This is a genomic window from Stenotrophomonas sp. JAI102, from assembly GCF_013409105.1.
Lineage (GTDB): Bacteria > Pseudomonadota > Gammaproteobacteria > Xanthomonadales > Xanthomonadaceae > Stenotrophomonas > Stenotrophomonas maltophilia_AA.
Window position 1 is genome coordinate 736,880 of the sequence record NZ_JACCCI010000001.1, and the last position, 57,671, is coordinate 794,550.

At 68.4% G+C, this 57,671-nt stretch carries 46 protein-coding genes (2 of these 46 running past the window's edge); 25 read left to right on the forward strand and 21 right to left on the reverse strand.

Going from position 1 to position 57,671, the window contains the following annotated elements:
* From HDC96_RS03460 to dld, 5 genes are all read left to right on the forward strand, one after another.
* On the forward strand, window positions 1-95 hold the 3' portion of the coding sequence (locus tag HDC96_RS03460; protein ID WP_179458748.1) for a VOC family protein. 337 nt of this gene lie to the left of the window's left edge; only the last 95 of its 432 coding nucleotides appear in the window; the start codon falls outside the window, past its left edge; it ends in the stop codon at window positions 93-95.
* 187 nt (window positions 96-282) lie between these two features.
* Window positions 283-1,941 carry an L-lactate permease gene (gene lldP, locus HDC96_RS03465; protein ID WP_179458749.1) on the forward strand — a complete coding sequence of 553 codons (1,659 nt, stop codon included), beginning with the start codon at window positions 283-285 and terminating at the stop codon, window positions 1,939-1,941.
* 67 nt (window positions 1,942-2,008) lie between these two features.
* Entirely contained in the window at window positions 2,009-2,773 is a 765-nt protein-coding gene (lldR, locus tag HDC96_RS03470; RefSeq protein WP_179459598.1) for a transcriptional regulator LldR, read from the forward strand.
* Between the two features lie 3 nt (window positions 2,774-2,776).
* Complete coding sequence (gene lldD / locus HDC96_RS03475; RefSeq protein WP_179458750.1) at window positions 2,777-3,937, forward strand: FMN-dependent L-lactate dehydrogenase LldD; 1,161 nt, start codon at window positions 2,777-2,779, stop codon at window positions 3,935-3,937.
* The gene (dld, locus tag HDC96_RS03480) at window positions 3,934-5,655 is read left to right on the forward strand and encodes a D-lactate dehydrogenase (protein WP_179458751.1); all 1,722 of its coding nucleotides are present in this window, start codon (window positions 3,934-3,936) and stop codon (window positions 5,653-5,655) included. The genes lldD and dld overlap by 4 nt, the downstream gene beginning before the upstream one ends.
* A 79-nt stretch (window positions 5,656-5,734) precedes the next feature.
* Here dld and HDC96_RS03485 read toward each other — a convergent pair whose 3' ends face one another.
* Window positions 5,735-6,040 carry a hypothetical protein gene (locus tag HDC96_RS03485; RefSeq protein ID WP_179458752.1) on the reverse strand — a complete coding sequence of 102 codons (306 nt, stop codon included), beginning with the start codon at window positions 6,038-6,040 and terminating at the stop codon, window positions 5,735-5,737.
* A 170-nt stretch (window positions 6,041-6,210) separates the two neighbouring features.
* Between HDC96_RS03485 and HDC96_RS03490 the strand changes: the two genes are divergently transcribed.
* The 7 genes from HDC96_RS03490 (at window position 6,211) to HDC96_RS03520 (ending at window position 13,263) form a co-directional block, all read left to right on the forward strand.
* Window positions 6,211-6,705: a DUF1543 domain-containing protein gene (locus tag HDC96_RS03490; protein WP_179458753.1), complete on the forward strand. Its 495-nt coding sequence runs from the start codon at window positions 6,211-6,213 to the stop codon at window positions 6,703-6,705.
* 100 nt (window positions 6,706-6,805) lie between these two features.
* Window positions 6,806-7,432 carry a decarboxylase gene (locus HDC96_RS03495; RefSeq protein WP_179458754.1) on the forward strand — a complete coding sequence of 209 codons (627 nt, stop codon included), beginning with the start codon at window positions 6,806-6,808 and terminating at the stop codon, window positions 7,430-7,432.
* Between the two features lie 87 nt (window positions 7,433-7,519).
* A complete protein-coding gene (locus tag HDC96_RS03500; protein ID WP_343202993.1) occupies window positions 7,520-8,320 on the forward strand; it encodes a CDP-diacylglycerol diphosphatase in 801 nt (266 codons plus the stop codon).
* Window positions 8,321-8,439: 119 nt separating this feature from the next.
* Window positions 8,440-9,207 (forward strand): SapC family protein, encoded by a 768-nt coding sequence (locus tag HDC96_RS03505; RefSeq protein WP_179458755.1) that lies wholly within the window; start codon window positions 8,440-8,442, stop codon window positions 9,205-9,207.
* Between the two features lie 198 nt (window positions 9,208-9,405).
* Complete coding sequence (locus tag HDC96_RS03510; RefSeq protein ID WP_179458756.1) at window positions 9,406-12,129, forward strand: TonB-dependent receptor; 2,724 nt, start codon at window positions 9,406-9,408, stop codon at window positions 12,127-12,129.
* Window positions 12,130-12,234: 105 nt separating this feature from the next.
* Complete coding sequence (locus HDC96_RS03515) at window positions 12,235-12,702, forward strand: GNAT family N-acetyltransferase (protein WP_179458757.1); 468 nt, start codon at window positions 12,235-12,237, stop codon at window positions 12,700-12,702.
* Window positions 12,703-12,828: 126 nt separating this feature from the next.
* On the forward strand, window positions 12,829-13,263 hold the full coding sequence (locus HDC96_RS03520) for a hypothetical protein (RefSeq protein WP_179458758.1): 435 nt from the start codon (window positions 12,829-12,831) through the stop codon (window positions 13,261-13,263).
* Window positions 13,264-13,338: 75 nt separating this feature from the next.
* Here HDC96_RS03520 and HDC96_RS03525 read toward each other — a convergent pair whose 3' ends face one another.
* The 14 genes from HDC96_RS03525 to HDC96_RS03590 form a co-directional block, all read right to left on the reverse strand.
* Window positions 13,339-14,718 carry a serine hydrolase gene (locus tag HDC96_RS03525; RefSeq protein ID WP_179458759.1) on the reverse strand — a complete coding sequence of 460 codons (1,380 nt, stop codon included), beginning with the start codon at window positions 14,716-14,718 and terminating at the stop codon, window positions 13,339-13,341.
* A 120-nt stretch (window positions 14,719-14,838) separates the two neighbouring features.
* Window positions 14,839-15,558: a DUF2968 domain-containing protein gene (locus HDC96_RS03530; RefSeq protein WP_179458760.1), complete on the reverse strand. Its 720-nt coding sequence runs from the start codon at window positions 15,556-15,558 to the stop codon at window positions 14,839-14,841.
* Between the two features lie 92 nt (window positions 15,559-15,650).
* Complete coding sequence (locus HDC96_RS03535; protein ID WP_179458761.1) at window positions 15,651-17,822, reverse strand: TadG family pilus assembly protein; 2,172 nt, start codon at window positions 17,820-17,822, stop codon at window positions 15,651-15,653.
* Between the two features lie 13 nt (window positions 17,823-17,835).
* Window positions 17,836-18,288 (reverse strand): DUF3613 domain-containing protein, encoded by a 453-nt coding sequence (locus HDC96_RS03540; RefSeq protein WP_179458762.1) that lies wholly within the window; start codon window positions 18,286-18,288, stop codon window positions 17,836-17,838.
* Window positions 18,285-19,178 carry a Flp pilus assembly protein TadD gene (locus HDC96_RS03545; protein ID WP_179458763.1) on the reverse strand — a complete coding sequence of 298 codons (894 nt, stop codon included), beginning with the start codon at window positions 19,176-19,178 and terminating at the stop codon, window positions 18,285-18,287. Before HDC96_RS03545 ends, HDC96_RS03540 begins: the two co-directional genes overlap by 4 nt.
* A 5-nt stretch (window positions 19,179-19,183) precedes the next feature.
* The gene (locus tag HDC96_RS03550) at window positions 19,184-20,134 is read right to left on the reverse strand and encodes a type II secretion system F family protein (RefSeq protein ID WP_179458764.1); all 951 of its coding nucleotides are present in this window, start codon (window positions 20,132-20,134) and stop codon (window positions 19,184-19,186) included.
* Between the two features lie 36 nt (window positions 20,135-20,170).
* Window positions 20,171-21,109 (reverse strand): type II secretion system F family protein, encoded by a 939-nt coding sequence (locus HDC96_RS03555; RefSeq protein ID WP_179458765.1) that lies wholly within the window; start codon window positions 21,107-21,109, stop codon window positions 20,171-20,173.
* A gap of 2 nt (window positions 21,110-21,111) precedes the next feature.
* Complete coding sequence (locus tag HDC96_RS03560) at window positions 21,112-22,464, reverse strand: CpaF family protein (protein ID WP_179458766.1); 1,353 nt, start codon at window positions 22,462-22,464, stop codon at window positions 21,112-21,114.
* Complete coding sequence (locus tag HDC96_RS03565; RefSeq protein ID WP_257018573.1) at window positions 22,449-23,726, reverse strand: fimbrial protein; 1,278 nt, start codon at window positions 23,724-23,726, stop codon at window positions 22,449-22,451. Before HDC96_RS03565 ends, HDC96_RS03560 begins: the two co-directional genes overlap by 16 nt.
* 25 nt (window positions 23,727-23,751) lie before the next feature.
* On the reverse strand, window positions 23,752-25,119 hold the full coding sequence (locus HDC96_RS03570) for a type II and III secretion system protein family protein (protein WP_179458767.1): 1,368 nt from the start codon (window positions 25,117-25,119) through the stop codon (window positions 23,752-23,754).
* A 19-nt stretch (window positions 25,120-25,138) separates the two neighbouring features.
* Window positions 25,139-26,176 carry a Flp pilus assembly protein CpaB gene (cpaB, locus tag HDC96_RS03575; RefSeq protein WP_179458768.1) on the reverse strand — a complete coding sequence of 346 codons (1,038 nt, stop codon included), beginning with the start codon at window positions 26,174-26,176 and terminating at the stop codon, window positions 25,139-25,141.
* A gap of 19 nt (window positions 26,177-26,195) precedes the next feature.
* On the reverse strand, window positions 26,196-26,684 hold the full coding sequence (locus tag HDC96_RS03580) for a pilus assembly protein (protein ID WP_179458769.1): 489 nt from the start codon (window positions 26,682-26,684) through the stop codon (window positions 26,196-26,198).
* Window positions 26,681-27,226 (reverse strand): prepilin peptidase, encoded by a 546-nt coding sequence (locus HDC96_RS03585; RefSeq protein WP_179458770.1) that lies wholly within the window; start codon window positions 27,224-27,226, stop codon window positions 26,681-26,683. The genes HDC96_RS03580 and HDC96_RS03585 overlap by 4 nt, the downstream gene beginning before the upstream one ends.
* Window positions 27,227-27,323: 97 nt before the next feature.
* Complete coding sequence (locus HDC96_RS03590) at window positions 27,324-27,515, reverse strand: Flp family type IVb pilin (RefSeq protein WP_179458771.1); 192 nt, start codon at window positions 27,513-27,515, stop codon at window positions 27,324-27,326.
* 790 nt (window positions 27,516-28,305) lie between these two features.
* On the opposite strand from HDC96_RS03590, the gene HDC96_RS03595 reads away from it, so the two are divergent.
* The 3 genes from HDC96_RS03595 to HDC96_RS03605 all read left to right on the forward strand — a co-directional run bounded on the left by HDC96_RS03595 (window position 28,306) and on the right by HDC96_RS03605 (window position 34,849).
* On the forward strand, window positions 28,306-29,295 hold the full coding sequence (locus tag HDC96_RS03595) for a helix-turn-helix domain-containing protein (protein ID WP_179459601.1): 990 nt from the start codon (window positions 28,306-28,308) through the stop codon (window positions 29,293-29,295).
* A gap of 215 nt (window positions 29,296-29,510) precedes the next feature.
* A complete protein-coding gene (locus HDC96_RS03600) occupies window positions 29,511-33,926 on the forward strand; it encodes a YadA-like family protein (RefSeq protein ID WP_179458772.1) in 4,416 nt (1,471 codons plus the stop codon).
* Window positions 33,927-34,003: 77 nt separating this feature from the next.
* On the forward strand, window positions 34,004-34,849 hold the full coding sequence (locus HDC96_RS03605) for an OmpA family protein (protein WP_179458773.1): 846 nt from the start codon (window positions 34,004-34,006) through the stop codon (window positions 34,847-34,849).
* Window positions 34,850-35,046: 197 nt separating this feature from the next.
* On the opposite strand, the gene HDC96_RS03610 is transcribed toward HDC96_RS03605, so the two are convergent.
* Together HDC96_RS03610 and HDC96_RS03615 are read right to left on the reverse strand one after the other, a co-directional pair.
* Window positions 35,047-35,628, reverse strand: coding sequence for a fasciclin domain-containing protein (locus tag HDC96_RS03610; RefSeq protein ID WP_257018575.1), 582 nt, complete (start codon window positions 35,626-35,628; stop codon window positions 35,047-35,049).
* A 90-nt stretch (window positions 35,629-35,718) separates the two neighbouring features.
* Window positions 35,719-37,245 carry an ATP-binding protein gene (locus tag HDC96_RS03615; protein WP_179458774.1) on the reverse strand — a complete coding sequence of 509 codons (1,527 nt, stop codon included), beginning with the start codon at window positions 37,243-37,245 and terminating at the stop codon, window positions 35,719-35,721.
* A gap of 354 nt (window positions 37,246-37,599) precedes the next feature.
* Here HDC96_RS03615 and HDC96_RS03620 point away from each other — a divergent pair, with 354 nt between their 5' ends.
* The 5 genes from HDC96_RS03620 (at window position 37,600) to HDC96_RS03640 (ending at window position 42,918) form a co-directional block, all read left to right on the forward strand.
* A complete protein-coding gene (locus HDC96_RS03620; RefSeq protein WP_179458775.1) occupies window positions 37,600-38,619 on the forward strand; it encodes an AraC family transcriptional regulator in 1,020 nt (339 codons plus the stop codon).
* A gap of 199 nt (window positions 38,620-38,818) precedes the next feature.
* Window positions 38,819-39,469 (forward strand): response regulator transcription factor, encoded by a 651-nt coding sequence (locus HDC96_RS03625; RefSeq protein WP_179458776.1) that lies wholly within the window; start codon window positions 38,819-38,821, stop codon window positions 39,467-39,469.
* A 111-nt stretch (window positions 39,470-39,580) separates the two neighbouring features.
* Window positions 39,581-39,988 carry a response regulator transcription factor gene (locus tag HDC96_RS03630; protein ID WP_176988753.1) on the forward strand — a complete coding sequence of 136 codons (408 nt, stop codon included), beginning with the start codon at window positions 39,581-39,583 and terminating at the stop codon, window positions 39,986-39,988.
* 78 nt (window positions 39,989-40,066) lie between these two features.
* Window positions 40,067-40,606 carry a DUF4136 domain-containing protein gene (locus tag HDC96_RS03635; RefSeq protein WP_179458777.1) on the forward strand — a complete coding sequence of 180 codons (540 nt, stop codon included), beginning with the start codon at window positions 40,067-40,069 and terminating at the stop codon, window positions 40,604-40,606.
* Window positions 40,607-40,620: 14 nt separating this feature from the next.
* Complete coding sequence (locus tag HDC96_RS03640) at window positions 40,621-42,918, forward strand: patatin-like phospholipase family protein (protein ID WP_179458778.1); 2,298 nt, start codon at window positions 40,621-40,623, stop codon at window positions 42,916-42,918.
* A 75-nt stretch (window positions 42,919-42,993) separates the two neighbouring features.
* On the opposite strand, the gene HDC96_RS03645 is transcribed toward HDC96_RS03640, so the two are convergent.
* Both HDC96_RS03645 and HDC96_RS03650 read right to left on the reverse strand, forming a co-directional pair.
* The gene (locus HDC96_RS03645) at window positions 42,994-43,170 is read right to left on the reverse strand and encodes a hypothetical protein (protein ID WP_179458779.1); all 177 of its coding nucleotides are present in this window, start codon (window positions 43,168-43,170) and stop codon (window positions 42,994-42,996) included.
* Between the two features lie 93 nt (window positions 43,171-43,263).
* Window positions 43,264-45,162 (reverse strand): FAD-binding oxidoreductase, encoded by a 1,899-nt coding sequence (locus HDC96_RS03650; RefSeq protein ID WP_257018577.1) that lies wholly within the window; start codon window positions 45,160-45,162, stop codon window positions 43,264-43,266.
* 247 nt (window positions 45,163-45,409) lie between these two features.
* Here HDC96_RS03650 and HDC96_RS03655 point away from each other — a divergent pair, with 247 nt between their 5' ends.
* A complete protein-coding gene (locus tag HDC96_RS03655; RefSeq protein ID WP_179458780.1) occupies window positions 45,410-50,197 on the forward strand; it encodes an ATP-dependent helicase in 4,788 nt (1,595 codons plus the stop codon).
* Window positions 50,198-50,216: 19 nt separating this feature from the next.
* Here HDC96_RS03655 and HDC96_RS03660 read toward each other — a convergent pair whose 3' ends face one another.
* A complete protein-coding gene (locus HDC96_RS03660; protein WP_179458781.1) occupies window positions 50,217-51,374 on the reverse strand; it encodes an alkene reductase in 1,158 nt (385 codons plus the stop codon).
* 147 nt (window positions 51,375-51,521) lie between these two features.
* Between HDC96_RS03660 and HDC96_RS03665 the strand changes: the two genes are divergently transcribed.
* Window positions 51,522-52,460 carry a LysR family transcriptional regulator gene (locus tag HDC96_RS03665; protein WP_179458782.1) on the forward strand — a complete coding sequence of 313 codons (939 nt, stop codon included), beginning with the start codon at window positions 51,522-51,524 and terminating at the stop codon, window positions 52,458-52,460.
* A gap of 48 nt (window positions 52,461-52,508) precedes the next feature.
* Here HDC96_RS03665 and HDC96_RS03670 read toward each other — a convergent pair whose 3' ends face one another.
* Window positions 52,509-53,636 (reverse strand): alpha/beta hydrolase, encoded by a 1,128-nt coding sequence (locus HDC96_RS03670; protein ID WP_179458783.1) that lies wholly within the window; start codon window positions 53,634-53,636, stop codon window positions 52,509-52,511.
* A gap of 123 nt (window positions 53,637-53,759) precedes the next feature.
* Here HDC96_RS03670 and HDC96_RS03675 point away from each other — a divergent pair, with 123 nt between their 5' ends.
* The 3 genes from HDC96_RS03675 to HDC96_RS03685 form a co-directional block, all read left to right on the forward strand.
* Window positions 53,760-54,176, forward strand: coding sequence for a DUF2231 domain-containing protein (locus HDC96_RS03675; protein ID WP_179458784.1), 417 nt, complete (start codon window positions 53,760-53,762; stop codon window positions 54,174-54,176).
* On the forward strand, window positions 54,173-55,483 hold the full coding sequence (locus HDC96_RS03680; protein WP_179458785.1) for a sorbosone dehydrogenase family protein: 1,311 nt from the start codon (window positions 54,173-54,175) through the stop codon (window positions 55,481-55,483). Before HDC96_RS03675 ends, HDC96_RS03680 begins: the two co-directional genes overlap by 4 nt.
* Window positions 55,484-55,601: 118 nt before the next feature.
* Window positions 55,602-57,671 carry the 5' portion of a heavy metal translocating P-type ATPase gene (locus HDC96_RS03685; protein WP_179458786.1) on the forward strand. The gene runs 471 nt beyond the window's last position, so only the first 2,070 of its 2,541 coding nucleotides appear in the window; its start codon is at window positions 55,602-55,604; its stop codon lies beyond the right edge, outside the window.

Consider the following 57,671-nt stretch of genomic DNA (forward strand, 5'->3'; position numbering starts at 1 on the left):
ACTACGGCGCAGAGGGCGATGGGCTGTCGCTGCGCCTGCGCGACCCCGACGGCAATTCGGTCGAGCTCAAGGGGCGCTCCCGTGACTGCGGCTGATAATGGTACTACCAATCGGCGAGCCTAGACCTATGGTCTAATAGGCTTGCCCTGCGTTTGGCGTTTCAATGCGGGCAGTTTCAACGGGCCTTTTTATTATTGGTCATACCAATAAAGCCTGTTGAGCGTTCCCGGCTCGCGCGGTGCTGACCGCGCGGACCCCTGTCCGTCTTGATGAGATCCGCCGATGCAGGCCTGGCAACAACTGTATGACCCCGCTGGCAACCTCTGGCTGTCCAGCCTGATCGCGCTGCTGCCGATCGCCTTCTTCTTCGTCGCGCTGGCTGTGTTGCGCATGAAAGGCTGGCTTGCCGGCACGATCACCGTGGCCATCGCGCTGGCGGTGGCGCTGCTGTTCTACCAGATGCCGCTGTCGCAGGCGTTCGCGGCGGCGGGCTATGGCTTCGTGTACGGCTTGTGGCCGATTGCCTGGATCATTCTGGGCGCCGTGTTCCTGTACAAGGTCTCGGTCAAGACCGGTCAGTTCGACATCATCCGCGCTTCGATCCTCTCGGTCACCGAAGACCAGCGCCTGCAGATGCTGATGGTCGGGTTTGCGTTCGGCGCGTTCCTGGAAGGGGCGGCCGGCTTCGGTGCCCCGGTGGCGATCACCGCCGCACTGCTGGTCGGGCTGGGCTTCAAGCCGCTGTATGCCGCGGGGCTGTGCCTGATCGTCAACACGGCGCCGGTGGCGTTCGGCGCGATGGGCATTCCGATCATCGTGGCCGGGCAGGTCACCGGACTGGACGCCTTCGAGATCGGTCAGATGGCCGGCCGCCAGCTGCCGTTCCTGACCATTATTGTGCTGTTCTGGATCATGGCGATCATGGATGGCTGGCGCGGTGTCAAGGAAACCTGGCCGGCGGTGCTGGTGGCCGGCGGCTCGTTTGCCATTGCGCAATACCTGACCTCCAACTTCATCGGTCCGGAGCTGCCGGACATCACCGCCTCGCTGACCTCGCTGGTGTGCCTGACCCTGTTCCTGCGCAGGTGGACACCGGTGCGGATCTTCCGCTTCGATACCGAAACCAGCGCCGAGGCGGCTGCCCAGGCACGTGAAGCCCCGCGCTATTCCGCCGGCCAGATCGTCAAGGCGTGGTCGCCGTTCCTGATCCTGACCGCGATGGTCACGATCTGGAGCGTCAAGCCGTTCAAGGCGCTGTTCGCCGCCGGCGGCGCGCTGGAACACTGGGTGCTGAAGATTCCGGTGCCGTCGCTGGATCAACTCGTGCAGAAAATGCCGCCGATCGTGCCGGTGCCAACCGGTTACGAGGCGGTGTACAAGTTCGATGCGGTCTCGGCCACCGGCACCGCGATCATGCTCGGCGCGGTGATCGCGATCGTGCTGCTGAAGATGCGCCCGGCCGCGGCGCTGCGCACGTTGGGCGAAACCGCCAACGAGCTCAAGGTTCCGATCTACTCGATCGGCATGGTGCTGGCCTTTGCCTTCATCGCCAACTACTCCGGGCTGTCGGCGACGCTGGCACTGGCCCTGGCGCATACCGGCAAGGCGTTCACGTTCTTCTCGCCGTTCCTGGGCTGGCTGGGCGTGTTCCTGACCGGTTCGGATACCTCGTCCAATGCGCTGTTCTCGGCGCTGCAGGCGACCACGGCCCAGCAGATCGGCGTGTCCGAGGTGCTGCTGGTCGCGGCCAATACCACCGGTGGCGTGACCGGCAAGATGATCTCGCCGCAGTCGATCGCGATTGCCTGCGCGGCGGTCGGCCTGGCTGGCAAGGAGTCCGACCTGTTCCGCTTCACGGTCAAGCACAGCCTGATCTTCACCGTGATGGTCGGCATCATCACCACAGTGCAGGCCTACTGGCTCACCTGGATGATTCCCTGAGCCCATGCGCGGCATCCCGGCCACCGGCATCGACCCCATCGCCCGCCACGCGGGCGACAATGGCGCCATGAAGAACGAACGCCTGTCCGACAAGGTGGCCGCGCAGCTGCGTGGCCTGATCCGTGAGCAGAACCTGCAGCCCGGCGACCGCCTGCCGGCCGAGCGTCCCCTGGCGGTTCAGCTGGGGGTCTCGCGCACGGCGCTGCGCGAGGCGATCGCGCAGCTGGCCAGCCAGGGCCTGCTGAGCGCGCGCGTCGGCGGCGGCACCTACGTGAGCGAGCCGGCGGCCCGCGCCCGCCAGACCATCGATGAGCCCTTGATGCCGTACCTGCCGCTGTTCCAGGGCGACCCGGAATACCGCTTCGACGTGCTGGAAATCCGCCACGCGCTGGAAGGGGCGACCGCCTGGCATGCGGCGCTGCGGGCCACCGACGAGGACCGCGCCAGGATCCGCGAGGCCTTCGATACCATGATGGCCGCGCACGGCAAGGACGATCCGGCCGGCGAGGCTCAGGCCGATGCGGCCTTCCACCTGGCCATCGCCGAGGCCTCGCACAATCTGGTGCTGCTGCAGGTCATGCGCGGCCTGTTCGAGCTGCTGCAGACCAATATCTCGCAGAGCCGCGAGAAGCTCTATACCTCCGCCCGCACCTTCGAGCCGCTGTCGGCCCAGCACCGCGAAATGATGGACGGCGTGCTCTCCGGCGACCCCGAACGCGCGCGTGCCGCCGCGCACGCGCACCTGGAATTCGTGCACACCTCCCTGCGCACGCTCGACGACAACGAAGCCCGCCGCACGCGCGCGTCACGGCTTCCTTCTTCCCACGGTTGACCCATGATCATTTCCGCCTCCACCGATTACCGCGCAGCGGCGCAACGTCGCCTGCCGCCGTTCCTGTTCCACTACATCGATGGCGGCGCGTATGCCGAGCACACCCTGAAGCGCAATGTCGCGGACCTGTCCGACATCGCGCTGCGCCAGCGCATCCTGCGCAACATGTCCGACCTGAGCCTGGAAACGGACCTGTTCGGCGAACGCCTGGCGATGCCGGTCGCGTTGGCGCCGGTCGGCTTGACCGGGATGTACGCGCGCCGCGGTGAAGTGCAGGCGGCGAGGGCGGCGGCGAGCCGGGGGATTCCGTTCACGCTGTCCACCGTCTCGGTCTGCCCGATCGAGGAAGTGGCGCCGGCGATCGACCGGCCGATGTGGTTCCAGCTGTATGTGCTCAAGGACCGCGGTTTCATGCGCAATGCGCTGGAGCGGGCCAAGGCCGCCGGCGTGACCACCCTGGTGTTCACCGTGGACATGCCCACGCCGGGCGCGCGCTACCGTGATGCGCACTCGGGCATGAGCGGCCCGAACGCGGGGGCACGGCGCATGCTGCAGGCGGTCACGCATCCGCGCTGGGCGTGGGACGTGGGCCTGTTCGGCCGCCCGCACGACCTCGGCAACATCTCCACCTACCGGGGCAGCCCGACCGGTCTGGCCGACTACATCGGCTGGCTGGGCAACAACTTCGATCCCTCCATTTCGTGGAAAGACCTGGAGTGGATCCGCGAGTTCTGGACCGGCCCGATGGTGATCAAGGGCATCCTCGATCCGGAGGATGCGCGCGATGCCGTGCGCTTCGGGGCCGACGGCATCGTGGTCTCCAACCACGGCGGGCGCCAGCTGGACGGCGTGCTTTCCACCGCACGGGCGTTGCCGGCGATCGCCGATGCGGTCAAGGGCGAGCTGAAGATCCTGGCCGATTCGGGCATCCGCACGGGTCTGGACGTGGTCCGCATGATCGCGCTGGGCGCGGACAGCGTGCTGCTCGGGCGTGCGTTCGTGTATGCCCTTGCAGCGCAGGGCGAGGCCGGCGTAGCCAACCTGCTGGACCTGGTGGCCAAGGAAATGCGCGTGGCGATGACGCTCACCGGCGCGAAGACCATCGCCGACATCAGCCGCGATTCGCTGGTGGACGCCACCCGTCGCCTCGCGGTCGCACCGTGAGCGGCGCATCCCAGGGCACGGTGGCACTGCTGGCGCAGCTGCGCGACATCGTCGGCGATGCGCACGTCCTGTCCGGCGACAAACCGACCCGGCGCTTCCGCAAGGGCTATCGCTTCGGCGACGGCCCGGTGCTGGCGGTGGTCCGCCCGGGCACGCTGCTGGAGCAGTGGTACGCCCTGCAGGCGATCGTGGCGGCCAACGCCATCGTGATCATGCAGGCGGCCAACACTGGCCTCACCGGTGGTTCCACGCCCGATGGCGCGGATTACGACCGCCCGGTGGTGATCGTCAGCACGCTGCGACTGACTGGCGTGCAGCTGATCAACGCCGGCCACCAGGTCATCTGCCTGCCGGGCGCGACGTTGGACCGCCTTGAGAAGGTGCTCGCACCGCTGGATCGCGAACCGCACTCGGTGATCGGCTCGTCGTGCATCGGTGCATCGGTGTTGGGCGGGGTCTGCAACAATTCCGGTGGGTCGCTGGTGCGACGTGGCCCTGCCTATACCGAGCTGGCCCTGTTCGCCCAGGTCGATGCCGATGGGCAGCTGCAGCTGGTCAATCATCTTGGCATCGCGTTGGGGGACACCCCCGAGCAGATCCTGGAGCGGCTGCAGCGCGGCGACTACGCGGCTGCCGAGGTGGACAACGACAACGACCGCGCGGCCTCCGATCCGCGTTATGCCGAGCAGGTGCGCCAGGTCGATGCGGCCACCCCGGCCCGCTACAACGCCGATCCCGCGCGGCATTACGAAGCCTCCGGTTCGGCCGGCAAGCTGGCGGTGTTCGCGGTGCGCCTGGACACGTTCGCGCGCGAGCCGGGCGAGGTGTTCTACATCGGCAGCAATGCGATGGAGGATCTCACCGCGATCCGCCGCCACCTGTTGACTGCCTTCGAACGCCTGCCGATCTCCGGCGAGTACCTGCACCGCCAGGCGTATGACATCGGCGAACGCTACGGCAAGGACACCTTCCTGCTGATCGACCGCTTTGGTACCGCTCGGGTGCCGGCGGCGTTCGCGCTGAAGAGCCGCGTGGACGGCTGGTTCGAAAGCCTGGGCCTGCGCGGTGTCACCGACCGGGTGATCCAGCGGGCGATGCAGTGTCTGCCCGGCCATCTGCCGGCGCGCATGGGGCAGTTCCGGGATCGCTACGAGCACCACCTGCTGCTCAAGGTGTCAGCGGTGGATGCCTCAGCGACCGAGACCTTCCTGCGCCATCACTTCGCCGATGGCGAAGGGGACTTCTTCCATTGCACGGCCGAAGAAGGGCGCAAGGCATTCCTGCATCGGTTCGCGGTCGCCGGCGCGGCGGTGCGCTACCGCGAAGTCCATCGGCGCGAGGTCGAGGACATCGTTGCGCTGGACGTGGCCCTGCGGCGCGACGACCGCGCGTGGGTCGAACAGCTGCCGGCGGCCATCGACACCAAGCTGGCCGGCAAGCTGTATTACGGGCATTTCCTGTGCCATGTGTTCCACCAGGATTACATCGTGCGCAAGGGCGAAGATCCGCTGGCCATCGAGCACGCCATGTGGGCGCTGCTGGATGCGCGCGGGGCCGAGTATCCGGCCGAACACAACGTCGGTCATCTGTACCCGGCCAAGCCGGCCCTGGCGGCGTTCTATCAGCAGCTGGATCCGAGCAATACGTTCAATCCCGGCATCGGCCAGACCGCGAAGACGCGCGGATGGAGCAGCTGCGACTGCACCACCCACGGGTAGAGCCACCCCATGGGTGGCTGCTTTGAAACCTGCCATACGCCGGCACAGCCACTCATGGGGTGGCTCTACGCGCGGAGAATCACTCGCAGCGGACGGCGGTGATCACGTTGTCCTTGTCGATGAACACGCGCAGGCGATCCTGGCGCAGGTCGCGCGACGTGATCGTGGCCGGGCCGATCGGGTTGATCAGGCCGGCGCCGCTCTGCAGCAGCAGCTTGCGCATGTTCGCCTGGTCGGCCGGCTGCCCGATGGCCCAGCCCAGTTCGTCGGCCTTGCACAGGCCCGGGCCCTTGATTTCCGGCCCCGGCGAGCTGACGCAGGCGGTCAGCGACAGGGTGCCTGCGAGCATGATCGCGGCGAGGGGATAACGGGAAAGGGATGCCATCGGGTCGCTCCTGCGGGGTCAGGCGCCGACCATACCACCGCCACGTGCATCGTCGCGTGGTGGCCGCCCCGCGACCGTTCGACGCAGCCGGGTCGGCGCACGGGGGCAGGGCGCTTCGCCCTGGGCGTTACACTGGCCCCTCTCAGAATCGGCCAGGCCGGGAGTCGCGGGTGCTGCACGTGTTCATGCTTGGCGGGCGGCATGCCCGCGCCCGGATCGAGGTGCACGACGTGGCCTTCGCCAATGTCGATGCGATCGAGGAGGCTTACCCGCAGCTGCGCCAGGACTGGTTCGGCGAACGCAGGGGGCTGCATGTCGATGGCTGGCTCGCGGTGGATGGGGTGGAGGAGTACCGCGTGCGGTTTGCCGATGTCGCACCGGCGGCGGGCGCGCCGCGGCTGTATTTTCTCAATCTCGGTGGCTACGCCGCGGGCGCGCTGGGCGAGGCGCATGACTACCGGTTGCTGGTCGCCACCGATGTCGACGAGGCAAAGCGCAAGGCCAAGGAGCTGCGTGATGCCAGCTGGTTCAAGCCGCATACCGATGCGCTGCTGGAGGTGGATGACTGCATCGCCATCGACCAGGTCGGCGGCCGCCATGTGCAGCTCGAGCGCGGTGCGCACCGCGGGATCACCCTGGTCAGTGACTACATCGTGATCGGCTGAGCGGACCCGATTGCCCGCGGCCATGCCGCTGGCGCATAGTGTCGCGGTCCTATGAGGTCCGGCGCTGTCGCCGCGACAGATCAACCAACGGAAGTAGAACATGCAGAGCAGGAAGATCACGGCCGCGCTGATCGTGACACTGGGAATGACGATGGCGGGCAGCGCCGCTGCGGCCGAGCCGGACCCGCCGGTCTTCGGTGGCTGGCGCAACCTGCATTCGGCCAGCGGCGCCGAGCCGGTCCTGCGCAACCAGCCGTTTGCGATCCTGCCGCGCGAGGTCGCCAAGGGCGAGCGTTTCGCGATCCTCGACCGCGAGAACAAGCAGGCGGTGTGCTGCCTGGTGGTCGACAGTGAGCGGCTGGATGCGATCGCGCTGGAAACCCGCTACCGGCTGCCCGGGGTCTGGATCGCCGACCTGCTTGGCAACGAGGACTACAACCGCCGGCACGGCGACCCGCATGTGTTCGCGATGACGCGCGAGGGCGAGCTGGTCGACCACGTCTTCTCGCAGGACGGCGGCGGCTACAGCGACCTCGGCGGTCTGCTGCTGCCTGCGGGCGCTGCGCTGGAAGAGGGCGGCAGCATCAAGCTTGGCGCCACCCGCTACCGGCTGCAGGAGCAGTCGCAGCGGTTTGCCGATGACAATGGCGCGCTGGATCGCTACACCCTGCAGCCGCCGGCACCCGCCGCGCCGGTGGTGGTTGAGGTGCCTTACAGAACGTACTGACACGGAAGCGACAGAACCGGCACGGTACAATCGCGCCCGCCCGCCGGCATCGCTGCTGCGGGCCTGTTTCCTTGTCCGAGCCTGTCCGTGATCGCCCGATTGTCCCTGTCCTGTGCGGTGCTGCTGTTGGCCGCCTGCGCCACGCCGGCCCGGCCGCCGGGCGCACCGCCTGCCAAACCGCCTGCCAATCCGGACGCGCTGTGGGGCATCATCCAGCGCGACTGCGCGGGTGATGCAGCGCCGCGCGGCAGCTGCCTGGCGGTAGCCGCCGAGGCGCATCGCCGTGATGTGTTGCTGAAGGACGCGCATGGCCACTATCAATTTCTGCTGCTGCCCCTGGACCGGGTCTCGGGCATCGAAAGCCCGGCGCTGCTGAGGGCCGGTGCACCGAACTATTTCTCCGCGGCCTGGGCGGCCCGCAGCCACACCGAGCAGGCACTGGGCCGGGCGCTGCCGCGCGATGTGGCCAGTCTGGCCTTGAACTCGCCGCATGGTCGCTCCCAGCACCAACTGCACATCCATGTGGATTGCCTGCGCGCGGATGTCCTGGGCCAGCTGCGTCGGCTGCAGCCTGCCATCGGCAGCGACTGGAAGCCGTTGCCGGAGCCGCTGCGCGGACATGCCTATCTGGCCCGCCAGCTACCGGGTGCCGAGCTCACCGCCAATCCGGTGCGCTTGCTGGCCGCTCAGCTGGCCGACCCCGCCGATATCGGCAACTGGTCGCTGGTGGTGGCGGGACGGACCGATGCAGCCGGCGCGCCCGGCTTCGTGTTGCTGGCCACCCGGCTGGACCTGGCCGTCGGCAACAAGGCCAGCGGCGAAGAGCTGCAGGACCATGCGTGCGCGGTGCTGACCGGCGCGGCCGGTCCGCTGGATGGCGTGCTGTGAGGCGTGGCAGATCGCACGATTGAAACAAAAACCGCGGACGTGGCACGTTATAGTGGCCGTTCAATGCGGTTCCCGCTTTCGCGCCCGGGCTGACTGGCGCGTCGTATCCGACTGATTCCATGACTGCTGAAACCACGACTCCGCCCGCCGCTGCGCCGTCCCAGGCCACCGGTCCGCTGTTCTACCAAGCGCCCGTGCCGCTGCGCTCGGATCTGCATGCCGCCTGGCGCCTGGTGCCCGACACCGCGCATTTCGCGGCGGATACCAACGCGATTCCCGCCGTGATCGGCGAGTTCGGCTCGCTGGCCCAGCATTACCCGATCATCTTCACCGGCAAGGATGCGATGCCGGTGGTGGCCGTGGGTCTGGCCCAGCGCAATCTGTTCGTTGCCAATGATCTGTGGGACGAACAGAGCTACGTGCCCGCCTACGTGCGCCGCTACCCGTTCGTGTTCATGCAGGCCGGCGAGCAGGACGAGTACGTGCTCGCGCTGGACTCGGCCGCCCGGCAGGTCAACCAGGGCCAGAGCGAGGACGGCCTGCCGCTGTTCCAGGATGGCAAGGCGACCGAGGTGGTCGACAACGCCATGCGCTTCTGCGGCGATTACACCCGCGAGCATGATGCGACCCGTCGCTTCACTGCTGCCTTGATCGAGAACAGCCTGCTGATCGACCGCAATATCGACGTCACCCTGGCCGATGGCCGGCAGATGTCGATCAACGGTTTCCAGGTCGTGGACGTGGAGAAGTTCGCCGCGCTGCCGGACGCCACCGTGGTGGCCTGGCACCGCAACGGCTGGCTGGCGCTGGTGCATCACCACCTGAGCTCGCTGGCACGCTTCAGCGCGCTGGTGAACCGCCAGAGCGCGCTGCCCGCCGACGCCTGAGCCTGGGCGCACGCGGAGTCACGCAGACGGCGGCCGCAGGGCCGCCGTTTTTCGTTGCTTAGGCGAAATATCGATAAGCATATCCCGGGCGGTCATTTCCCCCTTTCCCGCCTGTTCAGCAGAATCACGGCCCCTTCCTCACTACGCTCCGGCACGGGCCTGCCCGCGACGGGACGTAGCTCTTTACCGGAATTCTGCATGTCTGTGCTGTATCGCCCGCTGCGTCGGCGGGCCCTGGTTCTGTCGTTGTTGCCCCTGCTTGGCGCAGGCGCCCTGGTCCACGCCGCCGATGCGCCTACCCAGCTCGATGCGGTCACGGTCACCGGCTCGCGCATCCCGCGCGCCAGCGTGGAAGGCCCCTCCCCGGTAACCGTGATCACCCAGGAGCAGATCGAGGCGCAGGGCTATCGCAGCGCCTTCGAAGCACTCAGCGCGCTGACCGAGAACACCGGCAACGTGCAGGGCGAGGACTTCGGCAACACCTTCACCCCGGCGGCCAACACGATCAATCTGCGTGGCCTGGGCCCGAACCGCACGCTGGTGCTGGTCAACGGCCGCCGCCAGTCCGATTACCCGCTGGCCTACGAAGGCTCGGTCAACGTGGTCAACCTGGCCAACATCCCGAGTGCGCTGATCGACCGGATCGAAGTGCTGGCCGGCGGTGCGTCGGCGGTGTACGGCTCGGACGCGATCGCCGGCGTGGTCAACATCATCCTCAAGAAAACCTATGACGGCGTCGGCATCAATGTCCGCGCCGGCACTACCGAGCAGGGCGGCGGTGACAACCAGCGCCTGCAGGCCGTCGGCGGTGGTTCGGGCGAGCAGTGGGACGCGATCTTCGGTCTGGAGATCGCCAACCGCAAGGCCATCTACGGCTCGCAGCGCGATTTCATGGACTCGCTGACCGACGACCCGCGTGGCGTGGACCCGCTGGCGACGGCGGTGGCCTATCGCCGCAACGCGTCCACCAACAATTACATCGATCCCGGCACCGACGGGTGCGATGCCTCCAGCACGCTCTACGGCGGCAGTGTGTTCCGCGCGCAGAATCCCCGCCAGGGGTGGTACTGCGGCAGCAACGAAGCCTCGCCGACGTTCTGGACCGTGCAGACCGAGAAGCGCAACATCGATGCCTACAGCGCCGTGACCTGGCGTTTGAACGATCGCCAGGAACTGTTCGCCGATGCGGCCATCGGCACCGCGCGCATCTACAACAACACGCGTGCGCCGAGCTGGACCTCCTCGCGCAATTACTTCTACAACCAGAACAGCGGTCAGCTGGAAAGCTGGTACCGACGTTTCGCTCCGGAAGAGATCGGCGGCGTACAGCGCAACGCCAATCGCTTCCTGGAGCAGTCGTGGTCGTTCAACGTCGGTGCGCGAGGCAGCATCGGCGGCTCGGACTGGGACTACGAAGCGGCCTACAGCCGCTCGCGCTACGAGAACAGGACGCAGCGTCCGGGCCTGCTGGTCGGCATCAATGAATACCTGCTCGGCCCGCAGCTGGGCACCCGCAACGGCGTGGAGGTGTATGCACCCGATCCGTCACGTCTGTACCAGCCGCTGACCCCGGGTGAGTACGACGGTCTGTCGGACCGTTACGAGAGCCGAAACGCGGCGTGGCTGCAGACCGCCAGCGTCAGCGTCAACGGCCAGCTGTTCGATCTGCCCGGCGGCCGTGCCGCGCTGGCAGCGGTGGTCGAGGCCGGCAGCCAGGGCTACAGCAACCGCCCGGACCCGGCGTTGGGCCAGGGCGTGTTCTGGAACCTCAATGCCGGCATTCCCGCCGGTGGCGAACGTGATCGCTATGCGGCCGGCGTGGAGCTGCAGCTGCCGTTGCTGGAGCGCCTGACCGCGACCGTCGCCGGCCGCTACGACCAGTACCGCGCGGCCGGGGATCACCTGGGCAAGGCGACCTGGAGCACCGGCCTGGAGTTCCGCCCGTTCGATACGTTGCTGCTGCGCGCCAGTGCGGCGACCAGCTTCCGTGCGCCGGACATGAACTATGTGTTCGCGACCGAAACGCGCGGCTACAACCCCGGCATGACCGACTACTGGCGCTGCCGCAGTGCCGGCCAGGCCTATGACGACTGCGACTTCAGCGGACTGGCGATCGACTACACCAGCGGCGCCAACCCGCAGCTGCAGCCGGAGACCGCGAAGTCCTATGGCCTGGGCTTCGTCTGGTCGCCGTCGGCGAATCTGGATTTCACCGCCGACTACTACGACATCCGCATCGACGACGAGGTCACCAACCTCGACGCCACGCGCATCCTCAAGGACGAAGCGGATTGCCGTCTCGGCCAGACCGTCGGCGGCGACGCGCGCGATATCGGCTCGGCGCAATGCCAGGACGCGCTGCGCCGGGTGATCCGCAACCCGGCCGATGCCGCGGTGCAGCCGAACCAGGTGGTGCGCGTGCTGATCAACCCGATCAACGCCGCGTCCGAAACCGTGCGCGGCATCGACCTGAAGTCGACCCTGCGCTGGGATGCCGGTCGCTACGGTCGCTTCTCCGCGCGAGTTGCCTACTCGCTGGTGATCGATCACAGCTACCGCCAGTTCGCCGGTGACGAGGTCCAGGACCAGCGCAACTCGCTGGATTCCTACCAGTGGCGCAGCAAGGTCAACGGCAGCGTGACCTGGGCGATCAACGACTGGACCGCCACGCTGTACGGCATGCGCTACGGCTCGTTGCCGAAGACCGATGGCAGCGGCCGCATCGCCCCGTACATGACCTACAACGCCAGTCTGTACCGCAAGCTCAACGACAACGCCACGCTCGGCCTGATCGTCAACAACCTGCGCGACAGCCGCCCGCCGGCGGACAAGAACGGCGGTGGCTGGCCGTTCTATCCGGTCGGCAACTACGACCCGTACGGCCGCCAGTTGTGGCTGGAGTTCGACTACCGCTTCCTGTAGTCGCCTCGCGGGCCCGGCAATGCCGGGTCCGCTGCGTTTGGGCCTGCCGCGATGCAACGGCATACTGTGCGCTGCCGGGCGTTTCGGCGATGGCAGGAAGCACTTATGACCCACCCGATCCGGTACCGCCGCGCGCTACCCGACGATGCCGCGGCCTGCATCGATCTGCGCGGACGCACCCGCGAGAACGCGTTCTCCGCCGCGCAGCTCGCCGAGCTCGGCATCACGGAAGACAGCTGGGCGGCCGGTATCCGTGACGATGCACTGCCGGGGCATATCGCACTCGACGGTGAGCGGATCGTCGGCTACTGCTTTGGCGATCGCGAAGGCGGCGAGATCGTGGTGCTTGCGTTGTTGCCGGCCCATGAAGGGCAGGGCATCGGTCGGCATCTGTTGGATCTTTCCATTGCCGATCTGGTGGATGCCGGGCATACGCGGCTGATCCTGGGGTGTGCAGCGGATCCGGCGGTTCGCTCGCACGGGTTCTATCGTTACCTCGGCTGGCGGCCGACCGGCGAGATCGATGCGCTGGGCGATGAGGTGCTCGAGCTGCACGTGGGCGCCGCACCGTAGGGTCGGGGTAGGGCGTGGCCGTGATTCCGTGTCCGGTTCATGCGCATGGGTGGGTCATTGTGCAGACGGTCACGACAGCGGTGCCGGCCCCGGGACATGCTGGATGCCTCTGCACGGAGCGATGCGATGCCTGCGTGGTTGCTGGCCCTGATCATGAGTGCCACACCGGTCGAGCCGCCCACTCGACAGGTTCATACCTGTCTGGTGGACGGCGCGCGGCACTATCAGTCCACCCCGTGCCAGGGTCTCACCGAACGCATCCGCGAGATGCCGCCGCCTGCCGACACCTGGGCCAATGACATCCATATCGAATCGCTGCGGCAGGAGCTCCAGGCCAGACGTCGTGCCGGCGCTGCACCCACGCGCCAGAAGCGCCCGAAGCGACCCCGCGCGCCACCGGCCTCGGGCGTCCGCGGAGCGCTGATCACCGTCCACACCGATCCTGTGAAGTGCGCCGCGGCGCGTCGCCAGCGGGAGACGGCCTACAAGAAGGCGGGCCAGCGGCCGAGCCTCGCGCTTAGCCGGCAGATGGATGACCGTGTCCATGACGCCTGCCGGTGACCGCCCGGCACCGGTTCGATCGGCGCACCGGAGGCGACGTGTGTCAGCTTGTCCGCTCGCCGCCGACCACCGCGCTCAGGGCTGCGTCATCAGGTACCGCGCGACGGCGTCGAAAGCGGGCAGGGTGGTCGGGTCGTTGGCGCTGTTGCCGGCGACCGGGTGCGAGCCGAACCGCGCGATCACCACCCGTGCGGTGGGATCGATGTAGAGGGCCTGGCCGTGCACGCCGCGCGCCATGTAGGCGCTGTGGTCGTTGTGCGAGATCCACCACATGCCGCGATAGCTCCAGCCCGGCAGCTGTGCATACCCGGCCTTGGCGAAGGCCTGCGTGTTGCCACCCGCGCGGATGCGGGCGATCGCGGCGGCGGGTACGACGGACTGGCCACCCACCTTGCCGTCATCGAGCAGCAGCTGGCCGACCCGGGCGAGATCGCGCAGGCCGGCATTGAAGCCACCGCCTGCGAACGGCGTGCCGGTGGAGTCCACGGTGTAATACGCATCCTGCTCGGCGCCGAGACGTTGCCAGATCCGCGACTGCAGCAGCTGCGCGACCGACTGGCCGGTACGGCGGGCGATGATCCAGCCCAGGGCATCGGTGTTGATCGTCTTGTAGCCGAACGCTTCGCCGTGGCGGCCCTGCTTCTGCACGGTCTGCAGGTAGTCGTAGTAGCTGCGCGGCCCGGTGTAGCCGGCGGGCGGGGGCAGGGTGCTGCCGGCGGCGGAGTATTGCCAGACCTCGGCATTGGGGTCGGCGTAGTCTTCGCTGTAGCGCAGCGCCGTGGTCATCTCCAGCACCTGCTTGACCGTGGCGTCGCCGAAGGCGCTGTCCTTGAGCTCGGGAATGATCGCGCCGACGCGCTCGGCTTCATCGATAACGCCCTCGGCCACCAGCATTTCGCCGAGCAGCCCGGTGATCGATTTGGTGACCGACATCGCGCCGTGCTGGCCATGCTCGTCCAGGCAGCCGCTGTAGCGTTCGTAGACCACCACGCCGTCATGCAGGACCACGATGCCGTCGGTGTAGTTGGCCGGCAGCGACTGGGCCCAGGTCATGCGGGTGCTGCTGCCGAGCGGCGTGAACGACAGCGCGTCGATCGCGTCATCCAGCCGACGCGGCAGCGCACGGGCAGCGCCCGCACCGCGGCTGACGCCGACGGTGGGCATCAACTGGCGGAAATGGCAGGCCGTCCAGCGCAGCTTGGGGAAGCTGAAATAATCGTCGTCGGTGTAGCGGATGCGCTTGTCTTCCGGCGGCGGCGCGCCCTGCATCCAGCCCAGCAGCTTCGGATCGGACGCCTCCGCCGACAGCGGCGGTGCGGTCGGCGGCGCCGGGGCAGCGGTGGCGGCGCCCGGCAGAGCGAGGACGGCCACCAGTACAGCGGCGAGGCGGGCGCGCGATGACGCCAGCGCGCCGCGCACGCCGGACACGATGATGCGGGGACGTGGAACGGGCATGGTGCACTCCTTGCTGATGCGCAGTACGTCTGCGCCACCAAGGGTACTGCACCGCAAACGAAGACGGCGCCATCGGCGCCGTCCGTGACGTGCCCTGCCGGGGCAGGGCGCGCGATGCCGTTACGGGGTGCCGGGGTTGCCCTGCGGCACCGGGTCCGGCGTAGCCGATTCGGCCGAGGGCAGGGACAGCGCCGGATCCAGCTGCTGCGCCTGCAGCGTCTGGATGCGCTGGTTGAGCGCGTCCAGTTCGCTGTGGGAGCTGCGCAGGTCGGTGCTCAGGCTGACGGCCTGCTGCTTGGCCTGTTCCAGCGAGGCGCTGACCTGCAACGACTGCTGGCGCTGCAGCTCGGCTTCCTGCTGCAGACTGCGCAGCCGCTCTGCGTTGTAAGCGACCAGGTTTTCGGTGTAACGCTTGCCGGCCTGCAGGCGGGTGGTGTCGATATACACCTGGGCCAGCTGTTCGGTCTGTTCGACGAACGTGCGGTAGACCTTCTCGGCGTTGTCGACCGAATCGGTCTTGATCACGCGCCAGAAGTCCTTCTCGTGGAACAGCGCCACGTAGTAGTTCAGCGTGCTGGTATTGAACAGCAGGCTGGCGCCGTAGGCACCGTTGTAGGTCGTGCGCAGCTCGGTCAGCTGTTTGGAATCGACCAGCTGGCGCAGTTCGTCCACGGTATTGCGGACCACCGGCGCCGGGCGCGATGAGGCCTCCGCGGCCGGCTCGGCACGCGATGCGCGCGCGGCCAGGGCCTGCGGTACGACGGACAATGTCAGCAGCAACACGATTCCACCGGTCAACGCGCGCGTGACGATGGAACCCACCCCTTTTCTCTCTCGCATATTCTGGCCATCCACGAATGGATTATCGGTGAAGTTAAGTCCCCGCCGGAGTCTAGCACGCGCAATCGCGTGGTCTGCACTTCGCCATGGCGTCAATAAACCAACTGTGCCGGGGTGCACTGGATCGACTGCATATGCACGTCGGTCCGGCCCAGCTCCAGCCCGAGAATCTGCGCCAGGGTCTGCGAGAGCAGGGTGCCGACGCCATTGAGCAGCGGCTTCAGGGTTTCCAGGACGGGGGTCAGAGCCAGGCACAGCAGGCCGCTGCAGCGGACCTGGTCGCTGCCCGGATCGGTGACGCCGGTGCCGCCGCCCAGGTCCTGCAGGCCCCCGGGCCGGGTCTGCAGATAGGAAGCGAGATTGGATTTGACGCAGTTGTTGTAGTTGAGCAGGGTGCTGAGCAGGCTGTTGCAGCGGTTGATCAGTAGTCCGCCGAGAATGGGACCCAGTACGCCACTCAGTCCGCCCATGCCTTCACCGGTGACCGTCGCGTTGTAACCAACCCAGACCGAGCCGGTCTTGAAACAGGTATCGAGATTCAGAAGGCCGCACGGGTAGGGCACGCCATTGGGCACATCCCAGTCACCCAGCGCACCGATGCCGTGCCCCGGATCACCTTGGCGCAGCAGCTCGATGGTTTTCTTGGCATCGTAGAATCCGTTACCCGGATTGGCGGCCTTGAGATACTGATCCGCCAACCGGTTGGCGGTGGCGGCATCGGTGCTGCCCTGCTTGCCGGGAGTAACCACGTTGCTCAGCACCCGCAGCAGTTCACTCACCAGGCCGGAAACCGCCGCGCCGACCTGGGCCTGGTTGAAGCGGGTGGAGGCGGTTTCCCTGGCAGCCAGCGTGACGCGTTCATCGTGTGCGAGGGCATTGAGCGAGATCTTGTCGGTGACCAGCGGCGCACCCAGCAGGGTCAGCAGCTGCTCGTTCTGCAGCCCGGTATCGCAGACATTGCGCTCGGAGAACTGATGGGCCGCATCGACACGGCCGACACAGGCGCGCAGCAGCGAGGACTGCACCCGCACCGTGGCAGTGGGCGGTGTTGCGCCGCAATTGAGCGCCTCCAGCGTCCCCATCGCGTTGGTCACATCGGCATAGATCGGCAGGTTGAGGCGGATGCCCAGCCCGCTCAGCACCGGACCGAGCACGGCCAGCCCGGCGGTATCGATATCGATCTTCAGCCGGACCTGCGCGTTGTAGGCTTGCGTGCCGACGCCGCCGATGGCGATGGACGGCGGCTCGATGATCGCCGCGCGGGTCTGCACCAGGCCCAGGATGTTGAGGTTGTTCACCGCGACGCCATTGCCGCTGCTGGCGATGCTGATGCTGGTGGTGATCAGGTCCAGCGCGCTGATGTCGGCCTGCAGGGCTGGCGATGCAGGGCCTTCGGGTGCCACGATCCGCGCGAACAGGCCGCCCGTGGCATCGGTGCTGCCGAGCTGCACGTTGAGCTGGTTGAGATCGATCCTTGCCGCGAGCGCATTGCGCAATGCGGTCAGGTCCACGTTGGCGACACCGCTGTTGGTCAGCACCGTGGCCGTAGCGTCCAGAAGTTGCCCGAGCGATACGCGGTTCGCGGCGAGAAGCGCGTTGAATTCGGCGATGCCGATGTTGGCATCGACCGGGATGCCCAGCGCCTGCAGCAGGCCGCCCGGGGTGACCTTGGCCTGCGCCAACCCGTCATAGCCGAGCAGGGTGGTCCGGTCCAGATTGACGCCGACCAGAGTGAGCACGTTGCCAAGCGGCGTCGTGCCATTGACCCGCAGCAGCTGCGAGCCCACCGAGAACACGGCGATCGGTGGCGCGCGGGTCGCCACCGCCTGCGCGCGGACCGTGGGCAGGCGCGTGTTCTGGCCGAAAAACGGCACGACCGGGCGGGTCGCCACGACCTTGACGGCGTTGAGCGGGTTTGCCGCATCCAGCGTCATGCTGAAGTGGTCGTCCGTCCCGCGTGTCGGGTTCCAGTTGCCGCACTGGATCGCCAGGGTGCCGGAGAATCCATTGCCCTGTTCCGCATTGCCGCGCGCGGCGCTGTTGTCGCCGCGGTCGGCGCTGCACAGATCCAGCCGCTGCGCGCCGGCCATCGAGGCCAGGTCGACCACCTTCTGCGCATCGCGCTTGGCCCAGTACAGATAGCCCACTTCGACCAGGCCGAGCATGCCGACCAGGCCGAGCAGGACCAGCATCATGGTGACCGACATCCCGCCGCGCAGCCGCCGGCGGGACGGCGCGGGTACGCGGGCGCTGGACTGGTGCATGGCCTTGCCCTCCTCAGTTGGTATCGCTGACGTCCTTCTTCACACTGGTCTTGAGGAACTCGGGAATCTCGTGCTCGAAGCTCTTGAGGTAACGCGCGTAGCTCGCGCTCGCCTGGTCACCGAGGATCGGCAGGCGCGGACCGGCGTGGGTGCCCGCGGCCTGCATGCGCAGCAGGTCGCGGGTGGTCTGGCCGATCTCGGTGCGCGGCGGCGGCGCGGGGGGAACGTAACGCTCGGTCGGCATGCCCGGGGCATGGCCCGGCGCGCGCGTCACGTCAGCGGGATGGGGCTGTACGGGTGCCGCGACGGGCGGCGCAGTGACGGCGACCGGCGGGGCATCCTGCCCGCCCAGCATCTGTCCGGTCAGCGGTGCCTGCTGCGCCAGCACGGGCGAGATCCAGGCCGGCAGCATCAGCAGCAGGCCGACGGGCAGGAGGCAAACAGACAGGCGACGCAGCTGGCTCATGGCGTGTTCTCGCTGGCGGGAGTGGCGGTGCTGAAGCGCTCGAGCATCGATGGCGCCAGACGTGCATCGCTGCTGGTGCGGCGATCGGTATCGACCGCCACCCGACGGGCTGCCAATGGGGTGGCGGCGCGGGCGGTGGGTCCGGGCGCCGGGGCCGCTGCGGCGACGCTGGCCGGGGCGCGCTGCACCGACGGTGCAGGCGTGGCCTGCTGGCGCAGCTGTTCCGCCAGCCGGCGGACTTCGGCCTGGGCGCTGTCGGTCAAGCGTGCGTTGCGCATGATCGTCTCGGCCATCTCGTTCTGGCCACGCAGCAGGGCCCATACCGCCAGATTGGCATTGGCCTTGGCGCTGCCGGGGGACAGCTCGGCAGCCTTGGCCAGCGGTTCCTGCGCCCGGGCCCAGTCGCCGGCGCGCAGCCGGGCGAAGCCAAGATCGCCCAGGTAGCCCGTATTCAACGGTTGCAGCTGCACGGCCTTCGCCAGCGCCTGTTCCGCGCGCGCCGCGTCACCGTCGCGGGCCGCGACCAGACCCAGTCCGTGCCATGCCGCCGCGGCCTGCGGCCCGCTGGTGAGGCTGGCGTACAGCGCCAATGCGGCCTCGCGCTGTCCGGTTTCGCGCAGCGCATCGGCATTCAACAGCCGCAGCTGGGGGCTGTCGCCATAACGCTGCCGGTAGGCATCCACGTGCGCCAGCGACGCGTAGTACGCGCCCTGCTGCTGCATCCTGGCGATCAGCTCGGCGTAGAGCTGCTTGTCGTCCTGCGGCGCCACCTCGGGCGAGGCCAGCGCCATCGGGTCCTGGCGGTAGCCGTTGCGCACGTTCGAACAGGCGGCGCAGAGGGCTGTCGCGGCGAACAGCAGGCAGAGGCGGGAAAGCACGGCGTGGCGCATGGCGTTCAATCCAGTTGGGTCAAGGCGGAGGCGAGGGCGATGATGGCCGGACCGGCCAGCACCAGCATCAACGCCGGCAACAACGTCAACATCATCACGACGGTCATCTTCACCGAGAGCTTGCCGACTTTCTCCTTGAGGGTGGAACGGCGCTGTTCGCGCAGCCGGATGCTGAACTGGCGCAACGGCTCCTGCACGGCGCCGCCATGGGCATGCACCTGCAGGATCAGCTGCACCAGGCTGCGCAGGTCCTCGTCATCGAACGATTCGCCCAGCCGGCGCAGCGACTGCTCGCGGCTGCGCCCATGCATGTAAGCGATGTTGGCCTGGTGGATCTCGCGGCCCAGCACCGGGACGGCGTTGCGCAGCTTGTCGCCCAGCGTCTGCAGGCTCTGGTCCATGCTGAAACCCACCCCCTGCAGCAGCCGCAGCAGATCGATCAGCAGCGGCAGTTCCGCGGAGACCTGCTTGCGCAGGCGCATCGCCCAGGTACGCAGCGCGAACTTGGGCAGCAGGATGCCGAACGCCAGCGCGCCGAAGATCGCCATCGCGCGGCTGAAGCCGGTACTGTCGTTGAACGCCAGCACCAGGACCAGTGTGGCGACCGCGATCAACAGGCGCAGGCCGAGGAAGATCGCGGTGCCGGCCTGGGTGTTCCAGCCGGCCTGATCGAGCAGCAGCCGATCTTCCGGGGCCAGCAGGGCGGCTTCGATGCGCCCGCCGTTGAAGCGCTGACCGAATGCCGCGATCCCCTTTAGCCAGCGTTGGCGCAGGCTCAGCGGGGGCTGCGCGGGCGGGGACGGTGAGCCCGGCACGTCGCGCGGACGCAACGCGGCCTGCAGCGTCTCCTGGTTGCGTTGCTCGCGGCTACTCAATACCCAGCCACGCACTCCCAGCAGGGCCACGCCTGTGGCGAGCACCAACAACGAGGCGATCCACCAGCCGCTACTGGTCATGGTGACCTCCGGTGGCCGGGAAGGGCAGGCGGGCGCTCATAGGGATTTGGCCAGGCGGTACAGCAGGAAGCCGCCGATCAGTTCCAGCCCCAGCGCCCACAGCAGCAGCTTGTGGCCGAGTGGCTCGTGGATGATCGGCTGGAAGAAGTCCGGGCTGGTGATCGCCATCAGGACGGCGCTGATCGGCGGCAGCAGGCCGAGCACCCAGGCCGACATGCGGGTTTCGGAGGTGGTGGCCATCAGCTCCTGCTGGGCCTGGTCAAGGTCGCGCATGAAATCGGCCATGCGCTGCAGGATCTGGTCGGCACGGCCGCCGATGCGCACGCTGACGCCGAGCACGACCGACAGCACGTTCAGGGCTTCGAGCCGATAGGGCTGGGCCGCCTGCGCCAGGGCGCGGTCGAGGTCCAGCCCGCTGCGGGTGTAGGACAGGGTGGCATCGAGCAGGCCACGCAGCGGCATCGGCATCTGCGCGGCCGAGGTCTGGAACGCCATCTGCAGGCTGTTGCCGAGCCCGGCCAAGCGCACCAGGTTGTCGAGGAAGTCCGGCAGCTGGCGCAGTAGTCTGGCCTGCAGCCGATTGATCCGGCGCGATACCCAGAACCACGCCGCCAAGGCACTGAGCACGAGCACGATCGGCGCGGCCCACGCGGTGCCGAGCCGCGCACTGGCGATCCACGCCAGCACCGCAGCGGCGGCGGCAACCAGCAACGGCACCCGCCAGCCGGTCGGCAGGGCGGCGCGTTGCATCAGCGCATCCCAGGGCAGGCCGGTGGGCGCGGTGGTCACCGGCATCGGGGCAGGGCTGTCGCTGATCCCGGCCAGGCGCGGCGACGTGTCCGGCCGCGAAAGCCGCTGCTCGGCGTGTTGCAGCGACAGCCTCCGCTGCTCGCGTGCGGCCGCGCCGCCCCACAGCTCCACGGCCAGGGCCACCAGCACCAGCGCCGCACTGCACAGGAGCAGGACGAAGGCCATGCTCAGAAGCCTCCGCCCAGCGCTTCGCGCAGCTGCCGGCGGAACGGCTCGAGCTTGTGCGAATGCGGTTGGAAGCCCAGCCCGACCCAACGATCCTGTTCCTTGCCGTCGGCATCGATCTGCACTTCGTGACGGAACATCTCCTGGGTCGCGATCATGTTGTCGGTGACCCCGGTGATTTCCGTGATCGAAACCAGCACGCGACGGCCGCTGCCCAGGCGGGAGATCTGCACGATGAAATCGATGGCGCTGGCAATCTGCCGGCGCAGGCTGTCCTCGCTGCCCTGGAAACCGGCGAATCCGGCCAGCATCTCGATACGGTAGAGGCAGTCGCGCGGCGAGTTGGCGTGGATGGTGGCCATCGAGCCGTCATGGCCGGTGTTCATGGCCTGCAGCATTTCCAGCACTTCGGCGCCACGCACTTCGCCGACCACGATCCGGTCCGGGCGCATGCGCAGGCTGTTGCGGACCAGGTCGCGGATGCTGATCGCGCCGTTGCCGTCCGCGCCACCGATCCGGCTTTCCAGGCGCACCACGTGCGGATGGTTGAGCGACAGCTCGGCGGTGTCTTCGACAGTGATGACGCGTTCGTTGGCCGGAATGTAATTGGCCAGCGCATTGAGCAGCGAGGTCTTGCCCGAACTGGTACCGCCGGAGACGAGAATGTTGCAGCGGCCCAGCACCATCGCGTGCAGCAGTGCCTGCATCGGCCGGTCGAAGGTGCCCATGCGCAGCAGTTCGTCCGGGGTGAACGGGTCCTTGCGGAACTTGCGGATCGAGACCATCGGCCCATCCACGGCCAGCGGCGAGATGATGGCGTTGAGCCGGCCGCCGTTGGGCAGGCGCGCATCCACCATCGGGTTGGATTCGTCCAGCCGCCGGCCGAGCGGGGCGAGGATCCGGCGCAGGATGCGCAGCAGGTGGCTGTCGTCGCTGAAGCGCTGCGGCGCGCGCTTGAGCATGCCGCCCTGGGAGACGTGGATGTCCTTGTAACCGTTGATCAGGATGTCTTCGATCTCCGGATCATGCAGCAGGTCATCGAGCGGCCCGAAGCCGGTCAGCTCCTTGACCAGCGCATTGGCGACGATGTCCTTCTCGGCCTCGTTGATCGGGATCCGCCACTCGTGGACGAAGCCGGCGGTCTGCGCATGCACATAGCGCGACACGGTATCCGGCGCCCACGCATCGATGTCGATGCGCTCGTCCTCGATACTGTTGAGCAGGTGCTCATGCGCGGCGATCAGCACTTTCTGGTACTGCTCGGACTGCTCGAACGGCTGCACGCCAGGCTCGGCTTCGGGGCCTGCATCGGCACGGGCCGTGGGGGTCGGGAACGGGGTCACTTTGTCTTCCATGGGGAACCACTCAGGCGAAGGGCGAGGTGTTCCCGCCAGCCCCTGGCCGGCGCGGGGGCCGTCGGATCCAGGTGCGACAACAGCGGGGCAAGGGCACGCACATACGGATCACGGGGTGCATCCTGCAGCAGCAGGCGGCCATGGCTGGCACTGGAACGCAGTGTGGGCCGATCGGGCAGCACTGCCAACAGCGGCAGCTCGAAGCGGGCAGCGATCTGCGCCGGGCTCAGGCCGCTGGCATCGTCATGGCGGTTGATGATCAGCTGCGCCCGGGTATCGCGCGCACCGACCTGGGTGAGATGGCGGAGCATCTGGTCCAGCGAGACCAGGGTACCGATCGACTGGTCGGCGATCAGCCAGATGTCGTCGGCACTGTTGAGCAGCGACACCGGCAACTGGCGCAGGGGGACACCGCCGAGGTCGCACAGCACGGTGTGGAAGACACTGCGCAGGCGCTGCATCAGCATGCCGGGGTCGGGCAGTGCGGCCCCTTCCATGCCCGGCGGCTGGCCAAGCAGGGTGACGCCGGTGGCGTGGTGGGCCATCGCGGTGCGCGCCAGCGTGGCGTCGATGCGTCCGGCGTTGCGCAGCGCATCGTCGAAATGGAAGCTGGGGTCCACGTTGAGGTACAGCGTCAGATCGCCGGTGGGTTGCCCCAGGTCGAGCAGCAACGTGCCCGTGCCGGCAGGGGCCGTTTCAGCTGGAACATCCGGGTGCGCCGTCGTGGCCTGCTGCGCAAGCACGCCCAGATGCGCGGCCAGCGTGCTGCTGCCCACGCCGGGGCGTACCCCGAGCAGCAGCACCATGCGCGCGCGTGCCGGTGGCGCGACCGGGACGGTGCCGCGGCCCTGCACGCCCAGCGACGCGGCGCGGCGCAGCACGGCTTCCATGTCCTGTGGCGCGCTGTCCAGATCGAGCAGGTCGCGCAACCCGGCGCGCAGCGCGGCCACCACGCCGTCCATGTGCTCGGCCTGGGTCGAGCCGACCGCCACCAGCGGCAGCTCGGGCGCCTGCGCCTGCAGCTGGCGGGTCAGGGCCGCGGAGAACGCCGCGTGCTCGTGCCGGTAGTCCAGCAGCACCACGCAGCCGGTATCGCGCAGGGGTTCCAGCGCCGACGCCGGCGCGGCGCTGTCCAGCCACTGCACCGTGCCCAGCGACGGCAGCAACGCCGAGAGCAGGGGGGCCAGTTCGCGGTCCGGCGCAAACAGCACGAGCTTCATCGAAGCATCCCGTGGTTGGACCAGTTGCAGGGTGGCGGACATGGCGGGCAGGTTCCTGGCATCGGGCTCAGCGCGAGAATCCGGGCAGCTGGTCCGAGGACGCCGGACTCAGCAGCCAGGCCCCCCAGACCGGCAGGTTCGGCGATGCCTCGCGCTGGCCCGGCAGCGGCACCTCGGTGCCCTGGGCCAGGGGCTGCACCAGCCGCGGCGTGACGATGATGACCAGCTCCTTCTCTTCCTTCTTGTAATTCAGGGTGCGGAAGAACGAGCCGATGATCGGCAGATCGCCGAGCAGCGGCACCTTGTCCACGTTGGAGGTGACGTTGTTGCTGACCAGCCCGCCGATCACGAAGGTTTCGCCGTCGCCCAGCTCGACCGTGGTGTCCGCGCGGCGCGTGGTGATCGATGGCACCTGCACATCGTTGTAGGTGATGCCGGCGGCATAGTTGAGATCGCTTGCTTCCGGAGCGACCTTCAGCGCGATGCGGTTCGGGCCGAGCACGGTCGGGGTCACGGTCAGGCCGATGCCGAACGGCTTGAACGTCACCGTGGTGGTGCCCAGGCCCTGCGGCTCGAGGATCGGCAGCTCGCCACCGGCCAGGAAGCTCGCGCTCTGCCCGGATAGCGCGACCAGGGTCGGCTCGGCCAGCACCCGGGCCATGCCGTTGCTCTGCAGCAGGTCGATGTTCGCATCCCAGCCATGGGTGAGGGATTTGAACACCAACCCGAATGCGGACGAGAGCGGGTTGGTGATGATGACGTCGTCGGGGCCGGCCGATTCGCTTACCGGCAGCAGGCCCGGCAGCGTGGAACCCGGGCGGGTGATGCCGTAGTAGAAGCCGTTGTTGCGGTTGAAGTTCTTGTTGCCGAAGCTCATGCCGATCTGGCGCAGCACCGACTTGTTGAACTCGACGATCTTCACCTCGACCTGGACCACGCCACCGCTGGCGATGGTGGCGATGTCGGCGAGCTGGCCGTCCTTGCCCACCGCCATCGCGGCCGCTTTCACGCTGCTCTGGTGGTCCAGCAGCGACGGGCTCAGGCCCTGCAGCAGGCCCTGGCCGTCCTGCACGATCAGGCCAGTGCCGCCGCCCTGTGCGCTGACGGCGCCCTGCACCGCGCTGCGCACCTCGACCTGCAGACGCTCCGGCTCGCGGCTGCCGTTGCGCCACAGCAGCAGGGTGGTGCTGCCCGGTGCCTTGCCGACCAGCAGCGCCTCACGGCCGCGCAGCATCACCACGTCGGCCACGCTGGGGTCGGCGATGGCCACCCGCTCCAGATTGGCCGGCAGTGACCACGGCCGCTGTTCGCGCGTCTGCAGCACCAGCTCGGCCTCGGCGCTGGCCAGCAGCGGGCTGCCGATCAGCACGCCGACCAGCAGGCAGCGTGGCAGAACGTGGGAGAGACGGCGCGCGAGGGTGGGGCGTTCGGTCATGGGCTGTCTCGGCATGGGCTTAGCGCGACCCGCTATGGGAGGAAATGTCGCCACGGATGATTTCGATGCCGCGGTCCGCGCGGGGCGTGGCGCGGCGGGGGGCGCTGTTGGGTAGCGGCAGTGCGGCGGCGGCACTGCGTCCGCGTCCGGCCAATGCATCGGTATCGATCCCGGCATAGGCGTCGTTCTCCGGCCGCTGCAGGGCCAGGCGCTCTTCGGCGGAGAGCTCGCGGCGCGGGCTGAGCACGCGGCTGGGCGTCGGGAACAGCGCCTGGTCCGGCAGCCCGATGTCGGCCGGGTTGCGCAGCGCCAGGAACAGCTTGCCCTGCTGGGCGCCGAGCAGCAGCCGGTTCGCTTCGGCGACCGGCACCGCCAGCACTGCGCTGCGTGCCGGGGCTGTGGTGCCATCGCTGCGGGAACCGCCCGCCGAACTGCTCCCGCCGGTGATGTCCTGTGCGCGACTGTCGGCCGGCGGCGGCTCGCTGCCATCGGCCGGCACCGTGGCCACGCTCTGTACGTCCTGCGCGCCATAGCTGAGCACGCGCAGGCGCGACAGCAGCAGCCGGGTCTGTGCATCGCCGTCATCGCGCACCCCGCGCGAGGCGCGCAGGTTGAGGAAGACGTCGACGAAATCGCCGGGCTGGATGCGGTTGCCGGCGGCGACCAGTTCGTCCACCGGGACGGCTAGCGCACGCTCGCCGGGATTCAGGCGCAACGAAAAGCCCTGCGCGATCTGCGCGGTCTGGATCTGGGTGCCGGCCGGGATGTCCTGGGTCGGCACCGCACCGATCAGGGCGTTGACCGAGGTGTAGCCGCCCGTGGGGCGTTGAGGATGGCCCGTGACGCGCAGGTCCTCGGCCGTGATCGGGCGTCCTGCCGGCAACGCGCCGACCGCCTCGACCACCGGCCAGGTTGCCGGTTGTGCCGGGGCGTTCGCGGTCGCCGGCGTCCCGGGGGGCGTCTGGCTGGCGCGACGGCTGACGCCGAAGGCGACGATCGCCAGGATCACCGCCAGGCCGATCAACAGGATCGCGGCGATGCGGGTCAATTTGAGCATGCTGTTCTCCGGAGCGTCATCAGTTGCCGCCGAGGTCGAGTTGGGCGACGGCGGTGCTGCGCAGTGGCTTGGGCATCACCCAGCCATAGACGCGGCCGGTGCCGGGCAGGAACGGGTAGGCGCTGTAGTCGTAGCTCACTTCCACGCGGATGCACTGCGCGGCCGGCAGGTCGGCGCACGGCGCGGGCGTGGAGACGGTGATCGGCGGGGCGGCAGCCGCGGCGCAGTCGGGTGCCTGCTTGGCGTACGTGAGCAGCCACTGCATGGAACGGCGTGCCGCCAGGCAGGCGGCGGTGCGGCGTTCGGTCGGCGTGGCGTGGCGGAAGGCGGCGCGCGCTCCCTCGGCCGAGGCCGCCGAGAGCGTCTGCTGCGCGGCCATGATCATCACGCCGGAATACGTGACCAGCAACAGCGGCAACAGGCCGAACAACAGCATCAAGGCGAATTCCAGCGTGGCGATGCCGCGTTGGCGCCGGGCGGGACGGTGGCGCGGGCGGGTAACGTTCATGCGGCACCGCCGACGTGCTGCTGCAGCACCCACCACAGGCTGGCGAAGGCCAGGTAGGCCGCGTACGGAATGCCTGCCCGGCCTTGGCGTGCATGACGCCACTGCGCGATCACCGGCTGCACCCGGCGCGCGACCGGACCGCTGGAGCCGGTGGACAGTGCGTCGTGGAAGAGGACAGGCCCAATGCGCCGCGCGGCGATCACGCACATCGCATGTGCACCGGCGAGCAGGCTGGCGATGATCCAGATCGGCAGCAGCGGTGCGGCGCCGAGCAGCAGGCCGAGCACCGCGAAATACTTCACGTCACCGGCGCCCATCCAGCCGATGGCATAGAAGGGCAGCAGCGACAGCAATCCCAGTGCGAAGCCCAGCAGATGCGTACCCGGAAAGCCGCGGCCCGCCATCAGCCACTGCCAGGCCAGCGCCACCAGGGCCAGGCCGGTGGCCAGCATCAACCCACGATTGGACACCCGTCGGGCATACAGGTCATGGATGGCGACCTGTACGCCCAACAGCAATGCCACCAGGGGAAGGAGTTCCATGCGTTATGTCCCCCGAATCGGTCGTGCCTCTGCACGTGCGCGCCATGCCGTCGCCGCGGGAGAGCCGGGCGACAGCGCTGGCAGTCACATCAGACGATCAGGCCGACGCTTTCCCGGTGGCATCCTCGACGACTTCACCGAGTTTTTCGAAGAGGCTCGTGAAGAAGCCTTCGATCTGCGCCTTACCCACGACCACGAGGATGCCCGCGATCACGGCGGCCAGCAGGCCGTACTCGAGCGCGGTCACGCCATCTTCTTCCACGAGGAACTTGCGAACGGATGCATTCATGACGGTTTCTCCTTTTCCCAATCAGAGCCCGAACGGGCGGAAACAACCCCTGGTACCGATGGCGTTGCCTGGCTCCGCCAGGACGTCCATCTCGACCGCGCATCCTGCGCGATGCGGCCCTTTACAGACCTGCACTATCGGCCGGGCAGTGCCCGGCCGACGTCATTGGCGGCAGATCGCGCTGGACAGTACGTCACGGCTGCCGGCACGCGGCAGTGCCAATGAAGGCACGGAAGATGAAGGTTGCTGTCCATGGAGCTCCCTCTGTATTGCGGTATCACCGCGTCGGTATGTCCTGGCGTCCTGATCTGGATGCTCGACGAATCGCGCGGTATCCAATGCACAAAATCGGCACACCCGGATTCAACTTTAGGGAAACCCGGTCGGCCGGGGCTGCGCTGTATGAACCTGATGTAATGGCGACAAAGTGAAGCGCTGGTGTAGATCATGTGATGACGGTGTGATGTCAACTATTTGACGGCATGCGGACGCGCACGAACGCTGGGTTTCCGTGGTTTCGGCCATATTTGTGATGGCGATTGTGATTCTGTTTACCTGGCGTGCAGTTCGGGCATACTTGCCAAAAATGCGCATCGAATCACGCGCGCAGAGCGCACGGAATCTGCTGAATCATTTAGCGGGGATCGCTGGATGATCTGGATGGGCGGGCAGACGGCATCGCCGCGGCAGGTTGCCGTAACAGAATGCGCAGCAGAAATTGAAGGAGTGCGCACCCGGTGGGCCTATGGCGAGGCACCGGGGGGCCAGGCCAAAGGGGGGCATCACTGTCATGGTAGATGGTGTGGTGGATAACCGGATGGAGAGCGGGCTCAGGACATTCGACCTGGCGTCGCTCAGTGGTGTGTTGCGTGTCTGCGATCTGGAAATGGTGCTGCTGGATGGCAACGGCCCGCGGGCCGCCATTGAATCGCAGGTGCATGACGAGGCGTTGTTCTGCACGGCCGTGAGCGGGTTCCATTTCCGCGGCCGTTTCATGCTGCCGCCGGACTGGTGCCTGCTCGGCCTGATCCACGCCACAGACGAGAATGTGAGCTGGTGCCACGGCATGCCGCTGGCGGCGGGGATGGCGTTGACCGTTCTGCCAGAAGGCATCAGCGAGTTCACGCTCAGTGCCGGCACCCACCTCACACTGCTGCTCGCGCCGATGCAGCGGGTGCAGCGCAAACTGACCGAACTCAGCCTGCGCAACACGCTGCCTTCTGGTCAGGCGCTGTCCCTGTTCCACGTTGGCGCGGCCGGCGGTGGGGCGCGCCTGATGCAGCGCTATGCCGAGGTGCATGCCGCGCTGGCCGGGCAGGGCGGCGCTTTGGCGGCCGACGCAGTGGATACCCTGCTGCATGACCACATCCAGGCCCTGTTGGGCGCCGGCAGCGACGACCACCCGACCTGCAGCCGGGGCCGGCGCACGCATTATCTGATCGCCCAGCGCGCCGAGAACTTCATGCGGCTCAATCTGCGTCGCTATATCTACATGAATGAAATCTGCGACGCGGCCGGCGTCAGTGAGCGCGCGCTGCGGTATGCCTTCGAAGACCTGTTCGGCACCTCGCCCAACCGTTATCTCTCGATGCTGCGGCTGTGCGCCGCGTGCCGCGGGTTGTCGATGGCCGATTCCAGCCGCAAATCGGTCAAGGCGATCGCGCTCAGTTGCGGACTGTGGGACCTGTCGCGGTTTGCCGATAATTATCGACGCGTGTTTGGCGAGCTGCCACGCGACACGCTGATGCGCGCGCCCGCGCAGATGGGCAGCCCGGCCTGAGCATTCAGAAGAGTATCCACACGCCGGCCGTGCACATATTCGGCAACCTGCCGAAATTGCCCATTCCCCTGCCGGTTTTACCCGTCGTCTTGCCGGAACGCACGTTTGTGCTGCCGGAATGAAGTGCTCGCGGTTTGACCCCTCGACTGTAATGACATCCACGTGCCGTCAGGCACCGGTGATGTTCAACGCATTCGTACACGGGGGAATACCTGATGAACCGTATCTTTCGATTGGTGTGGAGCCACCGGCTGAACGCCCTGGTGGTCGTCTCCGAAATCGCCACCGCGCGTGGCAGCCTTGCGGCCGGCCCGGTCGTGGTGCATCTGAAGGTGCCGATGTCGGTGCTGTCGCTGGGTCTCTCACTGGCGTTGTGCACGGGCAGTGCATGGGCCGGTGAGAATCAGACGCTCACCGACCTGCAGGCACTGACCGCCAAGTACACCGCGCCACTGCCGGTGAAGCTCGATGCGGAAGTGGCGCTGGCGGCCGCGGCACGTGATCGTGGCACGGCCCCCCTGCTGAGCGTGGATGCCAAGGTCAATCTCAACCTCGGTACACCGATGGCCAACCGGCCGGCGCTGCAGGTGCAGGCCGCTGCGCAGGCGAACGCGGACCTGCCCAGGCGCGTTGCCGCGCCGGGCGCCCAAGTGGCGGCCCTGGCCGATCTGGGCATCGCGGCAGGCACGGGTAACGGTGCCGGGCTGGATGCTCATGCCAACGTCGATGCGGTCGCCGCAGTTGCGCCGACGGCAGCGACGGTGCGAGTGCCGCTCACGGCCGATGCGCGACTCACTGCGGCAGCGGATACCGCACTGGCAGTGAACGCCGAGGCGAAGGCGGCGGCGAGCGTGGCGGTCGCGGCGACCCCGTCACCACGGAAGGCCGCACTGGAGGCCAACGTCGATGCGGCGGCGCAGGCACGCCTGGCGGCGGCCGAGGGGGAGGCCAGGGCGGCGCTGATCGCCGACGCCACGGTGACGCCCGACGCACCGGATGCCGTGCAGGCATCGCTGGCCAGCAATGTCGCTGGCGGCGTGCGCGTGGATGCACTCGGCCACGTGGTCGATGCGGCCGACCGCAATCCCAAGCTCGTGGATGCCGGCGTCAGTGCCGTGCAGACCAGCTCGATGGCGCTGGCGCCGAATGGTATGGGTAACGCGCTGGGCGGAGTGTTGAACGGTGTCGGCGGGGCCGTCGGCGGCCTGCTCGACGGCGTCGGCACTACCGTGGGTACCCTCACCACCCCGGTGCTGGGTGCAGTCGGTGCGATCACCACGCCGATCCTGGGTACGGTCTTCCCGGCGCCGACCGCGCTGCCGCCGGGCAGCCCGAAGGCCCCGGCCCCGGCCGATCCGAATGCCGGCCTGGTCATCGGTACCGGCGGCTTGGTCGGATCGCTCTCGCAACTGGTCGGCCCGACCGCGCAGGGCCTGCTGGGCGGTGATGGCTATGTCCGCAACGGCAACCTCGCAGTCAGCAGCGCCAACGTCATGCAGACCTACTCGGTCACCAACGTGCTGGGCGTGCCGGTGGTCAACCTGACCCCGGTCGGTACGCTGCTCGATGGGCTGGGCGGGGCAAGCACCGGCGGCAGCTCGCACCTGACCCTGATCGGTGGCGTCACCTCCGACAGCTACATCTACAACATCAACAACGGCGACCCCAACGGGCTGCTCGGGCTGGTGCTGCCGGACGGTTCGCCGGCATGGTCGAACCAGTGCGTCAATCTGCTGGTCGCCAGCGTGGACTGCTGGGCGGTCAATGCCGCGCAGGACTACCAGGTGCTGGTGGGTGATGGTGCCTATGCCAATGGGTCCAGGGAAGTGGTGATCGGTGCGAACGCACGCCACGAGCTGCCGCAGCAGGACGCCAACGTGGCGTTCCCGGGCGCAGGGGTCAACGACCCGACCGATCCGACGGGCGTGCCGACGGCCGATTACGCAGCGCGCATGGGCCACTCCGTGGTGGTCGGCGACAGTGCGACGGGCACTGCCAACGGGCAGACCATTCTCGGCTCCGAGGCGACCTCCAACCAGGCGAACAGCGTGGCGCTGGGGTACCGTTCGGCGGCGAACCGTGGTGCGCAGGCCAGCTACAGCGCCTATGGCTTGACTGCCGCGCAGGTCTCGGCTGGTGAAGTCTCGGTCGGCTTCGTCGGTGGCGAGCGCCAGATCAGCAACGTGGCTGCCGGCAGTGCCGCCACCGATGCGGTCAACGTGGCCCAGCTGCAGGGCGCGATCTCGCAGATCGATGCGGTCGGCACGCTGGCGGTGACCTACGACGACGACGGGGCTGGCGGTGCGGACTACCGCCGCGTCACCCTCGGTGGCGGCACCGGCACCACCACGATCGCCAACCTGGCCAACGGCGCGGTCGACGCGGGCAGCACCGAGGCGGTCAACGGCGCCCAGCTGTTCGATACCAACAGCGCGATCGTCGACTACTTCGGCGGCGTCACCGCCTACGATCCCGCCACCGGCGCGTGGACCGCACCCAGCTTCCAGATCTCCACGATCTCCAGCGGTGGCGCCGTCGCGCAGGGGGTGTACGACAACGCCAGCGACGCGTTCTCCGCGGTGGATGGTTCGCTGGTCAACCTCAACACGCAGATCACCGATATCCGCAACGGGGTCGGCAGCCGTTACCTGAAGATCAACTCGACCGGTGCCGACGCCGCCGCCGCCGGCCTCGACAGCATCGCCGTCGGCACCGGGGCCTCGGCCACCGCCGCCAACAGCATTGCCGTGGGCGCCGGTGCCGTGGCCGATCGCGAGGGTACGGTGTCGGTCGGTGCGGCCGGTGCCGAGCGCCAGGTGGTCAATGTCGCCGCCGGTACCCAGGCGACCGATGCCGTCAACCTGGGCCAACTGTTCAATGCCAATCAGGCGGTGGCCACCCATCTCGGTGGCGGCGCGGCGCTGGATGCCAACGGCCTGGTCACCGCGCCGAGCTACACGATCAACAACGTCGCCAGCGATGGCCAGGTCACCCCCGGCAGCTATGACAACGTCGGCAGCGCCTTCGATGCCGTGAGCACCTCGTTGGCCAACGTCGCCGACCAGACCGACACCGTGGACCGCCTGGCCGTGAAGTACGACGCCGATGCCAGTGGCGACGCGACCAACACCATCACCCTGGCCGGCGATGCCAGCGGCGCGGCGGTGGCGCTGACCAACCTGGCCGACGGACGCGTGCTGGCCGGCAGCCTGGATGCGGTCAACGGCAACCAGCTGTTCCAGACCAACGCGGCCCTGGTCGGGTATTTCGGCGGCACCACCAATTTCGATGGCAACACCGGCATCTGGACCGCGCCGACCTTCCGCATCTCCTCGATCGCCACCAATGGCAGCGTCATCGCCAACGACTACAGCGACGTCACCGCAGCCTTCTCGGCGGTGGATACCTCGCTGACCAACCTCAATACCCGCATCGACCAGATCCAGCCGGGCGGCACCAGCCAGTACGTGCAGGTCAACTCGACCAAGGGTGCGGCCACCGCGGGCGGTGCCGACAGCATCGCGATCGGGCCGCTGGCCAGTGCGGCGGGCAGCGGCAGCGCGGCGATCGGCGACGGCGCCAACGCCAGCGCGGACAACAGCGTCGCCCTCGGCGCTGGCTCGGTCGCCAGTGTGGGTGCCCAGACCGGGTACACCGGTGCCTACGGCCAGGCCGGTGCCAGCAACTCGGTGGGAGAGGTGGCCGTCGGCAGCACCGGTGCCGAGCGCAAGGTCACCCACGTGGCCGATGGTTCGGAACGCTATGACGCGGTCAATGTCGGCCAGCTGCAGAACGGCGTGAACTACGCGATCACCGAGTCCAAGGCCTATACCGACACGCAGATCAACAACATCAACAACGGCACCTCCGGGATGTTCCAGGTCAACAACACGCAGAACCTCGCCGCGCCGGCCGCGACCGGCGACAACGCGGTGGCCGGCGGTGCCGGTGCCGCCGCTGCGGGCAGCAACGCGACCGCACTGGGCAACGGAGCCAGCGCACAGGGCAGCAACAGCGTCGCACTGGGCGCCGGTTCGGTGGCCAACCGGGCCAACACGGTCTCGGTGGGCAGCAGTGGTGCGGAGCGGCAGATCGCCAACGTCGCCGATGGCAGCGAAGCCACCGACGCGGTCAACGTCCGCCAGCTGCAGGCGTCCCAGCAGGGCACGATCCGTTACGACACCAACGTCAACGGCACCACCAACCTCAACAGCGTGACACTCGGCAGTACCGCCAGCGGTCCGACCACGGTGCGCAACGTCGCCCCCGGTACCGCCGGCACCGATGCCGTCAACGTGGACCAGCTGCGCAGCGGCATGGCCCAGACCCTGGACTGGTCCAAGGCGTACACCGACGAGCGCATGGACTCGTTCGACCGCAACCTGCAGAAGACCGACAACCGCGCTTCGGCCGGTGTCGCCTCGGCCATGGCGGTGGCCGCCCTGCCGCAGCCCTATGAAGCCGGCCGCAGCATGGCCTCGCTCGCAGCAGGCAGCTTCAACGGCGAATCCGGCGTGGCGGTGGGCATTTCGGGGGTCTCCGAAGGCGGCCGCTGGATCTACAAGTTCAGCGGTTCGACCAACAGCCGCGGCGATGGTGGTGTCGCGGTAGGTGCCGGCATCCAGTGGTGACCGCGTCCGGTGCCGGCGCGCTGCCGGCACCGGGCCCACGGTCCGCATTCAACGTTTACAGGGGGAACACCATGCACATGCAGCCCACATCCATTCCCCAGGGGCCGCTGCTGCGGTCACTGGGCCTGAGCCTGGCAGCCCTGCTGCTCGGCGCCTGCGCCAGCCATGGCGAGCAACGCACCACATCGTCCGACACCGCCGTCGACGCCGATGCAGTGAGCTTCCCCGATCCGGGCAGGGCCAGCCTGAAGGAGGGACTGTTCGTGGACGTCGACAACCTGCGCCTGTTCGCCCGTGGCATGAGCAAGCGCCAGCTGTACGCTCTGCTCGGCACCCCGCATTTCGGCGAAGGCATGTGGGGCGTGCGCGAGTGGAACTACCTGTTCAACTTCCGCAGCAGCCCGGGTGGGGATTACTTCACCTGCCAGTTCAAGGTCGATTTCGATGGCAAGGGCATCGCCCAGGCAGCGCACTGGAAGCCGCAGGCCTGCGCCGCCGTGCTCGATCCACCGCGTCCACCCACGCCACCGGCGCCCGCACCGATGCCGAGCGAGCCACTGCGGCTGGCGGCGGATGCGATGTTCGCGTTCGACAGTGCCGTGCTGACGCCCGAAGGACGCCGCAACGTGGAGATGTTGCTGCAGCAGGTGCGTGATGCCAGCCGGGTGCAGACCATCCAGGTGATCGGCTACACCGACCGGATCGGCAGTGACCGTTACAACCGGGTGCTGTCGCAACGGCGCGCCGAGGCCGTGCGCGACGCGCTGGTGGCCGGCGGCGTACCGGCGGCGGCCATCGTCGCCGAAGGGCGGGGCAAGGCCGACCCGCTGGTGCAGTGCGAGCAGGCGCAGCGCAAGGCGCTGATCGTGTGCCTGGCGCCGAACCGACGCGTTGAGCTGTCCGGCAAGGCACTGCCGCGCTGAGCGCCGGCGGACCGCGTCCTCTTTCCCCGTCCACATACCCTGCCGGCGCACCCATGCGCCGGCGAGGGACCGTCTTGACCTGGCGCGTCGTCCGCACAGCGTGATGTCTCCCCCGTCATCGTCCTGAAGACGGCGCGCCAGGTCATCTTCCTCCCGTTCCGGGGCGGCTGCAGGCTATCTGCAGCCGCCGTTTCCGGTTACGGCATCAGCACTTTGTCGATCACGTGGATCACGCCATTGCTCTGCTTCACATCGGCGATGGTGACGTGGGCGGCCTGGCCCTTGCTGTCGGTCAGGGTGATGCCCTTGCCAGCGACGCGGGCGGTCAGCGCTTCGCCTTCGACCGTGGTGAGGCTGGCCTTGCCGCCACCCTGCTTGATCTTCGCCATCAGGTCGGTGGCAGTGACCGCACCCGGAACGACGTGATAGGTCAGGATCTTGGTCAGGTCCGCCTTCTTTTCAGGCTTCAGCAGCCCTTCCACGGTGCCCTTCGGCAGGGCCAAGAACGCGGCGTTGGTCGGTGCGAACACGGTAAACGGGCCTGCGCCCTTGAGCGTATCGACCAGGCCGGCGGCCTTGACCGCGGCGACCAGCGTGGTGTGGTCCTTGGAATTGACGGCATTGTCGATGATGTCCTTGTTGGCATACATCGCCGCACCGCCGACCATCGGATTGCTGTGCGCCGCCATGGGCGCGGTCGGGGCCTGCGCGAAGACGAGCGGGGACGCGGTGGCGGCAAGACAACCGATCAGTACGAGGCCTGCGAACTGGATCTTCATGACCAAAACTCCCAAATGGATGCGCCGGTATGACGCACCTTCACTTACGGCGGGAGTGTCGTGGCGGATGCAGCGGGCCGACTTCTTTTTTCAAGTGTCAGGACCAGGTGAAGGCGGCGTCTGCAGCGCGCGATGAAACCACTGGCCGGACGCCACATCGCCCAACGGAAAGCGCACTTCGATCCGGGTACCGCCCAGCGGGCTGGAACCGATCTGCAGGCTGCCGCCCAGCAACCGTGCGCGCTCTTCCATGCTGATCATGCCCAGCCCGGGCGCCGCCTCGGTGCTGGCTGCGGCCGGCATGCCAACCCCATCGTCGTCTACCCGTAACAGCAACTGCTCACCGCGCACCGTGACCAGGACATGGGCGGTACTGGCGTGTGCGTGTTTGTCGACGTTGTTCACTGCCTCCTGCACGATGCGGAACAGGCTCAGCTCGCGGTCGTCACCGAGCCGTGGCGGGCTCTCGATCCGGCACCGAACGCGCAGCGCGCCACGTGCATTGCGCTTGATGCAGAATGCATCGAGCGCACTGGCCAGGCCGGTGAAACGCAGGATGCTCGGATGCAGTTCGTGGGAGATCGACCGGATGTCATTGGACACCGTCAACAGCTGCTCCTGGAGCTCGACCACGCTGTGGCGCTGGGCTTCGGGAATCTGGTTGCGCAGGGTACTCAGGCAGATCGAGATCGCCGCCAGCGACTGGTTGACGTCGTCATGCAGGTCGCGCGCGATGCGTGTGCGCTCTTCTTCCTGCACCACCAGCATGCGTCCGGTCACCTCACCCAGCCGGCGATAGGCCTGCTGCAGTTTCAGGTGATTGGACAGCTTCTGCTCGGACAGCGCGCCGAGGAACAGCAGGACGCAGCTGATGCCCAGGGTCCACACCTGGGCGGTGATCAGGTTGCGCTCGGGCGTCCAGTAGGCAAACGGCCCGGCGCCGGCCATGCCCAACTGCATCGCCAGCACCGCCACGACCAGCATGCACACTGCCGCCCCGCTGACGCCGAACACGATCAACGCCCAGATCAGCAGCGGGATGGGGACCAGCACCAGCAGCGAGGTCATCACCCCATCGGCCCAGTCCATGCCCCAGATCACGCCGAGCACGCCCAACAGCAGCACAGCGACGGCGACAGTGTGCCAGCGCCAGCCGGCGCGACGTTCCGGCGATTGCATCACCCGCGCGATGTTGACCACCGCCGGCACGATCAGCAGGTAGCTCACGCTGCTGCAGAGCAGCCGTGTGAGCAGCACGCCCGGTGCCAGCCCGCGGGGCGCGCCTGGAAAGACGAGCATCTGCCACCACGCCACGCACACGGGGAGCGCGATGCCACCGAGCACGATGAACAGGGCGATATCGCGGTATCTCTCCAGCGGTGAACCCGTGCCGCGCCAGCGCAGCAGCAGCCAGGCCGCGGCAGCCACGAGGACAAGTTCACCGGCGCTGGCGATCATGCCGTCCAGCCCGACGAACGGCACCAGCACGAACGCCAGCACGGTGCCGGCCGCGGCCGCGAGGATGCACGTTCGCCACTGCGTACGCGGGGTGAACAGCAGCCAGCCCATCAACAGCGGTCCCGGAATCCACAGCACGTGCAGGCTGAAGCCCGGCATCTGGGCTAGTGTCGGCAGCTGCTGGCCGAGCAGGCAACCGATCAGCAGAGGCAGGACGTTCGTGAGCGCTGTGCGAAGCGCAGGTGATGTGCGCGTGGAGGGGGTGGGGCTGGCCGCTCCGTCCGGCGGTGGTGCACGGGTGCTGTCCACGGGGGCGATGTGCGTCACGGTCGCATTGACGTGCACGTAGACCTCGGCCGGTGCGTGAAGAGGCTTCGGATCGGGGGCTCGTCCCGGATGGCGCGAGCACCCCTCGGACAGGTCTCCATGTGATGCGTTTCATGCGTGCGGGGCAGGCTGTCTCCGCTTGTAGCGATGGTGTTTCCGCCCCACAATCGCGCCGATGTAAGCAGCTTGTCCCCCGTCGCGCTATCCGCTTTCCGACCTGTTCGAGGAACTGGCATGGACGAAACGATGGTCCCGTACAGCCGCTTCGTCGTCGATGGATTCGACGCCGATGCGTTGCTGGGGGTGGTGCGGGACACCCGGTTCGAGCAGCGGCTGCTGGCCGCCGGGCACTTTCGCGCGTGCCTGCAGCGCCTGGTCTTTCCGGAGTTCAGCCTGGACAGCGGTGCCTACACGCTGCCGATTTTCGCCAGCGGCAGTTTTGGTCGTGGGTCGATTGCCTTGGCAATGGCCGTGTCCTGCCGGCAGCCAATGTGGGCCAACGGGCGCTGGATTCCTGCGGGCCAGGTGATGGTGTTCGCCGAGGACAGCGAGCTCAATGTGCGTCCGGGGCCCGGGGGGTGGCAGTGGGCCGTGCTGCTGATTGCGCGCGAGGTCCTGCAGCGCGAGGCGGTCGCGCGGGTGGGCCGCGAACTGCGTCTGCCACGCAGTGGCTGGTGCAGCCGCGCTGCCGACCCTGCGCACGCGCAGGCACTGCGTTACGGCGTGTCCACGGCACTGGAAGCGGCCGCCCACTGGCAGGGCCTGATCACGCAGGAACAGTCGGCGGCGCAGTCGGCGCTGCTGCTGGGGGCCTTCGTGGATGCGGTCAGTGCCGCCGATGCCGGACCGGAGCGACGTGGGGAGGGCAGTTGGATCGAGCGCCACCGCGATGCCGTGGTGCGGCGGGCCGAGAACCATCTCAAAGTCCATCTGGACCGGCCGTTCGACAGTGCGGCCCTGTCGCTCGCGCTGGGCGTGGGCGAACGCCAGCTCGAACGTCTGTTTCGTGATGCCTACGGACATGGACCCTGTCACTGGCACCAGCTGGGCCGGTTGAACCGCGCGCGCAGCGCGTTGCTGCAGGCAGATGCGACGGGGAGTGTGACGGAGATAGCCCTGCGGCTCGGCTTCGGGCATCTGGGCCGCTTCTCCCTGCTGTACCGCACTGTGTTCGGGGAATGTCCTCGAGACACCTTGCGGCGCTGAATCGTGACCTGGGCCACCGGCTGCAGCACGCACGACATGGCGTGCGAGGCATCACGGCCCCGTCACGCAGTCACTCGCATGTTCGGCACGCTGCAGATGCATCGGGAAGGCTTGTCGTGGCGCATCGCCGATGACGAACCTGGCGATGGCGGCTGCAGCGACGGGTCCAAGGGGCGATCGCAGCGAACGGAGGCAGGTAATGGGCGTCTCGTGCGTGCAGGGGAGGGCTGTGCCGTTCCGCAGGGTCGTCGTTGCCGACGACCACCGGCTCGTGGCCCAAGGCATCGAACGCTTGTTGATGGACTGTTTCGACTCGATCGCGCTGGTGTCGTCCGGCGAGCAGCTGCTGGCCTGCCTCCGCCGCGAACCCCCGGATGTGGTCGTTTCGGATATCAGCATGCCCGGCATCAGCGGCCTTGAGGTGATGCGCCAGGTGCGCAGCGAAGGTTGCCTGACGCCGTTTCTGTTTCTCACCATGCACGACGAGTCCAGCCTGGCGGCTGAGGCGATCCGGGCCGGTGCCCGTGGCTACATGCTCAAGAGTGCGGCCGGCGACGAACTGGTGCGCGCGATCCAGGGCGTAATGGAAGGCCACACCTATGTCACGCCCAGCCTGGCGGTGGATGCGATCGTTTCGTCGGGGCGCCGACAGCATGCGCTGACCGACAAGCAGCTGCGCATCCTGGAATACGTCGGCCGTGGCCTGCGTTCCAAGCAGATTGCCTACGCATTGGGGGTATCGGTGCGCACCATCGAATCGCACAAGTACGCGATCATGCAGCAGCTGGGGGTGCACGGGACGCTGGAGCTGGTGCGCAAGGCCCAGTTGGAGGGCCTGATACGCCCCTAGCCTGGACGTGTGCAGCCAGTAGATTTACGTGCCCGCTCGCGGTGGTTTTTCCCTTGCGAGCCTCCGGTGTCCGGTCGCACCATCAGGACAGGTGTGGAGCAGGCGAGTGCGATGAACGCGGTACGGGTACTGCTGGCCGAGGATGGGTGCGCGATGGGACGCCAGCTGCGCGGGCTGCTTGCAGAGCACTTCCAGGTGATCGGGCTCGTGCAGGACGGGGCTTCACTGGTGCAGGCAGCACAGACGATGTTGCCGGATGTGGTGGTGACGGACATTGGCATGCCGGAGTTGGATGGGCTGGAGGCCGCACGCCGGCTTCGACTGCGGCGCCCCGTTCTTGGTGTGGTGTTCATCACCGTGCACGCCGCGCCGCAGATGGTGTCGCAGGCAATGGCCCTGGGAGCGTGCAGCTATGTGCTCAAGTCCGACGCAGGTGATGACCTGCTGGAGGCGGTCGCGGCCGCGGTGAAGGGTGAGTCGTTCGTCTCGCGATCATTGCGTGGCCCGCGCAGGAGCTGATCGCAGAGAGTCACTGGCTGTAGCAGGACGCCTGCGACCGCGGTGCGTCATTCGGTCCATACCTGGGAGGCTCATGTCATGAAAGCGCTCTGCATCGCCGTCGTCGCGGCCAGCCTGGTCGCCTGTGCATCGACACCGACCGTCAACACCGATTTCGATCCGGCGGCCAACTTCGGCGCGTACAGAACCTATAGCTGGGCGGTCAAGCCAACGGCTGGCTCGCCCCTGGTGCAACAACGCATCGTCGATGGCATCAATGCCAGATTGCAGGCGAAGGGCCTGCGCGAGGTGCCGCAGGGCGATATCGCGCTTGCCGCACACACCGTCACTGACCGGAGACAGACGCTCGACACCTTCTACACCGGGACCGGCATGGGCGGATGGGGCTGGCGCGGAGGCTGGGGCGGGGGCATGGGCAACGCGACCACCACCGTCCGTACCTACGAAGTGGGCACGCTGGTGCTGGACATGTTCGATACGCGCACAAAGCAGGCCGTGTGGCGCGGCACGGCCAGCAGCACCGTGCCTTCGTCGCCGGAGAAGATCAACGCTGCGGTGGAGACCGCATTGGACAAGATGCTCGCTGGCTTCCCGCCCGCTGCCACCGCTGGCCGTTGATCGGCTGGCAGCGCGTGGCGCTGATTCCTCCACGACACTGCTGCCCGTGCACGGCATCGCTGCTGCTCGCGTGCGTGGTCGCGGGCGGCGCGCTGTCGCCGCTGCACGCGGCCGAACCCGTTGCGGCCGACAACCCGGCCGGCCAGGGCGGCCATTGTGGCGTGCGCGGCCCGGGTGACACCCGGCCACGGATCGGGCTGGCGCTGGGCGGTGGCGGCGCGCGGGGCATCGCGCATGTCCGCATCCTCAAGCAACTCGAGGCGCTGCACATTCCGGTGGACTGCATTGCCGGGACCAGTGCCGGCGCGCTGGTCGGTGCCTTGTACGCGTCCGGCGCCACGCCCGAGCAGATCGAGCAGCTGGTGCTGAGCACTGAATGGCTGAGCCTGTTCACCGACACTTTGCCGCGCCGCGAGCGCTCGCTGCGACGCAAGGCCGACGACTATGCCCAGCTGGCCCCGATCGGCATCGGGCTGGGCGGCGAGGGCAAGGCGGTCGCGCTGGCCGGGGGTGTCTCTGAAGGCGAGAAGCTGATCGCCCTGTTCGAGCGCGCCACCGGCGCCGGCCGGGTCAATGGCCGTTTCGACGACCTGCCGATCCCGTTCCGGGCGGTCGCCACCGACATCAATACCGGCAAGCCGGTGGTGCTGTCCGAGGGCAGCCTGCCGATGGCGATGCGGGCCAGCATGTCGTTGCCGGGCATCTTCCGGCCGGTGGTCATCCATGACCAGGTACTGCTCGACGGTGGCCTGTCCAACCAGGTGCCGATCGACGTGGTGCGGGCGATGGGCGCCGACCGGGTGATCGCGGTGGACGTGGGCACGCCGTTGAGCGCGCTGGACCGCAATGCCAGCCTGGTGGATGTGATCGGCCAATTGAGCGGCTTCCTGACGACCCGCAGCGCGCAGGCGCAGCTGGACAGTCTGGGCGCGCAGGATCTGCTGATCTCGCCGGACCTGACCGGCAAGGTCGCCACCGGCGATTTCGACAAGGCACCCGAAGCGCTGCGGATCGGCCAGCTCGCCGCCGACCAGGCCACGCCGGCGCTGCAGGCGTTCGCGCAGACGCCGCAGACCTACACCCGGCTGGCCGCGCAGCGTGCCGGACGGGCACCGCCGGCAATGCCGGCCACGATCGATTTCGTCGAGGTCGACAACCACACCGGCTATGCCGATGCCCTGCTGCTGTCCTATCTCCCGATCCGCATCGGCCATCCGCTGGATATCGAGGCGATGCAGGCCGGTGTGCTGCGCGCCTATGGCATGGGAACGCTGGCCAGCATCAACTACGAGGTCCAGGCGCGCGACGGCAGGACCGGTGTCGTGGTGTCGGCCCATCCCAAGCCCAATGGACCGGTGTACCTGGAGGCCGGGCTGAGCCTGAGCAATGACCTGGAAGGGAATCACGAAAGCAACCTGCGCGCCGGCCTGCTGTTCTCGCCGCTGTCGCCTTACGGCGCCGAAGCGCGCATCGCGCTGCAGATCGGCAGCGAACCCGGTCTGACCGGCCAGTACTACCACCCGTTCGACCTGCACAACCGGTACGCCTTCCAGGCCGGCGGTGGTTTCCAGACCCGCAGTTTCAATCTCTACGACGATGGCGGCGACAAGATCGCGCGCTATCGCGTGCGCCGCACCGGCGCCACGGCGGCGGTGTTCCGCAATGTGTCCAACGTGCTCGCGTTGTCCGTGGGGGTGGAGCGCTACACCGGCAACGCCGAGGTGGAAGTCGGCGACCCGACCATCCCGCGCGTGGACTTCGACGAGGGGGCGTGGATCGCGCAGGCCACTCTGGACGACATCGACAGCGTGTATTTCCCGCGCGAGGGGTATCTGGTCAACGCCGGCACGTACCAGTCCAGCCCCGGCCTCGGCGCGGATGCGCGGTTCGGCCAGATCGATCTGGATGCCGTGGCCGCAAGATCATTCGGCAAGCATGCCCTGCAGCTGGGGCTGCGTTACCACGTCACTTCGTCCGGCACGGCGCCGGTGCAGAACCTGTACCGGCTGGGCGGGCGCTGGCGCTTGGCCGGTTTCCAGCAGAACCAGCTGACCGGGCAGGACTATGCACTGGGTTTTGCCGGCTACACCTATGAGCTGGGCACGTTGCTGGGGCGCTCGGCCCAGGTGGGTGGCACGGTCGAGTATGGCAACGCCTGGCAGCGGCGCAGTGACATGGCGTTGGCCGACGGCATCTTGAACGGCAGCCTGTTCCTCGGTTTTGATTCGTGGATCGGCCCGTTGATCTTCGGCATGGCATTCCGCGAAGGCGGCGAGAACGTGCTGTTCATCGAGCTGGGGCAGTCGCTGTGATGCCGGCCAGCGGCCGGCACTGCCGTGGGGTGCTCGCCTGCCTGGGTAGTGCCGGCCGCTGGCCGGCAGCGCGGGTCACCACACCTGCGACAGAATCACCCCGAGCGCGCCGCACCAGCACGCGATCACGAACCATGCCAGCACTGCATTCGCACTGATGCCGCGGTGGCGAACGAACAGGCTCAGCACCAGGGCCACCACGAGGGGCAGCACGAAAAGGCTGACGATCCAGACCAGCGGGTGACCATGCATGGGACCTCCTTGGGGGTGGATCGATTCAACACTTACTCAGCGTAATAGCGGGACCTGCACATTCGCACCGGCCTCATTCGGCAAAGACCAGGGTCACGAACAACCGGCCGGTCCACCGACTGGCGTATTCTGGTTGGTCAACGTCGTGGAAGCCGCCGACACCGATGCTGATCGGAGTATGCCCGAGCCTGAGCACGTTGGAGACAGGGGCGCCCACCGCTCGAAGCCGTCCGCGCTCCAGTCTTCACTGCCGACACCATGGTGGATGACGAACAGACCCTGCGGATCGTAACGGCGCTTGGCCGCCTGCAGCCGGGGGTAGTTCGGTCCCCAGAAGGCCTGCTGCCAGTCTTTCTGGAAGTAGTCGCTCTCCGAGACATACGCCGGCGCCGACGGCGCCACCACGCTCAGTGCCTGGTAGGCGCGCGCGACGTTCAACGCACCACGGCGTGCCCGGGGCTCATCGACGTTCAGGCCGAGGCCTGGATACACCGGCCCGCTGGCGTTGCCGATGATCGCCAGCGCGAAGGCATCCAGCACCGCTGGATGGGTGGCGGTCTCGCGGCTGGCCGCCAACGCCGCCGCGGGCGCACCGAACAGCCCCTTGTTGCAGTGCATGCCGACATCCATGTGTTCGGCGGCCGCGCAGATGGCGGCTGCTGCCTGCGTGCGCCGGGCATCGTCGAGCAGGGAGGAGGGCAGCCACGCCGAGGCATAGCCATGCAGGAACCAGCCGACCTGGCCCTGGTCCCCCTTCCAGAGCATGTGCCGGGAGGCGGCGCCCTCGCGGGTGTCCTCGGCGATCAGCGTGGGGGCATGCACGCGGAAGAAATCCGCGTCCCACATGTGGCGGGCGGGCATCGCCAATGCCTGCAGGGGATCGGTGATGGTGTACGCCGGCCGGGCGCGGACCCAGTCGAGGAACGGCGTCCAGGTCGCTTCGGCCGCCTCGCGCGACAGGCCCTGGAATACCATCGAGATCGACAGCCGCCGCCTGTCCTTGAACGTGAACTGCTCGCCCCAGTGCGGGTTGCACAGCGCGTCGCGGTAGAAGCGCAGCATCTCCGCCGCCAGGGCCTGCCAGCTGGCGTCGTCGCTGGCCTGGATCTGGCAGGAGACGCCGCCGAAGGTGTCGGGCAGGGCATGGGTGCGCAGCGTCATCCGGGTGACGATCCCGAAGCTGGCCGCGCAGCCGCCTTTCAGGGCCCAGAACAGTTCCGGGTCATTGTCGGCGTTGACGATGCGGATCTGACCGTCGGCGGTGACGATCTCGGCTTCGAGCAGGCTGGCCGCGGCCGTGCCATGCGCCTTGGAGAAACTGCCGAAGCCGCCGCCGGTGACCAGGCCGGTCACGCCTACCGAGGTGCAGCCGCCGCCCTGGACGTAGCGCCCACCGCGGGTGGTGACCGCATCGTAGGCATCGATCCACATCGCCCCGGCGCCCACGCTGACCGCGGGCTGCGGTGCAGTGCCCGGGCGGGCGTTGTGGGCGACGAAGGCATCGTGCAGCTCGACCTGGTTCATCGCGCGGGTCCAGACCAGCAGCGAATCCGGCGCACAGGACGTCCCGTGGTAGCTGTGCCCGCCGCCTTTGACCACCAGCCGCAGGCGATGGGTCCGGGCGAAATTCACCGCGGCGACGACATCGGCGCTGTTGGCGGCGGCGACCACCTTGGCGCTGGGGACCGAACGCCACGCGCCGAAGTAGCCGCTGGTCTGGGTCAGTGCGGGCTGGTCGCCGAGATAGAACGGATTCTGCAACTGCTCCAGCGCCGCCGCGCGGGTGGCGGTGTCCGCGAGGAACGGCGACTGCGGCACCGACAGGCGACCGCCGACGGCACGCGACAGCTGCTCCCACGCCGCAGCGGCAGGCCAGGCCGCGGTGCCGGGACGCACCCGGGCAGCACCGGCCGCGACGGCGGGTCCGGCCTTGAGCAGCATCGGCAGCAGCGGCAGGGTCAGGCCGGCCTTGAGGCAATCGCGTCGTTTCATCGGGTGGTTCCTGTGGCAATGCCGTGTTCGATGCCGGCCAGTGTGGTCCCGTAGAGGCCCGCCAGCAGTGGCCTGGGGCCGAATTCCGGGGGTGAAGGGACGAGTGGCGGCGGGCCAGGGGCGACCGGTGCCCGGCTGATGCGACGCGATGGAGGCCGGTTGACGCATGCCCTACGCGGCATACCCTAGTCTGGTTCCCTTGCGCTCGCGGCCGATGCCGGGCGACCGTCCCACGACACCCGGATCCATGCCGACTCCGCACGACCCCACGCCCGATTCACTGGCTGCCTTCACTCCCGCCACGCGCCACTGGTTCACGGCGGCGTTCGCGACCCCGACGCCGGCACAGGCGCAGGCCTGGGCGGCGATCAGCGCCGGCCAGCACACCCTGGTCATCGCGCCGACCGGTTCGGGCAAGACCCTCGCCGCGTTCCTGCAGGCGATCGACCAGCTGTTCCGCAGCGGTGAGCACGCAAGCGATGCGCAGCCGGAGGCGTCGGCGCGGAAGAAGCGCGGCACCCGCGTGCTGTATCTCTCGCCGATCAAGGCGCTCGGCGCCGATGTCCAGCGCAACCTGCAGATACCGCTGCAGGGCGTCAGTGCCGAACGTGAGCGGCGCGGCGACCCGGCAGTCACGCTGTCGGTCGCGATCCGGACCGGCGACACGACCACGGCGGAGCGCGCGCGGCTGCTGCGACGTCCGCCCGATATCCTGATCACCACGCCCGAATCGTTGTTCCTGATGCTCACTTCGCAGGCGCGCGAGACCTTGCGCGACGTGCACACCGTGATCATCGATGAGATCCATGCGGTGGCGGGCAGCAAGCGTGGCACCCATCTGGCGTTGAGCCTGGAGCGGCTGGACGCCCTGTTGCGGGCGCCGGCACAGCGCATCGGGCTGTCCGCCACGGTCCGACCGGTCGAAGAGGTCGCGCGGTTCCTCGGCGGCGACCGCCCGGTGACCGTGGTCCATCCGCGTTCGCAGCGGGCCCTGGATGTCCGCATCGTGGTGCCGGTGGAGGACATGGCCGACATTCCGCCACACCCTGCCGCGGCCGATGCGCCACCGGCGTCCGGGCGGATCGGCTCGATCTGGCCCCATGTGGAGGCCAGCATCCTGGACCAGGTGTTGGCGCGGCGTTCCACGATCGTGTTCGCCAACTCGCGGGGCGTGGCCGAAAAGCTGACCGCCCGCTTGAACGAGCTGTACGCCGACCGCGTCGCCCGCGGGCAGATCCCGGCGCAGACCCCGACAGCGGCACCCGTGCCCGAGCACTACGGTTCGTTCAATGGCGGCACCGCGGGACGGGCCGCCGGTGCGGAGACGCTGATCGCGCGTTCGCACCACGGCTCGGTCTCCAAGGAGCAGCGCCGCGAGATCGAACAGGCGCTCAAATCCGGCGAGCTGCGTTGCGTGGTGGCGACCTCCAGCCTGGAGCTGGGCATCGACATGGGCCTGGTCGATCTGGTGATCCAGGTGGCCGCACCGCCTTCGGTGGCCAGCGCGCTGCAGCGGGTCGGGCGCGCCAGCCACCAGGTCGGGGGCATCTCGACAGGCCTGGTCTACCCGCGCACGCGTCGCGACCTGATCGACGCGTCCGTGGCGGTGGAGCGCATGCTGGCCGGGGAGATCGAAGCCATCGACCCGCCGCGCAACCCGCTGGACGTACTGGCCCAGCAGACGGTGGCCGTCGCCGCGATGGAGACGCTGGACGTGGAGGCCTGGTATGCGCGCGTGCGCCGCGCAGCGCCGTACCGGTCGCTGCCCCGCAGCGCCTTCGATGCCACCCTGGACATGCTGGCCGGGCGCTATCCCTCCGATGATTTCGCCGGCTTCCGGCCGCGCCTGGTCTGGAACCGGGTCACCGGCGAACTGAGCGCGCGCCCGGGTGCGAAGCAGCTGGCGGTCACCAGCGGCGGGACGATTCCGGACCGCGGCATGTTCAGCGTGGTGCTGCCGGAAGGCGAGGAGCGCGCCGGGTCACGCCGCGTCGGCGAGCTCGATGAGGAGATGGTCCACGAGTCGCGGGTCAACGACGTGATCACCCTGGGCGCGACCTCGTGGCGGATCGAACAGATCACCCACGATCAGGTCGTCGTCACCCCGGCGCCGGGCCGTTCGGCGCGCCTGCCGTTCTGGCGCGGTGAGGGGGTCGGCCGGCCCGCCGAGCTGGGCGAGGCGGTGGGCGCCTTCATCGGCGCGCTCGACGCCGTCGTGGCGGACGAGGGGAACGAGGGGGTTCCGCCCGCACTGCGCGAACGGCTGCAGGCGGCAGGGCTGGCCGACAACGCGATCAGCAACATTGCCGGGCTGCTGGCCGAACAGCGCGAGGCCACCGGTGTGCTGCCTACTGATCGCAGCCTGGTGCTGGAGCGCTGCCGGGATGAGGCCGGCGACTGGCGGTTGATGCTGCATTCGCCGTATGGGCGGCGCGTGCACGATCCGTGGGCGCTGGCGGTGGCCGCGCGCATCCGCGAACGCTGGGGCGTGGATCCGGCGGTGGTCGCCAGCGACGACGGCATCATCGCGCGGTTGCCCGACGCACAGGGGCGCCTGCCGGGAGCGGAGCTGTTCCTGTTCGAGCCGGAGCGGCTGCGCCGGGAGGTCACCCGCGCCGTGGGCGGATCGGCCCTGTTCGCCGCGCGCTTCCGCGAATGTGCCGCACGCGCGCTGTTGCTGCCGCGGCGTACGCCGGGCCGCCGCTCGCCACTGTGGCAGCAGCGCCTGCGCGCCGGCGAACTGCTCGCCATCGCGCAGGGCTACCCGGAGTTCCCGATCCTGATCGAGACCGCGCGCGAGTGCCTGCAGGATGTCTACGATCTGGACGCGCTGGATGCGCTGATGCAGCGGCTCGCCGAAGGCAGCGTGGCGATCGCCGATGTCACCACCGAGGTGCCGTCACCGTTCGCGGCGAACCTGCTGTTCGGGTATGTCGCCGAGTTCATGTACGGCACCGATGTGCCGTTGGCCGAACGCCGCGCCTCGGTGCTCTCGCTCGACAGCGGCCTGCTCGGTGATCTGCTCGGCCAGGTCGACCTCGGCGAACTGCTGGATGCGGCCGTGGTCGAGCAGGTGGGCGATGAGCTGCAACGGCGGGCGCCTGATCGGCGGGCGCGCGGCAGGGAAGGGATCGCCGACCTGCTGCGCGAACTGGGGCCCCTCACCGACGAAGCGCTGGCGCTGCGACTGGTCGATGCCGATCCTGCGCCTGAGCTGGCCGCCCTCGTGGATGAGCGGCGCGCCTTCCCGGTCCGGATCGCCGGCGGTGTGCACTGGGCGGCCATCGAGGATGCCGGGCGCCTGCGTGATGCCCTCGGCGTCGGCCTGCCGACGGACGTGCCGGCGGTGTTCCTGCTGCCGTCGGGGGACCCGCTGGGCGAACTGCTCGCGCGATACGCACGCACCCATGCGCCGTTCACCACGGCGGAGGCCGCCGCCGCGTTCGGACTCGGCGTGGCCGTCGTCGATGCGGCATTGGCGGCGTTGGAAGTGCAGGGCAAGCTGCTCAAGGGCAGCTTCGGTGTGGCCCGCCGGGATGCACGCTCCGACGCCGCCATGGCCGGGTCGACGCCGTTGGCCCGCCACGAATGGGTCGGTGACGCGGTATTCCGTCGGCTGCGGATGCGCTCGCTGCAGCAGGCCCGCGAGGCGACCCGGCCGGTCGCGCGCGAGGCGTATGCCTTGCTGCTGCTGGAGCGCCATGGCGTGCTCGCCGACGCCGAACAGACCGCGCGGGGCAGCGTACACCGCGGCGCGGGCGCGCTGGAGGGTATCGACGGGGTGCTGCGCGTGGTCGAGCTGCTGGCCGGGGTGGCGCTGCCGGTGTCGGTCTGGGAGCAGCAGATTTTCCCGGCGCGCGTGGTCGATTACGCCCCGGCAATGCTCGATGAGCTGCTCGCCACCGGGACCGTGGTGTGGGCCGGGCATGGGCGGCTGGGCGATGAGGACGGCCTGGTCTCGCTGCATCTGCAGGAGGTCGCCGCCGAGACACTGCCGGCACTCCTGGTCTCGGCCGCGCTGTCGCCCTTGCAGGAGGCGCTGCTGCAGGTGCTGGCCGACGGCGGCGCGTACTTCGCGCGCCAGCTGGTCACGGCGGTGGGCAGTCACTGGGCGCGGGCCGGCACGCCGACTACGGATATCAGCGCCGAGCAACTGCACGCCGCGCTGTGGGACCTGGCCTGGTCGGGCTATCTGAGCACCGATCTGTGGGCACCGCTGCGCGGCATGTCCGGCTCACGCGCGCCACGGCCGCGGGTTGCGCGCACGTCGCGGCGTGGTCGAGGCGTCCGTGGCATCCCGATGGGGGAGACGCCCTTGGCCGACGGCGCGTCGGCGGTGATCGCCAGTTTCGCCGCACCCACCCTGGCCGGGCGCTGGTCGCTGCTGCAGCGCGAGGCGATCAGCGACACGGTACGCGCGGTGGCGCTGGCCGACGGCCTGCTGGACCGGCACGGCATCGTGACCCGTGGCGCCGCGGTGGCCGAAGGCATCGCCGGCGGCTTCCCGGCCCTGCAACAGGTCTTTCGGGGCATGGAGGATGCGGGCCGCGTGCTGCGCGGCCGCTTCGTGGAAGGATTGGGCGGGGCGCAGTTCGCCGACCGCCTGATCGTGGATAGGCTGCGCGGCATCGCCGAGGCCCTGCGGCCCGGTGCCGCCGAGGTCGCCGTCGGGCTGTCCGCGGTCGATCCGGCCAATCCGTTCGGCACCGTGCTGCCTTGGCCGGTGCACGGCTCGCGCGTGCGGCCGGTGCGCCGCGCCGGTGCCCTGGTAGTGATCGGCGGTGGGCGGCTGCTGATGTACCTGGCCCAGGGGGGCCGCCAGCTGCTGACGTTCTTCGATGCGGACGATGTGTCCCTCGCAGGCACCACGGCTGCCGCGGCGCAGGCGCTGGCCAGCGCACTGCGACGGGGCCGCCGCACCTCGTTCACCGTGGAACTGATCGACGATGCGCCGGCCCGACGCGATGCCCTGATGGACGCACTCCGTGCGGCGGGCTTCTCCAGCGCGCCGAAAGGAGTGGGTTGGGAGGGATGAGCGCGCCGTTCCGGATCTATCAGGCCGCCTGGGAGGTCGCGGCTTCGCGTGCCGGAACGTAGGCCGGGTAGTCGATATAGCCAGCGGCGCCGCCGCCATAGAAGGTCTCGCGATCGGCAGGCGCCAGCGGCCAGCCGTTCTGCAGGCGTGCCACCAGGTCGGGGTTGCTGATGAAGCCGGTGCCGAACGCGGCCAGATCGATCACGCCGGCATCGATCAACTGCTCGGCGCGGGTGCGGGTCATGCCGCCGGCGAGGATGAGCGCGGTGCTGGGCAGCAGCGGCTTCAACGTGCGCAGCAGACCGCCGAAGCCCGAATCGCCCGCGCCATCGACCGACTTCTGGCCGACCTTGAAGCCGGACTGGTCCATCAGGTGCACATAGGACAGTCCACGTTGACCGATCGCCTGGATGAGAGCGGTGTAGGTCGCGTCGATCTCCGGGTACAGCGGCATGTCGAACAGCTGGCCATACGGCGAGAGGCGGATGGCGGTGCGCGAGGCGCCGATGCGCGCGACCACGGCGTCGATCACCTCGAGGGTGAAGCGCAGGCGGTTCTCCAGCGTCTGCGGGCCGTACTGATCGCTGCGGTCATTCACCCGCGGGTTGATGAACTGCTCATGCAGGTAGCCGTTCGCGCCGTGGATTTCCACGCCATCGAAGCCGGCGTCGATGGCATTGGCGGCCGCCTGCGCGAAGTCGGCGACGATGCGCGCGATCTCCTCCGTCTGCAGCTGGCGCGGGGCCGGCGAGGCCACCAGCGCGGGTTGGCCGTGCGCGTCGTAGCCGAACGCCTGTGCGCCGACCGGCAGGCGCGAACTGGCACTGACCGGGAGCGCATCATCGGCCTGGATGGTGGGATGCGAGACCCGGCCGACGTGCCAGATCTGCGCGAACATGCGGCTGCCCAGCGCGTGGACCGAATCGGTGGTCAGGCGCCAGCCGGCGATCTGCTCGGCGGTGAAGATGCCGGGGTTGAACAGGTAGCCCTGGCCCTCGCGGGAAATGGGCGTGCCTTCGCTGACGATCAGGCCGGCGGTGGCACGCTGGGCGTAATAGAGCGCGGTGCGCTCATCGGCGGCGTCGTGCGGGGCACGAGCACGGGTCAGTGGGGCCATGACCACGCGGTTGCGCAGGGGCAGGCCGGCGAGGTCGAAGGTGTCGAAAAGGGCGCTCATGGGAGTTCCAGATGGGGGAAGGGGGGAGGGCATGGCGATCCGCCATGCGCGTGACCTCATCGTATGGGCGTGCGATAACGGCCACAATCCGGCCTTGGGACAAATTACTATTGCTGGAATCGCAATTCAGACGCCGAGGCCCCCGCCATGCAGCTCAAAGCCCTCCGCTATTTCCTCACCGTCGCCGCCACCGGCAGCTTCCTGGCCACGGCGCGGCACTACCGGGTGCCGGCGTCGTCGGTATCGCGCTTCATCGCGGCACTCGAGCAGGATGTCGGGCAGCAGTTGTTCTACCGCAGCACGCGCGCGGTGCGGCTGACCGAGGCCGGCGAGCGCTTCCACCTGCAGGTGCGCGATGCCGTCGACCTGCTGGACGAGGCGGTCGAACAGTTGGAAGGCCGCGATGCCGGGCTGCGGGGGCTGATCCGCATCAACGCGCCGGAATCGCTGGGGCGGCTGCATATCGCCCAGATCGTCAACACACTGCAGGCCAGGTATCCGGAGCTGCTCGTGGAGCTCACCCTGACCGACATGCTGATCGATCCGGTGCAGGAGGGGGTGGACATCACCATCCGGGTGGGGCCGCTGGTCGACTCGGGCCTGATCGGCAAGGTCATCGCGCCGCACCGGAACCTGCTTGCCGCCAGCCCGTCCTACCTGGCCGCGCACGGCACGCCGGAGCGCCCCGAGGATCTGCTGCAGCATCAGTGCCTGGTCTACAAGGGACAGCTGGGCATCCAGAAGTGGTACTTCCGCGCTACGCCCGACGTGCCGTTCAAGGCCTTGAACGTGACCGGGCCCCTGCGCAGCAACAACGCCGAAGCGTTGCTGGCGGCCGCGCTCGCGGGGCGCGGCGTGGTGATGTTCCCGACCTGGCTGTTCAACCCGGACACCCTGCAGGGCGGACACATGGTCACGCTGCTCGATGACTGGGAGTTTTCGCCGCAGTCCGAGCGCGTCCACCTGCAGCTGCTGTCGCCGGAAAACAAGCTGCGCTCACGCAAGGTCCGCGAGGTTTCGGCATTCCTCACCGATGCGATCGGCTCGCCACCGTACTGGGATCGTGCCGACACGCGGGGACGCTGATGCAGCGCTGGGGCGGGAATGCGCTGTCAGGTGTCGGCTGCCCGGCACTCAGGGCGCGACGTCTCCCGCTCGCGCTGCGATCGGGCGGACCTGCTGCACCAGGGTCAACAAGGTCTTGCCCGGCTCTTCGATCATCACTTCGTGCGCGGACTGCTCGAACCAGATCAGCTGTTTGTCCGGCGCGGTGATCGTGTCGAACCAGGCCGCCGCCAGTTCGGAGGAGACGTTGTGGTCGTGACGGCCCAGGAACAGGAAGATCGGCGTCTGGAAACTGCGCCGGCCGGTGAGGTCCAGCGTCAGGGCGTCGGACAGCAGATGTTCCATCGAGAAGTCGTTGCCTTTCCACATGCCGGCGACATCGGCATCGGTGTACTCGGGTGACAGGCGGACGCCGGCCGCTTCGGCATCGCCACCGCGACGGTTGTGCACCATGCCGCCATAGTGGTTGAGCCACTTGCGCTGCTGGAACAGCCGCTGCAGCGGCACCGGGGCATTGCCGACCGCGTAGGGCGCCAGTGCCTGGAGTTCGGCGACCGCCACGGCATTGCCGTCGTGCTCGGCCTGCTGCAGGGTCCAGCGCCATCCCCGGCGTTCGCTCTCGGGCGCGTTCGATATCTGGCCGATGCCGATGTAGGCATGCAGCCAGTCCGGTCGGCGCTGTGCCAGTTCCACGCCGAGGTAGCTGCCCCACGAGTGGCCCAGCACGAAAATCCTGTCCTTGCCGAACTCCCTGCGCAGCCAGGCCACCATCTCCTCGGCGTCGGCGATCATGCGTTCGCGCGTCATGGCCGGTGCGACGGCGGCGGGATCGTTGGCGACGTAGGTCTTCCCGGCACCGCGCTGGTCCCACTGGACGACGGTGAAATATTCTTCCCAGCCGCGCTGGAAGTACCAGCTGGTGGGCATCGCCACCCAGCCCGGTCCGCCGTGCAGCATCAACAGCACCGGATTGCGGCGGTCGTTGCCGCGGATCGAGACCGCCTGGTCGATGCCGCCAATGCGGACGGTTTCCAGCCGCTCCACCCCGTTATCGCTCACCACGCGCCGCAGTTCCTTGACGATGGCGACCGCTTCGGCCCGGTTGTGCGGTGACGGCGGTGACGGCGGTGACGCGAGGGCAGAAGCGGACAGTCCCGCGAGGGCGAGGCCCAACAGACTCCAAAGCAGGTGTTTCATCGGCGTGGTGACCCGGTGAGGTGCAGTGGCCGGCGAGTGTGTCACGCGCGCAGGCCATCGGCACCCCCATCACGCGGGCAGTGGCAGGATCGGGAGAGATTCGCCCCTCACCAGGAGACCACCATGGCTTCGACCGTTGTCCTGACCCGATCATGGGTCATCCATCCATTCCACGCCGCTGTACTGGGTGGCGTGCTGCCGCTGTTCCTCGGCGCGCTGCTGGCGGACTACGCTTACTGGAGCTCGTACGAGATCCAATGGGCCAACTTCGCCTCCTGGCTGCTGATTGGCGCCATGGTGATGACCACGCTGGCGCTGCTGTGCGGGATCGTCGGTCTGGTCCGTCGCAGCCGCAACCTGGTGTATGTCGTGCTGCTGGCCGTGACCTGGGGCGTGGGCTTCATCAACTGCCTGCACCACGCCCGCGATGCGTGGGCGGTGATGCCGGCCGGCCTGGTGCTCTCGGTGATCCTGACGGTGCTGGCGTTGATCGCGACCTGGGTGGGACTGTCCAGCCTGCGCGTGGGAGGTGTCCGATGAGCCGCCAGACGATCCGGATTCTCTCCGTGTCCGCGCTTGCGGTCGCGCTGGCTGCCTGCAGCGGCAAGGCCCCGGAGCTCGAGCAGTACGGCGGCAACCCGGAGATGCCCAAGCCGCATCGCGGGTTGATGCCGGACATGACCATCGCCAAGCCGGCCCAGTGGGGCGACCGGCTGCCCACCGTGCCCAAGGGCTACCGGATTTCGGCGATCGCCACGGATCTGAGCATTCCGCGGCAGACGCTGGTCCTTCCCAACGGCGACATCCTGGTGGCGGAAGGCCGGGGCGGCAGCGCGCCGAAACTGAAACCGACGGATGTCATCGCCGGCAAGATCAAGGCCAAGGGCAACACCGCAGTCAAGAGCGGCAACCGCCTGACCCTGCTGCGCGATGCCGACGGCGATGGCACCTATGAACTGAAGACGGTGTTTGCCGACAAGCTCAACGCACCGTACGGGCTGGCGATGATCGGCAACGCGATCTACGTCGCCAACCAGGATGCCGTGGTGCGCTTCGACTACCAGGACGGCCAGACCAAGGCGGGCGCGGCCCCGGTCAAGCTGACCGACCTGCCCGCGGCGATCAACCATCACTGGACCAAGGCGATGACGGCCAGCGCCGATGGCCGCTATCTCTATGTGGGCATCGGCTCCAACAGCAACATCACCGAGCGTGGCATGGCGGTGGAAATCGACCGTGCGCGGATCTGGCAGATCGATGTGGCAACCGGCGCGCACAAGGACTACGCCACCGGCATCCGCAATCCCACCGCGTTGGCGATCCAGCCGGGCACCGGCACGCTGTGGGCGGTGGTCAACGAACGCGATGAGATCGGCCCGAACCTCGTTCCAGACTACCTGACCTCGGTGAAGGAGGGTGGCTTCTATGGCTGGCCCTACAGCTACTGGGGCAAGAACGTGGATCGCCGGGTGATGCCGCAGAATCCGGCGAAGGTCGCCTCGGCGATCGCGCCGGACTACGCGCTGGGCTCGCATGTGGCCGCACTCGGCGTGGCGTTCTCGTCGCCGGTGATGGGCACGCAGTTCGCCGATGGCGTCTTCGTGGGCGAGCACGGCAGCTGGAACCGCAATCCACCGGTCGGCTACAAGGTGGTGTTCGTGCCCTTCAGCAATGGTCGCCCGGCCGGCGAGCCGATCGATTTCGTGAGCGGCTTCTTCGGCGAAGACGGCAAGACCCGCGGCCGCCCGGTCGGCGTCTCGGTCGACCCGCGCGGCGCCCTGATCGTCGCCGATGACCTCTCCAACACGATCTGGCGCGTCACCCCCGACGGCACGCCCGCGCCGTAACGCTCCAGTAATGGGGACGGAGGGGATTAATAATCCCCTCCGTCCCCGTTATGACGCTTGACCTTCCCATGATGGGAACCTTTAGGGTGGCAGGTAACCTCACCCCAAGGACTGCCCCATGTCTTCCATTGCTTCCCGGTCCGGCGCGCCGATCAGCCGCCTGAGCCTGCCCATCGAGGGCATGACCTGTGCCTCGTGCGTGGGCCGGGTCGAGCGTGCGCTGACCGCCGTGCCCGGCGTGATGAGCGCCTCCGTCAACCTCGCCACCGAGCGCGCCGACCTCGGTTTCATCGGCGCGGCCGATCCCCTGGCCGCCGTACGCGCCATCGAGAGTGCGGGCTACACCGTCCGGGAAGACAGCACCGAACTGAGCATCGAGGGCATGACCTGCGCCTCCTGTGTCGGCCGCGTCGAACGCAGCCTCGCGCAGGTGCCCGGCGTGATCGCGGCCAGCGTCAACCTTGCCACCGAGCGCGCCCAGGTGCGCCATCTGGCCGGGACGGTGTCCGTTGCCGATCTCGAGGCCGCCGTGGAAAAGGCCGGCTATACCGCGCGCGCCGTCACCGTCAGCACCGCCGCGGCCGGCGACCAGGAGGAGGAACGCCGCGAAGGGGAAGCGCGCGCGCTGCGCCGCTCCCTGGTGCTCGCCGCCGCGCTGACCCTGCCCGTGTTCATCCTGGAAATGGGCTCGCATCTGGTGCCGGCCATGCATCACTGGGTGATGCACACCCTGGGAATGCAGACCAGCTGGTATCTGCAGTTCGCATTGGCCACGCTGGTGCTGTTCGGGCCCGGCCTGCGTTTCTTCCGCAAGGGCGTGCCGGCGCTGCTGCGTGGTGCGCCGGACATGAACTCGCTGGTATCGCTGGGCACCGCGGCGGCCTATGGCTACTCGGTGGTCGCCACGTTCGCGCCGGGTGCACTCCCGCCGGGAACCGCCAATGTCTACTTCGAGGCGGCCGTGGTGATCGTGACCCTGATCCTGCTCGGCCGCACGCTGGAGGCGCGGGCCAAGGGCCGCACCTCACAGGCGATCAAGCGCCTGGTCGGGCTGCAGGCGCGGACCGCACGCGTGCAGCGCGGCGCTGACACCGTCGAAGTACCGCTCGAGCAGGTCACGCGCGGCGACATCGTGCTGGTCCGCCCGGGCGAGAAGGTGCCGGTGGACGGCGCGGTGGTCGAGGGATCCTCGTACGTGGACGAAAGCATGATCACCGGCGAACCGGTACCGGTCGCCAAGGCGGTCGGTGCCGAGGTCGTCGGTGGCACCCTCAACACGACCGGTGCCTTCAGCTTCCGTGTCACCAAGGTGGGCGGTGACACCGTGCTCGCGCAGATCATCCGTCTGGTCGAGCAGGCGCAGGGCTCCAAGCTGCCGATCCAGGCGCTGGTGGACAAGGTGACGATGTGGTTCGTGCCGGCGGTGATGGCCGCGGCCGCGTTGACCTTCCTGGTCTGGCTGGTGTTCGGCCCCGCGCCGGCGCTGACCTTTGCGCTGGTCAATGCGGTCGCGGTGCTCATCATCGCGTGCCCCTGTGCGATGGGGCTGGCCACGCCGACCTCGATCATGGTCGGCACCGGTCGCGCCGCCGAACTGGGTGTGCTGTTCCGCAAGGGCGAAGCCCTGCAGGCCCTGCGCGATGTGAGCGTGATTGCGCTGGACAAGACCGGCACGCTGACCAAGGGCCGTCCCGAACTGACCGACCTGGAGCCGGCCGCCGGTTTCACGGCGGATGAGGTACTGGCGCTGGTCGCTGCCGTGGAGACCCGTTCCGAGCACCCGATCGCCGAGGCTATCGTGGCGGCCGCCAAGGCGCGCGGTCTTGCACTGGCTCCCATCGAGCGTTTCGAGGCCGTGCCCGGCTTCGGCGTGTCGGCGCAGGTCGGCGGCCGCAGTGTGGCGGTCGGCGCGGACCGCAACATGACCCAGCTCGGCCTGGATGTCGCCGCTTTCCGCGCCACCGCCCAGCAGCTGGGCGAGCAGGGCAGGAGCCCGTTGTATGCCGCCATCGATGGCCGTCTGGCGGCGGTGATCGCAGTGGCCGACCCGATCAAGGAGAGCACGCCGGCCGCGATCCAGGCGCTGCACGCGCTCGGCCTGAAGGTGGCGATGATCACCGGCGACAATGCCGCCACCGCCGCGGCGATCGCCCGCCAGCTCGGCATCGATGAAGTGGCGGCCGAAGTG

Coding starts and splice junctions, on each gene's coding strand:
- lldP (WP_179458749.1), top strand. CDS start 283: ATGCAGGCCTGGCAACAACTGTATGACCCCGCTGGCAACCTCTGGCTG.
- lldR (WP_179459598.1), top strand. CDS start 2,009: ATGAAGAACGAACGCCTGTCCGACAAGGTGGCCGCGCAGCTGCGTGGC.
- lldD (WP_179458750.1), top strand. CDS start 2,777: ATGATCATTTCCGCCTCCACCGATTACCGCGCAGCGGCGCAACGTCGC.
- HDC96_RS03485 (WP_179458752.1), bottom strand. CDS start 6,040: ATGGCATCCCTTTCCCGTTATCCCCTCGCCGCGATCATGCTCGCAGGC.
- HDC96_RS03495 (WP_179458754.1), top strand. CDS start 6,806: ATGCAGAGCAGGAAGATCACGGCCGCGCTGATCGTGACACTGGGAATG.
- HDC96_RS03505 (WP_179458755.1), top strand. CDS start 8,440: ATGACTGCTGAAACCACGACTCCGCCCGCCGCTGCGCCGTCCCAGGCC.
- HDC96_RS03510 (WP_179458756.1), top strand. CDS start 9,406: ATGTCTGTGCTGTATCGCCCGCTGCGTCGGCGGGCCCTGGTTCTGTCG.
- HDC96_RS03515 (WP_179458757.1), top strand. CDS start 12,235: ATGACCCACCCGATCCGGTACCGCCGCGCGCTACCCGACGATGCCGCG.
- HDC96_RS03520 (WP_179458758.1), top strand. CDS start 12,829: ATGCCTGCGTGGTTGCTGGCCCTGATCATGAGTGCCACACCGGTCGAG.
- HDC96_RS03525 (WP_179458759.1), bottom strand. CDS start 14,718: ATGCCCGTTCCACGTCCCCGCATCATCGTGTCCGGCGTGCGCGGCGCG.
- HDC96_RS03530 (WP_179458760.1), bottom strand. CDS start 15,558: ATGCGAGAGAGAAAAGGGGTGGGTTCCATCGTCACGCGCGCGTTGACC.
- HDC96_RS03535 (WP_179458761.1), bottom strand. CDS start 17,822: ATGCACCAGTCCAGCGCCCGCGTACCCGCGCCGTCCCGCCGGCGGCTG.
- HDC96_RS03540 (WP_179458762.1), bottom strand. CDS start 18,288: ATGAGCCAGCTGCGTCGCCTGTCTGTTTGCCTCCTGCCCGTCGGCCTG.
- HDC96_RS03545 (WP_179458763.1), bottom strand. CDS start 19,178: ATGCGCCACGCCGTGCTTTCCCGCCTCTGCCTGCTGTTCGCCGCGACA.
- HDC96_RS03550 (WP_179458764.1), bottom strand. CDS start 20,134: ATGACCAGTAGCGGCTGGTGGATCGCCTCGTTGTTGGTGCTCGCCACA.
- HDC96_RS03555 (WP_179458765.1), bottom strand. CDS start 21,109: ATGGCCTTCGTCCTGCTCCTGTGCAGTGCGGCGCTGGTGCTGGTGGCC.
- HDC96_RS03560 (WP_179458766.1), bottom strand. CDS start 22,464: ATGGAAGACAAAGTGACCCCGTTCCCGACCCCCACGGCCCGTGCCGAT.
- HDC96_RS03565 (WP_257018573.1), bottom strand. CDS start 23,726: ATGTCCGCCACCCTGCAACTGGTCCAACCACGGGATGCTTCGATGAAG.
- HDC96_RS03570 (WP_179458767.1), bottom strand. CDS start 25,119: ATGACCGAACGCCCCACCCTCGCGCGCCGTCTCTCCCACGTTCTGCCA.
- cpaB (WP_179458768.1), bottom strand. CDS start 26,176: ATGCTCAAATTGACCCGCATCGCCGCGATCCTGTTGATCGGCCTGGCG.
- HDC96_RS03580 (WP_179458769.1), bottom strand. CDS start 26,684: ATGAACGTTACCCGCCCGCGCCACCGTCCCGCCCGGCGCCAACGCGGC.
- HDC96_RS03585 (WP_179458770.1), bottom strand. CDS start 27,226: ATGGAACTCCTTCCCCTGGTGGCATTGCTGTTGGGCGTACAGGTCGCC.
- HDC96_RS03590 (WP_179458771.1), bottom strand. CDS start 27,515: ATGAATGCATCCGTTCGCAAGTTCCTCGTGGAAGAAGATGGCGTGACC.
- HDC96_RS03595 (WP_179459601.1), top strand. CDS start 28,306: ATGGTAGATGGTGTGGTGGATAACCGGATGGAGAGCGGGCTCAGGACA.
- HDC96_RS03600 (WP_179458772.1), top strand. CDS start 29,511: ATGAACCGTATCTTTCGATTGGTGTGGAGCCACCGGCTGAACGCCCTG.
- HDC96_RS03605 (WP_179458773.1), top strand. CDS start 34,004: ATGCAGCCCACATCCATTCCCCAGGGGCCGCTGCTGCGGTCACTGGGC.
- HDC96_RS03610 (WP_257018575.1), bottom strand. CDS start 35,628: ATGAAGATCCAGTTCGCAGGCCTCGTACTGATCGGTTGTCTTGCCGCC.
- HDC96_RS03615 (WP_179458774.1), bottom strand. CDS start 37,245: ATGCCGGGCTTCAGCCTGCACGTGCTGTGGATTCCGGGACCGCTGTTG.
- HDC96_RS03625 (WP_179458776.1), top strand. CDS start 38,819: ATGGGCGTCTCGTGCGTGCAGGGGAGGGCTGTGCCGTTCCGCAGGGTC.
- HDC96_RS03630 (WP_176988753.1), top strand. CDS start 39,581: ATGAACGCGGTACGGGTACTGCTGGCCGAGGATGGGTGCGCGATGGGA.
- HDC96_RS03635 (WP_179458777.1), top strand. CDS start 40,067: ATGAAAGCGCTCTGCATCGCCGTCGTCGCGGCCAGCCTGGTCGCCTGT.
- HDC96_RS03645 (WP_179458779.1), bottom strand. CDS start 43,170: ATGCATGGTCACCCGCTGGTCTGGATCGTCAGCCTTTTCGTGCTGCCC.
- HDC96_RS03650 (WP_257018577.1), bottom strand. CDS start 45,162: ATGAAACGACGCGATTGCCTCAAGGCCGGCCTGACCCTGCCGCTGCTG.
- HDC96_RS03655 (WP_179458780.1), top strand. CDS start 45,410: ATGCCGACTCCGCACGACCCCACGCCCGATTCACTGGCTGCCTTCACT.
- HDC96_RS03660 (WP_179458781.1), bottom strand. CDS start 51,374: ATGAGCGCCCTTTTCGACACCTTCGACCTCGCCGGCCTGCCCCTGCGC.
- HDC96_RS03665 (WP_179458782.1), top strand. CDS start 51,522: ATGCAGCTCAAAGCCCTCCGCTATTTCCTCACCGTCGCCGCCACCGGC.
- HDC96_RS03670 (WP_179458783.1), bottom strand. CDS start 53,636: ATGAAACACCTGCTTTGGAGTCTGTTGGGCCTCGCCCTCGCGGGACTG.
- HDC96_RS03675 (WP_179458784.1), top strand. CDS start 53,760: ATGGCTTCGACCGTTGTCCTGACCCGATCATGGGTCATCCATCCATTC.
- HDC96_RS03680 (WP_179458785.1), top strand. CDS start 54,173: ATGAGCCGCCAGACGATCCGGATTCTCTCCGTGTCCGCGCTTGCGGTC.